Source organism: Prauserella flavalba (assembly GCF_003202235.1).
Classification (GTDB): domain Bacteria; phylum Actinomycetota; class Actinomycetes; order Mycobacteriales; family Pseudonocardiaceae; genus Prauserella_A; species Prauserella_A flavalba.
Window position 1 is genome coordinate 339,377 of sequence record NZ_MASU01000013.1, and the last position, 57,671, is coordinate 397,047.

Here is a 57,671-nt window from a genome sequence, read left to right on the forward strand (position 1 = left end):
CGCATCCGCGGGGGGTCTTTTTGTTTGTCAGGAAACGGCTTCGAGGAGAACCCCGTGACTCGCACGGAACCAGCCGGAACCCCGCTCGGCGACCAGTTCCACCTGTACGACACCACCCTGCGTGACGGTGCGCAGCGGGAGGGGATCACGTACTCGGTGGCGGACAAGATCGCCGTCGCGGGGCTGCTGGACGAGCTGGGCGTGGGGTTCATCGAGGGCGGCTGGCCGGGCGCGATGCCCAAGGACACCGAGTTCTTCGCGCGCGCCGCCGCAGGGGACCTGGTGCTCAAGCACGCCGTGCTCGTGGCGTTCGGCTCCACACGCAAAGCCGGTGTGCGGGCCGCCGAGGACCCGCAGGTGCGGGCGCTGCTCGACTCGCGGGCGCCGGTGGTGACCCTCGTCGCCAAGTCCGACGTGCGGCACATCGAGCGCGCGCTGCGCGTGGACGTCGCCGAGGCGTGCGCGATGGTCGAGGACACCGTGTCCTTCCTCGTGGGGGAGGGCAGGCGCGTCTTCCTCGACGCCGAGCACTTCTTCGACGGCTACGCACACGATCCGGACACCGCGCTGCGCGTGCTCGACGCGGCGGGGCGCGGCGGCGCCGACGTGGTGGTGCTGTGCGACACCAACGGCGGCCAGCTGCCGCTCGGGCTCGCGGAGACCGTGCGCGAGGTCGCCGGGCGGACCGGGTTGCGGCTCGGCATCCATTGCCAGGACGACACCTCGTGCGCCGTCGCCAACAGCATCGCCGCCGTGCAGGCGGGCGCCACCCACGTGCAGTGCACCGCGAACGGTTACGGGGAGCGGGCCGGCAACGCCGACCTGTTCGCCGTGACGGGAAACCTGGTGACCAAGCTCGGCATGGACGTGCTCCCTACCGGGGGCGCCGCCGAGTTGACCCGCGTCTCCCATGCCCTTGCCGAGATCGCGAACATCGCCCCCGACACCCACCAGGCCTATGTCGGGGCGTCGGCCTTCGCCCACAAGGCGGGGCTGCACGCGAGCGCGATCAAAGTGGATCCGTTGCTGTACAACCACATCGATCCCGCTTTGGTCGGCAATGACATGAGGGTCCTGGTCACCGAGATGGCCGGCAAGGCGAGTCTCGAGCTCAAGGGACGTGAGCTCGGGGTGGACCTTGCCGGCCGGCCCGAAGCGCTCGGCAGCGCCGTCGCGAAGGTCAAGACGCTGGAGGCGAGCGGCTGGTCCTTCGAGGCCGCGGACGCCTCGCTGGAACTGTTGCTGCGCAGGGAGGTCGCCGGAGCCGAGGGGACGTCGCCGGACGAGCCGCCGTTCACCCTCGAGTCCTACCGCGTCGTGCTCGACCACCGCGCCGACGGTGAGGTGATCGCCGAGGCTACGGTCAAGGTGCACGTCGACGGCGAGCGCGTGATCGCGACGGCCGAGGGCAACGGGCCCGTCAACGCGCTGGACGCCGCACTGCGCAAGGCACTGCTGCCGCACCTGTCCTGGTTGGACAGCGTGGAGCTCGCCGACTACAAGGTCCGCATCCTCTCCAACCACGCGGGCACCGACGCCGTCACGCGTGTGCTCATCGAGTCCTCCGACGGCGAGCGCGAGTGGACCACGGTGGGCGTGCACGAGAACATCGTGGAGGCCAGCTGGCTGGCGTTGTGCGACGCGCTGCTGCACAAGAGCCTGCGAGTTTGACTAGGGCCCGCCCGTCTCCCACCACCGCCCAAACGGACACGCTTCGCGTGACAGCCTAGGATTCGAGTGTGCGTCTAGCTCGAGTTGCTCATCCCGAAGGCGTCGCGTTCGTGTCCGTCGAGGGCACCGACACCGACGCCGTGGTCAAGGAGATCGCCGACCACCCGTTCGGCACGCCCAGCTTCACCGGCAGGCAGTGGCCGCTGGCCGACGTGCGGCTGCTGGCCCCCATCCTGCCGTCGAAGGTCATCGCCGTCGGCCGGAACTACGCCGCGCACGCCCAGGAGTTCGGCAACGAGGTCCCCGGCGAGCCGATGATCTTCCTGAAGCCGTCGACGAGCGTGATCGGCCCGAACGCGGCCATCAAGCTGCCGCCCGCGTCGTCTCGTGTGGACTTCGAGGGCGAGCTGGCCGTGGTGATCGGCCAGCCGGTGCGCAACGTGCCCGCCGCGCGGGCCGCGCAGGCCATCCTCGGCTACACGATCGCCAACGACGTGAGCGCGCGGGACCTGCAGAAGTCCGACGGGCAGTGGGGCAGGGCCAAGGGGTTCGACACGTTCTGCCCGCTCGGGCCGTGGATCGAGACCTCGCTGGACCCGGCCGACCTCGCGCTCAGGTCCGAGGTGGACGGCGAGGTCAAGCAGGACGCCCGCACCTCCGCACTGGTGCACAAGATCCCGCAGCTCGTGGAGTTCGTCTCCTCGGTGATGACGTTGCTGCCGGGGGACACGATCCTCACCGGCACTCCCGAGGGCGTCGGCCCGATCACCGCCGGGCAGCAGGTCTCGATCACCGTCGAGGGCATCGGCACCCTCACGAACCCGGTGCAGAGCGCTTAGCGAACTCCGGCGCGTGCTCGGGGCGGAAACCGATCCCGATCAGGTAGGCGGGCACGACCGACGCCTGCGGCACGCGCCGGAGCAGCCCGACCATCGGCTTCGGCGGGCCCAGGCGCTTTCCGTCGACCAGCGGCTGGGCCACCGTCCGGTGCAGCAGCCGCTGCAACGCCTGCACGAGCACCGTCGGGACGAGCCTGCGCGCGCGGACCTTCGCCAGCACCGAGGGTGACACGGTGCCCCGGCGCAGCGGCCCGGCGAGCAGCGTCGCCGCCGCGACGGCATCCTGCACCGCGAGGTTGATGCCGACGCCGCCGATCGGTGACATCGCGTGCGCGGCGTCGCCGATGCACAGCAGCCCGTCGACGTGCCAGCGTCGCAGCCGGTTGAGCCGCACGTCCAGGTGCTTGACCTCCTCCATCGACTCGAGCTCGCCGAGCCGGCCGGCCAGCTGGGGCACCACCTCGGCCACCTCGGCGCGGAAGCTCTCGATACCGGCCGCGCGGAGCTGGGCGTCGATCCCCTTCCTGCCGATGTAGGCGATCTGGAAGAAGGAATCGCGCGGGATCACGATCGCCATGCGGCCGTTGCGCATCCTCGGCGTCAGCGTGCCCGCGGACTCACCCGGCTCGCGGCCGAGCCGGAACCACCACGCGTCGATCGGCACCGGGTACTCCCGTGGCCTCAGCCCGGCGTCCCTGCGCGCGACCGACCAGCGCCCGTCGGCGGCGACGGTGAGGTCGGCGCGGAGTTCGCCGGTCTCGCCGTCCCGGGTCCGGTACCGCACCCCTCGCACCCGGCCGCCCTCGCGGATCAGCGACGTGACCTCGGTGCGCATCCGCAGCCGGAACGTCGGTTCCTCCTCGGCGGCCTCGGCGAGCAGGTTGAGCACGTCCCACTGCGGCGCGATGGCGATGTAGGGGTGGGCGGTTCTGAGCCTGCGCAGGTCGCCGATGGTGACCTCGTCGTGCTCACCGACGGGGAACGCGATCCTCTCCATCCGGTCGTGCGGCAGCTTCGCGAAGCGTTCCCCCAGGCCCAGCTCGTCGAGCAGCCGCAGCGTCGAGGGGTGCACCGTGTCGCCGCGGAAGTCGCGCAGGAAGTCGGCGTGCTTCTCCAGCACGGTGACCTCCACTCCGGCCCGCGCCAGCAGCAGCCCCAGCACCATCCCGGCCGGCCCGCCGCCGGCCACCACGCACCTCGTCCGCTCGCTCATCGCCGCAACCCCCTTATTCATCAATCGTTGAATAAACTCACCATGCACCGGGAAGCCGCGCACGTCAAGGGCGATACGCTGGATGGGCTATGACTGAGAACATCGCCGTCCGCGCCCGCTTCTGCCCGTCGCCGACCGGGACCCCGCACGTCGGGCTGATCCGCACGGCGCTGTTCAACTGGGCCTTCGCCCGTCATCACGGTGGCAAGCTGGTGTTCCGCATCGAGGACACCGACGCCGCACGCGACTCCGAGGAGTCCTACGAGGCACTCCTCGACGCGCTGCGCTGGCTCGGCCTCGACTGGGACGAGGGCCCCGAGGTGGGCGGCGAGCACGGCCCCTACCGGCAGAGCGAACGCGGCGAGATCTACGCCGACGTCGCCAAGCGCCTGCTGGAGGCGGGGGAGCTGTACGAGGCGTTCTCGACCAACGAGGAGGTCGAGGAGCGGCGCAGGGCGGCCGGTCAGGACCCCAAGCTCGGCTACGACAACTTCGACCGCGACCTCACCGAGGAGCAGAAGGCCGCCTTCCGCGCCGAGGGCCGCGCGCCGGTGCTGCGCCTGCGGATGCCCGACGAGGACCTGTCGTGGAACGACCTCGTGCGCGGCGAGATCTCGTTCAAGGCGGGCACCGTGCCCGACCCGGTGCTGGTGCGGGCCAACGGCCAGCCGCTCTACACGCTGACCAATCCGGTCGACGACGCGCTCATGCGCATCACGCACGTTCTGCGCGGCGAGGACCTGCTGCCGTCGACGCCCCGCCAGATCGCCCTGTACCGGGCGCTGACGCGGATCGGGCTCGCCGAGTTCACGCCCGAGTTCGGGCACCTGCCCTACGTGATGGGCGAGGGCAACAAGAAACTGTCCAAACGGGACCCCTCCTCCAATCTCTTCAACTACCGGGACCGCGGGTTCATTCGCGAGGGCCTCCTCAACTACCTCGCCCTGCTCGGCTGGTCGATCGCCGACGACCGCGACGTCTTCAGCGTCGAGGAACTGGTGCAGGCGTTCGAGATCACGAAGGTCAGCGCCAACCCGGCCCGCTTCGACGTGAAGAAGGCGGAGGCGATCAACGGCACGCACGTCCGGGCGCTCGCGCACGAGGACTTCGTGCAGCGCACGCTGCCCTACCTCGTCGCGGCAGGAGTACTGCCGGCCGCGCCGAGCGAGGAGCAGCTCGGCGCGCTGCGGGCGATCGCCCCGCTGGTGCAGGAACGCGTGGTCGTGCTGTCCGAGGCGACCGGCCTGCTGCGGTTCCTGTTCATCTCGGAGGAGGACTTCGCGCCGGAGGAGGCCGCGGCCACCAAGGCGCTCGGCCCCGACTCGGAGCCGGTGCTGCGCGCCTCCATCGAGGCGCTCGAAGCGCTGCCGTCCTGGGAGACCGCGGCCATCGAGGAGGCGCTCAAGGACGCGCTCGTGGAGGGCCTCGGACTCAAGCCGCGCAAGGCGTTCGCGCCCGTGCGCGTGGCGGTGACCGGACGTACCGTTTCCCCGCCGCTGTACGAGTCGATGGAACTGCTCGGGCGGGAGCGTTCACTCGGCCGGTTGCGTCGCGCGCTGCCGGGCAACTGAGCGTAGACGACCTGGACCGAAACAGACCCGGCTTTATCACCTCGTCAGCCGAGTCGATAAAGCGGAAAGTGCCCTAGCCTCGGCGGGTGGCTTTTGCGCTTGGCTCCCCGACAGCACCGCAAACCGTTTCCGATCGCGACGACGACGCGCCTCCCTGGGACCCGCCCGAGCTCCGGCTCGTGTGCCTTGACATCGATGACACGTTGATCGATTTCACGGCCGCCAGCCGAAGATCGCTCGAGGCGCTCATCGGCAGGACCGACGCATGGGAGCTGTGGGAGCGGGTCACCGACGAGCACGTCGCGAGGGTCGTGTCAGGCGAGCTGGACTACGCCGAGATGCACGCCAGGCGCACGCAGGCCTTCCTGGCCGAGCTGGGCACGTGCGTCGGCCTCGCCGAGGCGGCCGAACTGGAGGTCGGCCGCAAGGAGCTGCTGCGGACGTCGTGGCGGCTGTTCGACGACGTCCTGCCGTGCCTGGAGTGGCTGACCGCCGCGGGCGTGCGCGTCGCCGCTGTGACCAACGCCTCGGGAGCCCACCAGCGCGAGAAGCTGGCCGGACTGGGGCTCGCCCGCTTCTTCGACTACGTGGCCATCGCGGGCGAGGTGGGGGTCGCCAAGCCCGATCCGGTGATGTTCCACTCGGTCTGCTTCAAGCTGGGCTGCGACATGTCCGAGACGGTGCACGTCGGCGACAAGCTCCGCACCGATGCCGTGGGCGCCCGTGACGCCGGTCTCGGCGGAGTGTGGCTCAACCGGGGCGAGGCCGACGTGGACGTGCCCGCAGGCGTGCACGTCATCTCGAGCCTCGCCGAGCTCCCTGAGCTGCTCGTCTCCGAGTTCGTGCGGATCGGCGTGCCCGCGCAGCGCTGACAGCCGGGGCCGGTTGAGACGCCGTTTCCGGCGTGGTCTAGTATTTCTTTCCAGTGGTGCTGAGCCGGAGCGCGCTCGGGCGAGGCACCTCTTTGGGGTATGGTGTAATTGGCAGCACGACTGATTCTGGTTCAGTTAGTCTAGGTTCGAGTCCTGGTACCCCAGCTGCAGAGGGAAAAAACCGGTCTGGTAAGTTTCTCTCCAGCAACAAGGAAGCAACACCTCCTAGCCCCCGTCGTCTAGCGGCCTAGGACGCCGGCCTCTCACGCCGGTAGCGTGGGTTCGAATCCCATCGGGGGTACTCGAAAGGGCGGAGGCCCCTGTCTGCGGAAAGCGCGGACAGGGGCCTTTCTCGTTGTGTCTTGTGGGGGTGCAACCCCCACGCCCCGCCCGGAGGGGCTTCGCCCCCGGACCCCCACGTAGGTAGGCGGAAAGCGCGGACAGGGGCCTTTCTCGTTGTGTCTTGTGGGGGTGCAACCCCCACGCCCCGCCCGGAGGGGCTTCGCCCCCCGGGACCCCCCACGTAGGTAGGCGGAAAGCGCGGACAGGGGCCTTTCTCGTTGTGTCTTGTGGGGGTGCAACCCCCACGCCCCGCCCGGAGGGGCTTCGCCCCCCGGACCCCCACGTAGGTAGGCGCTCGAGATCACGTTGCCTTGATGCTTGGGTTGGAGACTCGGTGGGGGGCGCCTCGACGCGCTTCACGAGGCGGGGCACATGCTCGCCGCCAAGGCGTTCGGGATGAAGGTACGGCGGTTCTTCGTGGGCTTCGGTCCGAAGCAGTTCTCCTTCCGTCGTGGCGAGACCGAATACGGCCTGAAGTGGATCCCCTTCGGGGGGTTCTGCGAGATCGCCGGGATGACGACGCTCGACGAGCTCACGCCCGACGAGAAGCCCAGGGCGATGTGGCGGCACAAGGCGTGGAAGCGCACCGTCGTGACGGGCAGCGGCATCGCGGTCAACGTGCTCGTCGGCTTCGTGGTGCTCTACGCGCTGGCCGTCACGATGGGCCTGCCCAACCTCACCGGCACCCCGCAGGTGCCCGCCGTCAGCGCGTGCGTGCGCGACGCGCGAACCGCCGCCGAGGTGACCACGCCCGCGTGCGCGCAGGGCGACCCCGCGCCCGCGCGGGACGCCGGCATCCGGCCCGGAGACGAGATCGTGTCCGTCGCGGGTACGCCGACGCCCACCTACGTCGACGTCATCTCCTCGATCGAGCGGTCCTCCGCGCCCACCGCGATCGAGGTCGAGCGTGACAGGCAGGTGCTGCCGCTGACCGTGGACGTCCCGCGCGTCGACCGTCCACAAGCGCAGGAGGATGGTCCGGTCGAGATCGTCAGCACCGGGTCGATCGGGGTCACCTTCCCCCGCGAGTTCCACTACGGCGCGCTCGGGGCCATCCCCGGTGCCGCGGGCTTCGCAGGCGACATGTTCGCGCAGACCTGGCAGCGGCTGCTGGAGTTCCCCGAGAAGATCCCCGCGGTGGTGGGCGCGATCTTCGGCGGGGAACGGGATCCCGAGGGGCCGTGAGCGTCGTCGGGATGAGCCGCATCGGCGGGGAGGCCGTCGAGCAGGGCCTGTGGCAGCTGTTCCTGCTCCTGCTGGCGGGGCTGAACTTCTTCCTCGCCGTGTTCAACACGTTGCCGCTGCTGCCATTGGACGGCGGGCACATCGCGGTGGTCTGGTACGAACGGCTCCGCAACCGGCTCCGTGCGTTGCGGGGCAAGGCCGAGGGTCCGCCCGTGGACTACACCAGACTGTCCACGGTGACACTGACCCTCGTGCTCATCGGCGGCGCCATCATGTTGCTCACCATCACCGCCGACATCGTGAACCCCGTGCGCCTCACCTGACCCGGCAACCCCTGGCGCTACAGGCGTTCCTGGAGGGCGTCCGCGGCCGCGAGGAGGTCCGCCGCCCAGCGGGCACCCGGCTTGCGGCCGATCCGCTCGACCGGTCCCGACACCGACACCGCGGCGATGACCGTGCCGGAGGAATCCCGTACCGGAGCCGAGACGCTGGCCACACCGGGCTCCCGCTCGGCGACGCTCTGCGCCCAGCCCCGGCGCCGGACCTCCAGCAGGGTCCGTTCCCCGTAGACGGCCTCGGCCAGGATCGTGCGCTGCGTGTGGGAATCCGCCCACGCGGCCAGCACCTTGGCACCGGAGCCCGCCGTCATCGGCAGCCGTGCGCCGATCGGCACCGTGTCACGAAGGCCGCTCGGCGGTTCGGCGGTGGAGACGCAGATGCGCTGGACGCCGTCGCGGCGGTACAGCTGCACGCTCTCGCCCGTGATGTCCCGCAGCTTCGGCAGGATCACGCTCGCCGCGTCCAGCAAGGGATCCGTGGTGCCGCCGGAGAGCTCGGCGAGCGCGGCACCGGGGCGCCAGCGGCCGTCGGGGCCACGGCGCAGCAGCCGGTGTACCTCCAGCCCGACGGCGAGCCGGTGCGCGGTGGCGCGCGGCAACCCCGTGCGGGTGCACAATTCCGCCAGGCCGCACGGTTCCTCGGCCACGGCGTGCAGAACGGCGACGGCCTTGTCCAGCACGCCGATACCGCTCTGCTGGTTCTCAGGGTTATGCTGTCCCACAAGGCGATACTATAATCCCGGAGTTTGGGAAGTCCAGAATCCGGGACGGAGCCGACTCCTCAAGCTCGCACACACGCTCATTCAATGGAGGAGCCCTGATGGCAGAGAAGCGGGGCCGCACGCTGGCAGAGAAGGTCTGGGACTCGCACACGGTGCGCCGCGGCGAAGGCGCCGAGCCGGACCTGCTCTACATCGACCTGCACCTCGTGCACGAGGTCACGAGCCCGCAGGCGTTCGACGGACTGCGGCTGGCCGGCCGCCCGGTACGCAGGCCCGACCTCACGATCGCGACCGAGGACCACAACGTCCCGACGGTGGACATCGAGCTCCCCATCGCCGATCCGGTCTCGCGGACCCAGGTTGACACGCTTCGCCGCAACTGCAAGGAGTTCGGCGTGCGGCTCCACCCCATGGGAGACGCGGAGCAGGGCATCGTGCACGTCATCGGCCCGCAGCTCGGCCTGACCCAGCCCGGGATGACCGTGGTGTGCGGCGACAGCCACACCTCCACGCACGGTGCGTTCGGCGCGATGGCCTTCGGCATCGGCACCTCCGAGGTCGAGCACGTGCTCGCCACGCAGACCCTCCCGCTGCGCCCGTTCAAGACGATGGCGATCAACGTCGATGGGGAACTGCGCCCCGGCGTCACCGCGAAGGACATCATCCTCGCCGTCATCGCCAAGATCGGCACCGGCGGCGGTCAGGGCTACGTCCTGGAGTACCGAGGCAGCGCGATCGAGTCGCTGTCGATGGAAGCCAGGATGACCATCTGCAACATGTCGATCGAGGCGGGCGCCCGCGCCGGCATGATCGCTCCCGACGAGACGACGTTCGCCTACCTCGAGGGCCGTCCGCACGCCCCGAAGGGCGCCGACTGGGACGCCGCGGTGGCGAACTGGCGGGAGTTGCGCACCGACGACGACGCCGTGTTCGACGCCGAGGTTCACCTGAATGCGAACGAGCTGACACCGTTCGTCACCTGGGGCACCAACCCCGGCCAGGGCCTCCCGCTCGGGGAGTCGGTGCCGGACCCGGCCGCCATCGCGGACGAGACCGAGCGGTTCGCCGCCGAGAAGGCCCTGTCCTATATGGATCTTCAACCGGGCACCCCGCTGAGGGAGATCGCGGTGAACACCGTCTTCCTCGGCTCGTGCACGAACGGCCGGATCGAGGACCTGAGGGCCGCCGCGGGCGTGCTGAAGGGCCGCAAGGTGGCCGACAACGTGCGCATGCTCGTGGTCCCCGGCTCGATGCGGGTGCGCAAGGCGGCCGAGGAGGAGGGGCTCGACGAGGTCTTCACGGCCGCCGGCGCCGAGTGGCGGCAGGCCGGCTGCTCGATGTGCCTCGGCATGAACCCGGACCAGCTGAAGCCCGGGGAGCGCAGCGCCTCGACCTCGAACCGCAACTTCGAGGGGCGGCAGGGCAAGGGCGGCCGGACCCATCTGGTGTCCCCGCTCGTGGCCGCCGCGACCGCCGTCAGGGGCACCCTGTCCTCGCCCGAAGACCTCAACTAGACCTCAGCCAGGGAGTCACGAAACCATGGAGCCCTTCACCAAGCACACCGGCGTCGGAGTGCCTTTGCGCAGGTCCAACGTGGACACTGACCAGATCATCCCGGCCGTCTACCTCAAGCGCGTGACCCGCTCCGGCTTCGAGGACGGCCTGTTCGCCGCCTGGCGCGGCGACGAGCAGTTCATCCTCAACCAGGAGCCGTTCCGGCAGGGCAGCGTCCTCGTCGCCGGCCCCGACTTCGGCACCGGGTCCTCTCGTGAGCACGCCGTCTGGGCGCTCATGGACTACGGCTTCCGGGTGGTCATCTCCTCCCGGTTCGCCGACATCTTCCGGGGCAACTCCGGCAAGGGGGGTCTGGTGGCCGCCCAGTGCGAGCAGGCGGACGTCGAGCTGCTGTGGAAGCTGCTCGAGAACGAGCCCGGCACGGAGGTCACGGTGGACCTCGAGGCGAAGACAGTACGGGCCAAGGACTTCACCGCGCCCTTCCAGATCGACGACTACACCCGCTGGCGGCTGCTCGAGGGGCTCGATGACATCGCTCTCACCCTCCGACACGCCGACGAGATCGTCTCGTTCGAGGCCCAGCGGCCCTCCTGGAAGCCCCTGACCACCCCTCAAGCGGCTTCCTGAGACACGGATTCCCTGCTCAGAAAGGGAATCCGCGCTCGGCCGGCGGCCGGCGAAACCACGCCGAACGGCTGCGGAAGGGCCCCGAACGGGGCCCGCCGGGGGCGTAACAGCGCACCCGATAAGGAAAAAATCCGCGTGCCGTTTGGAATTTGTGCTGCGTTGGTAATACCGTGTGCGCATGTCGGCCGGTGTGGCCGGGTAACAAGTAGTTCTTCTTGGAGGACTGGAATGGCCAACAAGGCCCAACTGATCGAGGCGCTCTCCGAGCGCCTGGGCGACAAGAAGGTCGCTTCGCAGGCTGTCGACAACCTCGTCGACATCATCATCCGTACGGTCAACAAGGGCGAGAAGGTGAACATCACCGGCTTCGGTGTGTTCGAGAAGCGCGCCAGGGCTGCCCGTACCGCCAGGAACCCGCGCACCGGCGAGACCGTGCGCGTCAAGAAGACCAACGTCCCGGCCTTCCGCGCCGGTACGACCTTCAAGGACGTGGTGAGCGGCGCCAAGAAGCTGCCGAAGGCCACCACGACCAAGCGTTCGACGGCTTCCACGTCGACGCGGAGCACTGGCACCACGACGAGGGCGGCAGCCAGCAGGCCGACCGCGACGCGTAGCACCACCACGCGTTCCCGTGCCACGACGGCTCGCAGCACGACGAGCCGCACGGCGACCAAGGCCGCTTCGTCGAGGACGGCCGCGAAGAGCACTGCCACCAAGGCGGCTCCGAAGACCACCGCCAAGACCGCGGCGAAGACCACGGCAAAGGCCACCACCGCGAAGAAGGCCCCCGCCAAGACCACGGCGAAGGCCAGCACCGCCAAGGCGGCCCCGAAGACCGCGGCCAAGCGGACCACCGCTGCCGCCAAGAAGAAGAAGTAAGCCCGCTACCGGGCTGCCGGTTCGTTCCGGCTCACTTCTCGGCAGGGCCCCGCGCCACCCGGCGCGGGGCCCTGCCGCGTTTCGTGGGCCATTTCCCGGGGGCGCCCATCCGCTCCCGGCACCGGCCAAGCTGAGACGCCGCACGGCACGGTGTTCGCCCAACCGCAGTGAAGGCCACCTTCACTGCGTTCAGCGCAGGCATGGTGGCCTTCACTGCGTTGGACAGGCATGGCGGGGCGTCTGTTTGGGTGGCGGGGGGAGAAGGGCGGGCGCAGTGAAGGCCACCTTCACTGCGTTGAGCGCAGGCATGGTGGCCTTCACTGCGGGTGGAGGGGGCTACGAGTTCGCCGGGGCCGGTGCCGGGAGAGGGGTTGGTAGGTAGTGTGCGGCCGCGAGTCGCGGGCCCGCGTCGCCCTCGGCGAACGACAGCAGCCACACCGAGCCCTTCTTGCTCGCCACGCCGTCCGCCTTCGTCTCGGGAAGCTCGACGCCGCCGTGCTCGGCGAGCGCGCTCACGATGTCCGGGATGACCCCGCCCTGGCTGCACGCGACCGGAGTGCCGCCGTCGGCGACGATCGCGAGCAGCCGCGACCACGCCACCACGGGGTCGGTCCAGTAGTCGTCCTCCGACAGCAGCGGCTCGTGGACGATCTCGGCACCGATGTCCTCGGCGAGGCCCTGCACGGTCTGGACACACCGCAGGCGCGGCGCGGAGAACACGCGGTCGGGGCCGAACGCCCTCAGCAGCACCCGCAGCGCCTCCGCCTGCCGCATTCCCGCGTCCGAGAGCGGCCTCAGATCGTCGTCACCGGTCCACTCCTCCCGTTTGCCCGCCTTGCCGTGCCGGACCAGCAGGAGCGTCGTCAGGGCCGGGGGCAGCGCCGTGAACTCCCGCAACACCTCCTTGTCGGTGCCGTAGCTGAGCAACGATTCGGCCTCGGCCGGCGGAAGCCAGCGCAGTTCGTCGACTTCCTCGTTCGGGATGAATCGGCCCTCGCCGGCCCTCGCGGCGAAGTAGTCGACCGTTTTCGGGCCCTTGGCCACCTCGTATTCCGCGGTATTCAGGAAACGGCCGAGAACGGCGGTGAACCCCGTTTCCTCGGCGAGTTCCCTCACCGCGGCGACCGGGGCGGTCTCGCCGGGGTCGACTTTTCCCTTGGGCAGTGACCAGTCGTCATAGTGCGGCCGGTGCACGACCGCGATCTCGATTTCCGGGGAGGTGCCCTGTCGCCACAACACGGCTCCCGCGGCCCGGATGGCCCGCCCGTGGTCCATGCCGCTCACCCGGCGGCCCCGTGCCTGCGCAGCAGCTCGACCTGGTGGTCACGCACCTGTGTGGAGTCGGCGGGAGAGGGAATCCATTCGCCGGTGGAGCTGAGCACCCAGCAGCGGGTCAGCGGATCCAGCGCCGAGCTGAGCACGTCGTCGAGCTGTGCGGTCAGCTTCGGATCCTTGACCTGCACCAGCGCCTCGATGCGGCGGTCGAGGTTGCGGTGCATCATGTCGGCGCTGCCGATCCAGTACGCGTCCGCCCCGCGGAAGTGGAAGATCCGCGAGTGCTCCAGGAAGCGGCCGAGGATCGAGCGCACGGCGATGTTGTCGCTCAGGCCGGGTACGCCCGGCTTCAGCGCGCAGATGCCGCGCACGACGACGTCCACCGGCACCCCGGCCTGCGAGGCGCGGTACAGGCCGTCGATGATCTGCTCGTCGACGAGCGAGTTGCACTTGAGGCGCACGCCGGCCGGCCCACCGGAACGGGCCACGTCGATCTCGTGCTGGATGCAGTCGAGGATGCCGCGCCGGATGCCGTTGGGCGCCGTCAGGATGTTGCGGTAGGTCGCCTGCCGGGAGTATCCGGTGAGGACGTTGAACAGGTCCGTGAGGTCCGCGCCGATCGCCGGGTCGGCCGTCAGCAGCCCCAGGTCCTCGTACAGCCGCGCCGTCTTCGGGTTGTAGTTGCCGGTGCCGATGTGGCAGTAGCGGCGGATCGTGGAGCCCTCCTGGCGCACCACGAGCGCCACCTTGCAGTGGGTCTTGAGCCCCACGAGGCCGTACACGACGTGCACGCCGGAACGTTCGAGCGTGCGCGCCCACGTGATGTTGGCCTGCTCGTCGAAGCGGGCCTTGATCTCCACGAGCGCCACGACCTGCTTGCCCGCCTCGGCCGCGTCGACGAGCGCGTCGACGATCGGGGAGTCGCCGGAGGTGCGGTACAGCGTCTGCTTGATCGCCAGCACCTTGTCGTCGGCCGCGGCCTGCTCGATGAACCGCTGCACGCTCGTGGAGAACGAGTCGTAGGGGTGATGCACGAGCACGTCGCCCTCGCGCAGCGTCGCGAACACGCTCTTCGGGGTCTCCCGCTCGCCGAACGCGGGGTGCGTGGCGGGCACGAACGGCCGGTCCTTGAGCTCCTTGCGGTCGATCGCCGAGAGCTGGTGCAGACAGCTGAGGTCGAGCAGCCCCGGCACCTCCACGACGTCGCGCGGGTCCACCTCCAGCTCGCGCAACAGGAGTTCGAGCATGTGCTCGCTCATGTCCTGCGCCACCTCGAGCCGCACCGGCGGGCCGAAGCGGCGCTGAGCCAGCTCGCGTTCCAGCGCCTGCAACAGGTCCTCGTCGCGGTCCTCCTCGACCTCGAAGTCGGCGTTGCGGGTGACCCGGAACACGTGGTGCTCGGTCACCTCCATGCCGCTGAAGAGCTCCCCGAGGTGCGCGGAGATCAGTTCCTCCAGCGGCAGGAAGGTCGCGGTGTGGCTGTCCCGCTGCCGCTCGATGCGCACCAGCCGGGGCACGTTGTTGGGCACCTTCACGCGCGCGAAACGTTCCGTGCCGCCCTCCGGGTCGCGGACGGTCACGGCGAGGTTCAGCGACAGGCCCGAGATGTACGGGAAGGGGTGGGCCGGGTCGACGGCCAGCGGCGTGAGCACCGGGAAGATCTGGTCGGTGAAGTAGTGGGAGAGCCGCTCCCGGTCCTCCTCCTCCAAATCGGACCACCGGACGATGCGGATGCCCTTCTCCTCCAGCGCCGGTCGCACGTGCTGCTCGAAGGCCTCGGTGTGCCGTTCGACGAGGTCCTGGTTGCGCTTGGCGATGTAGGACAGCTGCTCGCGGGGCGTGAGGCCGTCGGCGCTGCGTACGGACAGGCCGGTCTCGTCCCTTCGCTTGAGACCGGCCACCCTGACCATGTAGAACTCATCCAAATTGGACGCGAAGATCGCCAGGAACTTGGCGCGCTCGAGCAGCGGCTGCGACTCGTCCTCCGACAGCGCGAGCACCCTGGCATTGAAGTCCTGCCACGAGAGCTCCCGGTTGAAGTACCGGTCGTCGGGCAGTGCGTCGGCCAGCTCCTGTGCTCCCGTCGCCGCCGGCGGGGCCGAGGGGACGGCCTGGGTGGACTTGGGCCTGCCGTTCTCGGGGGCGACGGGCGGTGGCGGAGGCGTGGTGACGCGCCGCCCGTCCGGCGACCCACCGGGCGGGGAGATGCTCTCGTCGTTGCTCACCCCTGCATTGTTCCCCACGGAGGCGACTGTTGCGCATACCCGAGCGAACGCGCAGGCGACGGCTTTCAGTGCGGAACGCACGCCGTGCCGAGCAGCGCCGTGGTGCTCGGGCCGAGACCGAGCAGCCTGGCGTGCTCCAGGTCCTCGGGAGTGTCGACGTCACCGCGCAGCGACGGCGCCTTCAGCGCGAGCGGCACGGCGCCCGACGCGGTGTGGGCGCTCGCGGAGCCCTCGCCGAAACGAGGCGCAAGCGGTTGCCCCGCGCCGGACAGCAGCAGGGTGGTGCCGGTGCCGTGCCGGTCGGCCGTGAACGCCCTGCGCCCGCCTGCCTCCGCGAGCGCGGCCGCGAGCTCGCCGGGCCGCAGCGCGGGCAGGTCGGCCTGCAGCGCGCCGACGGCCGCCAGCGGGTCGGCGGCACGCAGCAGCCGTTCGCCCACCAGCAGCGCGCCGTTGAGCCCGCCCAGTACCTCCCCGTTGCCCTGTTCGTCCACCACCTCGGCGCCGAGCTCGCGCAGCGCGGCGAGCGCCTCGGGGTCGGAACCGACGACGAGCACCCGCCGCACGCCGGGGGCCGCGGTCGCGGCGCGCAGCGTGTCGGAGGCCAGCGCGAGCACGAGTGCCGCGTGGCACTCGGCGTCGGCCGGGTAGCCGAGCGCGCCCCGCAGCCGCGACTTGCCGGCGTGGGGTGGCTTCAGGGGCACGATGAGGTCTGTGGCCACGCCACCATCTTTACCTATCCGGGCCGCCGCGTGCCTGTGGGAGGATCGCGTCAGCTTCCGCACGCGATGAGGAGGAGTCTTGGCTGATCGGGAGAAGGGCGGCTTCTGGGTCGGGGCGGCCGCGGTGCTGTTCTACCCGCTGACCTGGATGGGCAAGAGCGTCTACCGGGGCACCGAGCGGATCCCGAAGAACGGGCCCGTGCTGCTCGTGATGAACCACGTCTCGCACCTCGACCCCGCCGTGGACGCGGTGTTCGTGCACCGCAACAAGCGCGTGCCCCGGTTCATGGCCAAGGACAGCCTCTTCCGGGTGCCGATCTTCGGCAAGATCCTCGCCGGCTCCGGCGGCATCCCCGTCACCAGGGGAAGCGCCACCGCGGGCGACAGCCTCAAGGCCGCGCACGAGACGCTGGCGAACGGCAAGCTCGTGCTCATCTATCCAGAGGGGACGATCACCAAGGACCCCGAGGGCTGGCCGAAGCGGTCCTACACCGGCGTCGCCAGGCTCGCGCTCGACAACGACGTGCCCGTGGTCCCGGTCGCGCGGTGGGGCACCCAGAACATCTGGAACGGTTACACGAAGAAGTTCCGGCCGTTCCCGCGCAAGACGGTGGTCCACTCCGTCGGCCAGCCGGTGGACCTGGCGAAGTACCGCGAGCAGGAACGCACCCCCGCCGTGCTGCGCGAGGTCACCGACCTGCTGATGGGCGAGGTGCTCTCGCTGCTCGTGGAGATCCGCGGCGAGCAGCCGCCCGCGAAGCGGGAGGATGGCGCCTGACATGACCGGCATCACTGTGCAGTCGGTCACGGTGCTCGGTGCGGGTTCGTGGGGCACGACGTTCGCCAAGGTGCTCGCCGACGCGGGCCGCGACGTCACGATGTGGGCGCGCCGCGCCGAGGTCGCCGCCGAGATCCGCGACGAGCACACCAACAGCGGCTACCTGCCCGGCGTGACGCTGCCTGGGCGGCTCACGGCCACGGCCGATCCGGAAGAGGCGCTGTCGGGCGCCGACGCCGTGGTGCTCGCGGTGCCGAGCCAGAGCCTGCGCGCGAACCTCACCGGCTGGCGTGGCCTCCTGCCACGCGACGCGATCCTCGTGAGCCTCGCCAAAGGTGTCGAACTCGGCACCCTGAAACGGATGAGCGAGGTGATCAGCGAGATCGCCGAGGTGCCCGCGAACGAGGTCGTGGTGGTGTCCGGTCCGAACCTCGCGCGCGAGATCGCGCAGCAGCAGCCCGCGGGCGCCGTGCTCGCGTGCGCCGACCACGACCGTGCCGTCGCGATCCAGCAGGCCAGCTTCAACGGCTACTTCCGTCCGTACACCAACACCGACGTGGTGGGCTGCGAGCTCGGCGGCGCCTGCAAGAACGTGATCGCGCTGAGCTGCGGCATGGCGGCCGGACTCGGGTTCGGCGCCAACACGATGGCGACGCTCATCACCCGCGGTCTCGCCGAGACGGCGCGGCTCGGGGCGAAGCTCGGCGCCGACCCGCTGACGTTCGCGGGCCTGGCCGGGGTGGGCGACCTCGTGGCGACGTGCGCGTCGCCGTTGTCGCGCAACCGCACCTTCGGCGAGCGCATCGGCAGGGGCGAGACGCCGCAGCAGGCGCAGGCCGCGGTGGGCGGTCAGGTGGCCGAGGGCGTGATGTCGTGCCAGTCGATCCGCGAGCTCGCGCGCGGCGTGGGCGTGGACATGCCCATCACCGACGCGATGTTCCGCGTGTGCCACGAGGGTATGGACCCTGCTCGCGTCGGTGCCGAGCTGCTCGGCCGCCAGCAGAAGCACGAGTGGTCCTAGGAGCGCACTGAACAACCGCTGCCCTACTGCGCGACGCCCAGACGGCGCCTCGCTGCGTTGTCGGAAAGCCCGAGTACGACCCCGGTACGAGGGCTTCCCTCCGCCTAATGAGAGTTGCGGGTTGGTCATTGGGCAGGACTCGTGGTCGGTGACCATCGGTGGGTGAGCACTCTCTCCGCCTGAACCCCTTGTGTGGGGAGTTCTGTCGCAAGATCGTGCCCCTGCCGGTAGCCCGGGAGAACGGATCGCTGATGGGATGTCGTGCCCACCGAGTGTGGTGTGAGCACTGGTTCATTAGGCCGCTGAGTGTTCTCCCGCGCGTGACCGGGGTATGACGAGCGTTGTGGAGGGAGACGGACACGGTGCTGTTCGTGGGAGATGACTGGGCCGAAGACCATCACGATGTCGAGTTGATGGACACGGCGGGCCGGCGGCTGGCGAGAGCCCGGCTGCCGGAGGGGGTGGCTGGGATCGCCCGGTTGCACGCGATGATCGCCGAGCACCTGGGCCCGGACACCGATCCCGATCAGGCGCGGGTGGTGATCGGGATCGAGACCGATCGCGGGCCCTGGGTGGCTGCCCTGGTCGCCGCGGGGTACGCCGTGTTCGCGGTCAACCCGTTGCAGGCGGTCGGATACCGGCGGCGGCATGGTGTGTCCGGGGCGAAAAGCGACGCTGCGGACGCGCACATGCTGGCCAACATGGTACGTACCGACGCCCACGAGTTGCGCCCGATCGCCGGTGACAGCCCCGAGGCCGAGGCGGTCAAGGTCATCACCCGGGCGCACAAGACGTTGATTTGGGAACGCACCCGCCACACCCAGCGGCTGCGCCACAGCCTGCGCGAGTACTTCCCCGCCGCACTGGAGGCATTCGAGGACCTGGATGCACCCGAGGCGCTGGAACTGCTGGGGAAGGCACCCGACCCGGACAGCGCAGCGCGGCTGTCGCTGAGCCAGATCCGGGCCGCGCTGCGACGTGCTCGCCGCCGCGACATCGAGGGCAAAGCCACCCGGATCCAGTCGCTGCTGCGCGCCCAGCAGCTGGGGCAGCCCGCGGTGGTCACCGCGGCCTATGCAGCCACCACCCGCGCCGCGGTCACGGTGCTGGCCACCCTGCGCGCGCAGGTCAGCACCCTGCAGGGCCAGGTCGAGACGTTTTTTGGCCAGCACCCGGACGCTGAGATCGTGCTGTCCCAGCCTGGGCTGGGACCGATCCTGGGCGCCCGGGTGCTGGCCGAGTTCGGCGACGACCCCAACCGTTACGCCAGCGCGAAAGCACGCAAGAACTACGCGGCGACCAGTCCGATCACCCGCGCCTCGGGCAAGAAGAAGGTCGTACTGGCCCGCTTCGTGCACAACGACCGGCTGATCGACGCGTTGATGACCCAGGCCTTCGCCGCGCTCAACACCTCACCCGGTGCGCGAACCTACTACGACCAGCAACGAGCCCGCGGTGTCGGGCACAACCCCGCGCTGCGCCAACTGGCCAACCGGCTCGTCGGCATCCTGCACGGCTGCCTGAAAACCCGCACCCTCTACAACGAGACCACCGCCTGGTCGCACCACGCCAACAACATCGCCGCTTGACATTCAAGCTCCTGGGATGTCTTGCGAGGCCGCCGCCTGGATCGCCGCTCGCTACGGGCGGGGTTGTTCAGCACGCTCCTAGCGGGTGGAACCCGTTTGACGCTTCGGGGCCGTGCTGGTTTGCTGTGCGGCATGTCGACGTGGAGCGCACTCATGGCGGGGGACCACACCGGTCTCCGCCATGCCCGCTGCGCGTCGTGTCCTTGCTGTTGTCGCCGGTGACGGATTCAGCACGCATTCCCGACGTCAGCAACCACCTTTCAGCAAGGACCTCATTCCCTCATGTTCGCCGTTCCAGAGAACACGGTCGCTTCCATGCCTGCCGCGAACCCGCTGCTTCGCCACCCCGTCCGCACCGCGCTCGAGTACGCGGCCGACCGGGACCGCTGGCGCAACGTCCTGCGCTACGACCCTGACGAGCGGTTCGCCGCACTCCTCGAGCGCACCGCCGACGAGGAGATCTGGCTGCTGAGCTGGCTTCCCGGCCAGCAGACCGGCCTGCACGACCACGGTGAGTCGACCGGCGCGTTCACGGTCGTGAGCGGCACGCTCACCGAGACCGTCACGCGCAGGGCCCCCGGCGGCCGGGTGCTGACCGAGGTGCACACTCCGTCGGCGGGCCAGTCGCGCGTGTTCGGTCCCGGTTACGTGCACGAGGTGCGCAACGATGGCCCCGATCCCGCCGTGAGCGTGCACGTCTACCGCGCGGGCGGGCGCACGCTGCGCCCGCACCGCCTCGACCCGCTCACCGGACCGGTTCGGGACTGACGCCGTTGCCGCGTTCCGTGACGTGCGCGGGGAGCGGCATGTCCGCGGGGACGTAGGTCGCCGGCGCCGGTGCGCCGAACGTCGTGTGCACCGGAAGGACACCGGCCCACGCGGTGCCGTGTTCCAGGTCCTCCGGCTCGTCGATGGGCTCGCCGGAGCGGACTTTCACCGACGCCTCGGCCAGGTCGAGCGCGAGCACGCTGACGGCGGCCAACTCCTTCGCGCTGACCTCGCGCGCGTGCTCCCACGACCCTGGCGCCAGGTGGTCGGTGACGACGCGCAGGCCGTGCAGCTTCTCGGCGGCCTCGGTGACGGGGCGCGCGCGGCCGTGGATCACGGCGCAGCGGTAGTTCATCGAGTGATTGTTCAGCGAGCGGGCGTACACGATCCCGTCCAGAATCGTCACCGTCACGCAGACGTCGACGCGGCTTGCCGCCGCTCGGAGGTTCCCCGAGCCCGTCGAGCCGTGAAAATAGAGCGTGTCGCCGTCCCGGCCGTAGCCAGTGGGGAGGACCACGGGAGAACCGTGCAGGACGAGCCCGACGTGGCAGACGAGCGCCTCGTCGAGCACGCCGTAGAGGTCCGCGCGATCACGCGCGGCGCGGTCCTTCTTGCGGGTGAGCGTGCTGCGTGTGGTGGGTGACAGGGGTACGGACATGTGCTGAGCCTGGCAGACCCAGTGGCATCATTGAATGGCCACAAGTGCGGAAAAATGGGAGGCCACTTTGACTCGGGGAGACACCGCGTTGCCGGTCAGACTCGACCGAGACTCCACGGTACCGCTCGCCGTGCAGCTGGCCGACGCGCTGCGCGAGTCGGCGGCGACGGGACACCTGCGCGGCGGCGATCGGCTGCCCTCCACCCGCGCGCTGGCCGACCGGCTCGGCGTGAGCAGGACCGTCACGTCCGCCGCCTACGAGCAACTGCACGCCGAGGGCTGGATCCTCGGCAGGCACGGCTCCGGCACCTACGTCACCACCTCGCCGCCCGCCGCGCGGCCTGAGCGCAGGGGCTTCGTCACCAACGACGAGGCGCCGAGCGACCTGCTCGTGCTCACCCCCGGGGTGCCGTGGGCGGACGGGCTCGACCGGGCCGCGTGGCGCAGAGCCTGGCGGGCGGCGGCCGACACGCCGCCCGCGACCTACCTCTACCGCTCCGGCCTCGCCGACTACCGCGCCGCCGTCGCCGAGCACCTGCTGCGGCACCGGGGACTCGACGCGGGAACCGACTCCGTGCTCGCGACCGGCGGAACCACGTCCGCCGTGGTGGAGCTGGCGAGCGCCGTGCTGCGACCCGGCGACCTCGTCGCCGTGGAGGAACCCGGCTACCAGCGCGCCGTCCAGGCGTTCCGGCGCGCGGGCATGCGCGTGGTGCCCGTGCCGATCGACGCCGAGGGCCTGCGCCCGGACGCCCTGCCCGGCGGGGTTCGCGCCGTCTACTGCTCGCCCGCGCACCAGTACCCGATGGGCTGCCGCATGAGCGCGGCCCGGCGCGTCGAGCTGGTGGAGCGCGCGAGGGCCGAGAACTTCCTCGTCGTCGAGGACGACTACGACGGTGAGCTTCGTTACGACGTGGCGCCGCTGCCGCTGCTCGCGTCGCTGGCCCCCGACGTCGTGGTGCACCTCGGCACCACGAGCAAGATCCTCACGCCCACGCTCGGCGCGGGCTGGATGGTGGCTCCGCCCTCGGTGACCACCACGATCCTCGACTACCGCGAGCTGACCGGCACGAGGCCCTCGCCCGCGGGCCAGCGCGTGGTGGTGGAGCTGGCCAGGCACGGCGACCTCGGCAGGCACCTGCGCAGGCTCCGCCGCGAACTGTCGGAACGCAGGTCCATGCTGGTCGGCGCGTTGAAAAAGGCGGGCGTCCCTGTGCTCGGCGACGACGCGGGCGCCCACCTCGTGGTGCCGCTCGCCTCACCCGAGGACGAACGAGAGCGGCTCGCGTCCGGGAAGCGGCGCGGACTGCTGCTCGACGGCCTCGGCAGGCACTTCGCCCGCACCCCGACGGCGTTCGGTGTCGCGGTCGGCTACGCGGGCTGCTCCAGGGAGGCGCTGCGCGAGTCGCTGTGGGTGCTCGTCGACCTGCTACGACCGAGGCCCCGGTAGGGTGACCGGCCATGAGTAGCCGCAAGACGCGCGTGGCCGTCGTGTTCGGGGGCCGCAGCACCGAGCACACCATCTCCTGTGTGTCGGCAGGCAGCGTGCTGGCGAATCTCGATCCCGACCGGTTCGAGATCGTCCCCATCGGCATCACCAAGGCCGGTGGCTGGGTGCTGGGCACGAACGACCCGGAGGCGCTCGCGATCCGGGGGCACGAGCTTCCCACCGTCGACGACGGCAGGGCACTCGTGCTGGCGGGCGACCCGACCAGCAAGAGCGTGGTGAGCCTCGAACCCGGCCAGGAGAGCGAGGTGCTGAGCGGGGTCGACGTCGTGTTCCCCGTGCTGCACGGCGCCTTCGGCGAGGACGGGACCATCCAGGGGCTGCTCGAGCTCGCCGACATCCCGTACGTGGGGGCCGGCGTGTTCGCGAGCGCGGCCGCGATGGACAAGGAGTACGCCAAGAAGCTGCTCGCCGCGGAGGGGCTGCCCGTCGGGCGCTACGCGACTGTCCGCCGTGGACAGTCGACTCTGGACGAAGCCGACCGGGAACGGCTGGGGCTGCCGGTGTTCGTCAAGCCGGCGAGGGCAGGGTCGTCGATCGGTATCAGCAAGGTCACCGACTGGGCCGATCTTGACGACGCCATCGCGCTCGCGAGGCAGACCGACCCGAAGGTGCTCGTGGAGGCCGCCGTGGTTGGCCGCGAGGTCGAGTGCGGCGTGCTGGAGTTCCCCGACGGGCGCGTCGAAGCGTCGCTTCCCGCCGAGATCCGGGTGCTCGCCGACGGCGACGACGCCTGGTACGACTTCGAGACCAAGTACCTCGGCGAGGCCGCGGAACTGGACATCCCGGCCAAGCTGGACGACTCGGTGACCGAGCGGCTGCGCGCGTGCGCGGTGCGTGCCTTCGGCGCGCTGGACTGCCAGGGCCTGGCCCGCGTCGACTTCTTCGTCGGGGAGAACGGCGAGCTGACCATCAACGAGGTCAACACGATGCCGGGGTTCACCTCGACGTCGGCCTACCCGAAGATGTGGGCCGTCACCGGCGTGGACTACCCGACCCTGCTGGCGACGCTGGTCGAGACCGCCCTGTCACGAGGCACCGGCCTGCGCTGACCCCTTGCTGGGGTGACCCGTCCGCAGGGCTGACCCATTCGCAAGGCCGCCTGGGGTCAGTTGTTGGTGGGCAGGGTGTTGCGGATGGTGTCCGAGATCTGTTGCAGCGGGCCGGTTCCCGAGCCCGCCGGGACGGTGAGCGCCAGGTAGACAGGGCGGTCGACCACGTACCACGTCGCCGAGCCCTCACCGGGTACCTCCAGCCACCCCACGCCGTTGATCTGGCGCAGCGACGACGTCGGCGTCAGCTCCGGCGGGCGTTCGAGCCCGCACCGCAGCACCACGGGGTTGTCGGCTCCCCACGCGACCGTGGCCGGGGGAGCGGGCTCCGCCAGCTCCCGCCGCTCCAGCGGCTCGCCGGAGGACTCCAGTTCGCCGGGTGCCGCCTCCATCACCTTCGCGCACTCGGGGCTGCCCGACTTCGGCGCGGGAATCGACACAAGCGGCAGGGGGCCCGTCTCGGTGCCCTCGTCGTCGCCGGAGGACAGCACGCCCAGCACCGCCACCACGACGGCGAGCGCGGCCGCCAGCACCGCCGCGACAACGATCAGCACCCGGGGAGGCGCACCAGTGTCCGTCACGCCCCCACTACAGCACAGCCCTACAGGTGCACCACGGGACAGGTCAGCGTGCGCGTGATGCCCTCCACGTTCTGCACCTTCGCGACCACGAGCTGGCCCAGCTGGTCGACGTTCTCGGCCTCGGCGCGCACGATGACGTCGTAGGGGCCGGTGACATCCTCCGAGCTGGTGACGCCGGGGATGCCGGCGATCTCGGCCGCGACGGAGGCTGCCTTGCCGACCTCGGTCTGGATGAGGATGTATGCGTGGACCACGGCGCGCCCCTTCGTCTGGATGGGTTCGTCAAGCTCAAGATAGGAACGTTGAAGCAACGTACCGCAGCGGGGCAACGATCGGACATCCGATGAGTCTCGGGCTACACCGGAGGTGTCAGTGGAGGACAGACCCATGCCGGACAGTGCCGCGGAGGGCACTGCCGACACGGTGGCGGCGGTCGGCGAGTTCGGCCTGATCCGTGCCGTCACCGCGAACCGCACGCAGCCGTCGACCACGCTGCTCGGGCCCGGAGACGACGCCGCCGTCGTCGCCGCGCCCGACGGCAGGGTGGTGGTGTCGACGGATGTGCTGGTGCACGGCGTGCATTTCCGGCTGGACTGGTCCACTCCGGAGCAGGTCGGGCACAAGGCGATCGCGGTGAACCTGGCCGACATCGCGGCGATGGGCGCGGTGCCCACCTCCGTCGTGGTCGGGATCGCGTGCCCCGCCGACGAGAAGACCGCGACCGTCACGCAGCTCGTCGACGGAATGGCCGCGGAGGCGGACCGCGCGCGGGTGGGTCTCGTCGGCGGCGACATGGTGCGCTCCGACCAGCTCGTGATCAGTGTCACCGCGCTCGGCGACCTCGGCGGGCGCCCGCCCGTGACGCGCTCCGGCGCCCGGCCCGGCGACATCGTCGCGGTGTGCGGACGGCTGGGCTGGGCCGCCGCCGGGCTCGCCGTGCTGGGCCGGGGTTTCCGCTCCCCGGTCGGGGTGGTCAACGCCCAGCGCTTCCCCGAGCCGCCCTACGCAGCCGGGCCTGCCGCCGCGATCGCCGGGGCCACCGCCATGATCGACGTCTCCGACGGTCTGCTCGCCGACCTCGGCCACCTCGCCGAGGAGTCCAACGTCGGCATCGACGTCCACACCGACCTGCTCGACGTCGATCGCAAGCTCACCGATGTGGGCACCGCGCTCGGCGCCGACCCGCTGCACTGGGTGCTCACGGGCGGCGAGGACCACGCGCTCGCCGCGACGTTCCCCTCCTACACCGATCTGCCCGAGGGCTGGGTCCGTATCGGCACCGTGCTGCTGCCCGACACCGGCATCACGGTGGACGGCAAGCCCTACGAGCACGAAAGCGGTTGGGAGCACTGGCGCTGATCCGGTTTCATGGGCGGGGTGCAGATACGAGTCGTCCCGTTCGACCACCCGGACGCGGTGAAGCTGATCGACCTGGTGCAGCAGGAGTACGTGACACGGTATGGCGATCCCGACGTGACGCCCGTGGACCCGGCGCAGTTCTCGCCGCCGCACGGGATCTTCCTGGTCGCCTACCGCGACGGCGTGCCCGTCGCGTGCGGTGGCTGGCGTGCGCACGACGGTCCCGTGCCCACGTTCCGGCCCGGTGACGCCGAGCTCAAGCGGATGTTCGTCGTCGAGACCGAGCGCGGCAACGGCTTCGCGCGGGCGCTGCTCGCGCAGCTGGAGCGCACCGCGCTCGCGGCCGGCCGAAGGCGGGCGGTGCTGGAGACCGGCACCGAACAGCCGGAGGCGATCGCGTTGTACCGTTCGTCGGGCTACACCGACATCCCCGGTTTCGGCGTCTACAAGGACGAGCCGGAGAGCGTGTACCTGGCGAAGGAACTGAAGGAGAGCTAGCGCATCTCATGGCGATCTACGCACTCGGCGAGCTCGAGCCCACCATCCACCCCGACGCGTACGTGCATCCCGACGCGACCGTGATCGGCGACGTCCGCATCGGCGCGCACGCCTCGGTGTGGCCGCAGACCGTGCTGCGTGGCGACAACGGCTACATCGAGCTCGGCGAGCGCTCGAACATCCAGGACGGCTGCGTGGTGCACTGCACGCGCAAGGACCCCACGATCCTCGGCGCCGACTCGGCGATCGGGCACTCGGTGCACGTCGAGGGCGCGCGGATCGGCACCGGCTGCCTCATCGCTTCGGGCTCGGTCGTGCTCAACGGCACGGTGCTCGAGGACGGCGCGATGGTCGGCGCCGGAGCGGTGCTCTCCTACAACTCGCACGTCCCGTCCGGGCACATCGCGCTCGGCGTCCCGGCGAAGACGCGGCCCAACACGTCGTTCGGCCCGGAGAAGATCGCGGGCGTGGTCGACAGCTACGTGGAGCGGGCCAAGCGTTTCCGTGCCGAGCTACGCCGCCTGGACTGACACACCGGCCCGGAGCGCCTCCGTGAGCGGGTGGGGCGGGCGACGGGTGGGCCGGCCCCGCTAGGGTTGCTTGCCGTGACCGCACGACCGCTGCACGAGATCATCGACCCGGGCTGGGCGAAGGCGCTCGCCCCGGTCGAGGCCAAGATCACCGCGATGGGGGAGTTCCTGCGCGGCGAGGTCGCCGAGGGCCGCAAATACCTGCCCTCCGGTGACAACATCCTGCGCGCGTTCAAGCAGCCGTTCGAGGACGTGCGCGTGCTGATCGTGGGTCAGGACCCCTACCCGACGCCGGGGCACCCGATCGGCCTGTGCTTCGCCGTCGCACCCGACGTCCGGCCGCTGCCGAAGAGCCTCATCAACATCTACCGCGAGTACTGCGAGGACCTCGGCCACCCCACTCCGTCCAACGGCGACCTCACGCCGTGGACCCAGCAGGGCGTGCTGCTGCTCAACAGGGCGCTGACGGTGCAGCCCGGCAAGCCCAACTCCCACCAGGGCAAGGGCTGGGAGGAGATCACCGAGCAGGCCATCACGGCGCTCGCGGCGCGCGAGGCGCCGATGGTGGCGATCCTGTGGGGCAGCAACGCGCGCAGGCTCAAGCCGCTGCTCGGCGACGTCCCGTGCATCGAGTCGGTGCACCCGAGTCCGCTCTCGGCACACAACGGCTTCTTCGGCTCCCGCCCGTTCAGCCGCGCCAACGAGCTGCTGGAGAAGCAGGGCGCCGCGCCGATCGACTGGAAGCTGCCGTAAGCCGCCGGACATGACAACGGCCCGGTGACCGAACGGTCACCGGGCCGTGTGGCAAAGACTCTGGGGTCAGCCCCGAACGACCTTGCCCGCCTTGAGGCAGGAGGTGCACACGTTCAGGCGCTTCTTCTGGGAAAGCCCGATCTTGGCGTGCACGGTCTGGATGTTCGGGTTCCACCGGCGGTTGGTACGCCGGTGAGAGTGCGAGACCGACTTGCCGAAGCCCGGCCCCTTGCCACAGACGTCGCACACGGCAGCCACGTCGAACACTCCTCGAAGAAATAGGTCAACAAGAACCCGCCCAGCGAATGCCGGGCAACTCGAACAGGGTAACCGGTGCTCTCCCGGCGGCCGTAGCCGGGTCGATACGCTCGCCGGGACCCCTTCGAGACCAGTGCGGAGGATACGTGGTGCGGGCCTTGGACGCGGATGCTGTACGCGCGTGGGCCGCGGCCTGCGTACACAGCCTGTCGGCGCTGCGTTCCGACATCGACGGCATCAACGTCTACCCGGTCGCCGACTCCGACACCGGCTCCAACCTGCTGCACACGCTCTCGGCCGCGCAGGCCGAGCTGGCCGCTGCCGAGCGGGTCAGCGGGGCGGGTGAGGCGCTCGGCCTGCTCGCCCGCGGCGCCGTCGCCGCGGCCAGGGGCAACTCCGGCGTGATCATCTCGCAGGTGCTGCGCGGGCTCGCCGAGTCGGCGGGGGAGGCGACCGGGCTGGACGGTCCCGCGCTCGCCTCGGCCCTCAAGCGCGCCGACGGGCTCGCCACCGACGCCGTCGCGCGCCCGGTCGCGGGCACGATGCTGAGCGTGTTGCACGCCGTCGCCACCGCGGTCGGCGAGGGCACGCCCGCCGAGGTGGCGACCGAGGCGGCGAAGGCCGCGGCCGACGCGCTCGAGGAGACCCCGCACCAGCTCGCGGCGCTGGCCGTCGCCGGGGTCGTCGACGCGGGTGGCCGGGGCCTGGTCGCCGTGCTCGACGCGCTCGCGGGCGTGGTCACGGGCGAACGGGAGCCCGAGCACGCGCTCGCCGTCTCGCCGCCTGGGCCGCCCGCGCCGCGCGCCTGGGAGGTCATGTACCTGCTCTCCGGGGCCGAGGACGCCGCGCTGCCCGCGCTGCGCAGGGCGCTGTCCGCGCTCGGCGACAGCGTGACCGTGGCCGGGGACGGCGCCGGCAACCACGCCGTGCACGTCCACTGCGCCGACATCGGCGCCGCCATCGAGGCCGGGCTGGCGCACGGCAGGCCGCACCGGGTGCGCGTCGAACCGCTCATGACCCCGCCGCCGGTGGAGACCGCCGCGGCGAGGGGGGACCGCGCCGTGGTCGCCGTCGTCCACGGCGACGGGCTCGCCGGGCTCATCGGCGAGGAAGGCGTGCCGGTGCTGGCCGTCGCCGCGGACGCGGAGCCGAGCGCGGAGGAGCTGCTCGGGCTGGTCACGGAGACCGCGGCGAGCCACGTGACCGTGCTGCCCGGCGGGGTGGACCTCACGGCCGCGGCGGAGCGGGTCGCGGGGCACGTGATGCTGGAGGACCGCGACGTCGTGGTGGTGCCGTGCGCCTCGCCGGTGCAGGTGCTCGCGGCGCTCGCCGTGCACGACGCGGACCGCCGCGCGGGCTCGGACGTGGTGGCGATGGCCGAGGCCGCGGCGGCGACGCGGCGTGGCGACATCGTGGTGGCGAGCCAGGACTCGATCACGTGGGTCGGCCGCGCGCGGGCCGGGGACGTCGTGGGATTCGTCGACGGCGAGGTGGTGCTGATCGAGCCCGCTCGCGACGTCGAGCGGGCGGCCACGGCGGTGCTGGAGCGGATGCTGGCGGTGGGCGGCGAGCTCGTCACGGTGCTCACCGGGGCCGGGGCGCCGGACGGGATCGAGGACGCCATCGCGGCACACCTGCGTGCCGCCCACCCCGAAGTCGAACTGGTGTGCTATTCCGGTGGGCAGACGGATGCGCTGCTGCTGATGGGTGTTGAGTGAATCGATGACTGAGCTGAGCGACGCGCTGACCAGGGTGCTCGGGGCCAAGACCGCCAAGGCGCTCGACACCTCGCTGGGCATCGGGACGGTCGCGGAGCTGCTGCGGCACTACCCGCGCCGCTACGCCCGCCGCGGCGAACTCACCGACATCGCCGGGCTGGAGATCGGCGAGCACGCCACGGTGCTGGCGAGGGTCGAGCGCGCCACCAAGAAGCCGATGCGCCAGCGCAGGGGCTCCATTCTCGAGGTCACCATCACCGACGGGCAGCGCAGGCTCTCGTGCGCGTTCTTCGGCAACCAGGCGTGGCGCGAGCGCGAGCTGCGGCCCGGCAGGACCGGGCTGTTCGCGGGCAAGGTCAACGCGTTTCGCAACACGCTGCAGCTGGCCAACCCCGAGTACGAGCTGATCGATCCGGAGAGCGACGAGATCTCCACGATGGACAGCTTCCTCGCCGAGATCATCCCCGTGTACCCGGCCGCGGCCGGGATCCAGTCGTGGACGATCGGGCGTGCGGTGCGGCAGGTGCTCGACACCCTCGACCCGGTGGAGGACCCGCTGCCGGAGCGGCTGCGCGAGCGGAACGGTCTCGGCGACCTGCACGAGGCGCTGCGCCAGATCCACCGGCCGGAGAGCTGGGAGCAGCTCGACGAGGCCCGCGAGCGGCTCAAGTGGGACGAGGCGATGGCGGTTCAGCTGATCTTCGCGCAGCGGCGCCATTCCGCCGTCTCCCGGCCAGCGCCCGCGTGCCCGCCGAAGCCGGGCGGCGTCGCGGCGGCGTTCGACGAGAAGCTGCCGTTCGAGCTCACCGAGGGGCAGCGGGAGGTCGGCGAGGCCATCGCCGCCGACCTCGCGAGCGAGCACCCGATGAACCGGCTGCTCCAGGGTGAGGTCGGTAGCGGCAAGACGATCGTGGCGCTGCGGGCGATGCTGCAGGCCGTGGACGCGGGCAGGCAGGCCGCCATGCTCGCGCCCACGGAGGTGCTGGCGGCGCAGCACGCGCGGTCGCTGCGGGAGATGCTCGGCGACCTCGGCCAGGCCGGGGAGCTGGGCTCGGCGGACAACGCGACGAGGATCACGCTGCTGACGGGCTCGATGTCGGCGAAGGAACGCAAGCAGGCGCTGCTGGACACCGCGAGCGGCGCCGCCGGGATCGTGGTGGGCACGCACGCGCTGATCCAGGAGCACGTGACGTTCGCCGACCTCGGCTTCGTGGTGGTGGACGAGCAGCACCGGTTCGGCGTCGAGCAGCGGGACGCGCTGCGCTCGCGGGGCGCCGACTCGACGAGCCCGCACGTGCTGGTGATGACGGCGACGCCGATCCCGAGGACGGTCGCGATGACCGTCTACGGCGACCTGGAGACGTCCTCGCTGCGGGAGCTGCCCGCGGGGCGCTCGCCGATCTCGACGAGCGTGGTGCCCGTCGCCGAGAAGCCCGCGTGGCTGGAGCGGGCGTGGCAGCGGCTCGTCGAGGAGGTCGGCAAGGGCCACCAGGCCTACATCGTGTGCCCCCGCATCGGCGACGAGCCGCCGTCGGACAAGAGCGACAAACGGCCTCCCATCGCCGTGCTGGACCTCGCGCCGCAACTGGCCGAGGGGCCGCTCAACGGCCTGCGGATCGGCGTGCTGCACGGCCGGCTGCCCAGCGACGACAAGGACGCCGTGATGCGGGCGTTCTCCACGGGCAAGCTCGACGTGCTCGTGGCGACGACCGTGATCGAGGTCGGCGTGAACGTGCCGAACGCGACCGTGATGATGATCATGGACGCCGACCGGTTCGGGGTGAGCCAGCTGCACCAGCTGCGCGGCCGCGTCGGACGAGGGAACGTACCCGGACTGTGCCTGCTCGTCACCGACGCGCTCGACGGCACCAGCACCAGGGCCCGACTCGCGGCGGTGGAGTCGACACTCGACGGCTTCGAGCTCTCCAAACTGGACCTGGAGCTGCGCAGGGAGGGCGACATCCTCGGCGCCGCGCAGTCCGGCAAGCGCTCGGGTCTCAAGCTGCTGTCGCTGCTGGAGGACGAGGACGTGATCGCGAGGACCCGCGCGGTGGCGCAGCAGATCGTCGCCTCGGACCCCAAGCTGGCGGGGCACCCCGGCCTCGCACGGCTCGTGTCCGACGTGGTCGACGAGGAACGCGCGGAGTTCCTGGAAAAGTCCTAACCCCACCCGCCTGACCCGCCCCACCCGCCCCACCCGCGTCACGCCGCCCCGACCGCAGTGAAGGCCACCTTCACTGCGTTGAACGCAGGCATGGTGGCCTTCACTGCAGTTCGCCGTGGCACCGCACGATGGTGGTACTCCGCCTGCGCGCCGGGTGTGCAGGCGGTAGACGGGTGCCCATGCGTATTCGACTGGCCCGCTCCCTGTTCGCCGCCTGCACGGCCGCACTGCTCACGGCCACCGCCGCCCCGGCACTCGCCGCCGCCGGTGTGCAGCAGGCCCCGCCCAACTGGGGGCTGGACCGGATCGACCAGCGGGCCGGGGGCGCCCAGCTGGACCAGCGCTACCAGTACCAGGGCGACGGCGCGGGCGTCACCGTGTACGTGATCGACTCCGGCGTCGACGGCACTCACCCCGAATTCGGGGGCCGCGTTGCCGGCGGCAAGGACTTCGTGGACGGCGACGAGCACCCCGTCGACCTCAACGGCCACGGCACCAGCCTCGCCGGGGTGATCGGCGGCCAGGCACACGGCGTCGCCAAGGCGGTGCGGATCGTGCCGGTGCGGGTGCTGGACCAGAACGGCGGCGGCAACGGGCTCAGCGTCGTCGCCGGCATCGACTGGGTCGTCAACAACGCGCAGCAGCCCGCCGTCGCCGTGATCGGCATCGGCGGGCCCGCGAGCGACGCCGTCGACACGGCCGTACGCGGCCTGGCGAAGATCATGCCGGTGGCCGTGCCCGCGGGTGGCGCCACGGCAGACGCGGGGCAGAGCTCGCCCGGCCGGATCCCCGAGGTGCTCACCGTCGCCGCGAGCGACAAGGCCGACAAACCCGTGCCGACCTCGAACTTCGGCGCCGCCGTGGACCTCTACGCGCCCGGCGCGGACGTGCGGGCGCCCGCGCTCAAGGGTGGGACGGCCGAGCTGACGGGGACGTCGGTCGCCGCCGCGCACGTGGCCGGGGTCGCCGCGCTCTACCGCGCCGCCCACCCCGAGGCGACGCCGCAGCAGGTGACCGAGGCCGTGGTGGCGAACGCGAGCCCCGGGGTACTCACCGGTGTGCGCGAGGGCACCGCGAACCGCCTGCTCTACGCCGACCCTGTCCCGGCAACCGGCCGGTGAGGTCCATTACCTGGGACTGAACTCCCGGAGAGCGGGACTTTCGGGGTAACGTGCCTCGCGACCGATCCGTGTAAAGGAAAGGACCGGGGATGTTCCGCAAAGTGCTCGTCGCCAACCGCGGCGAGATCGCCATCCGTGCGTTCCGTGCCGCCTACGAACTGGGCGCGGGGACGGTGGCCGTGTTCCCGCACGAGGACCGAAACTCGCTGCACCGCCTGAAGGCCGACGAGGCGTACGAGATCGGTGAGCCGGGTCACCCGGTGCGTGCCTACCTCTCGGTGGACGAGATCGTCCGCGCCGCCGTGAAGGCGGGCGCCGACGCCGTCTACCCTGGCTACGGCTTCCTGTCCGAGAACCCGGACCTGGCGCGCGCCTGCGAGGAGGCCGGGATCACGTTCGTCGGCCCCAGCGCGGAGATCCTCGAGCTGACCGGCAACAAGGCCCGCGCCGTCGCCGCCGCGAAGGCGGCCGGCGTGCCCGTGCTCGGCTCGTCGGAGCCGTCGTCCGATGTGGACACCCTCGTCGAGGCCGCCGAGGAGCTGGGCTTCCCGGTGTTCGTCAAGGCCGTCGCCGGTGGTGGCGGGCGCGGCATGCGCAGGGTCGAGGACCCGAAGCAGCTTCGCGAGTCGATCGAGGCCGCCGCCCGCGAGGCCGAGTCGGCGTTCGGCGACCCGACCGTCTTCCTCGAGAAGGCCGTCGTGGAGCCCCGGCACATCGAGGTGCAGATCCTCAGTGACGGGCAGGGCGGCGTGATCCACCTCTACGAGCGCGACTGCTCGGTGCAGCGGCGGCACCAGAAGGTGATCGAGCTGGCGCCAGCGCCGAACCTCGACCCCGAGCTACGCGAGCGGATCTGTGCCGACGCCGTGAAGTTCGCCAAGCAGATCGGCTACCGCAACGCGGGGACCGTGGAGTTCCTGGTCGACCGCGACGGCAACCATGTCTTCATCGAGATGAACCCGCGCATCCAGGTGGAGCACACGGTGACCGAGGAGGTCACCGACGTCGACCTGGTGCAGTCGCAGCTGCGCATCGCCTCCGGCGAGACGCTGGCCGACCTCGACCTGGCGCAGGACAAGGTCTACCTGCGGGGCGCGGCGATGCAGTGCCGCATCACCACCGAGGACCCGGCGAACGGGTTCCGGCCCGACACCGGCATGATCAGCGCCTACCGCTCGCCGGGCGGCTCCGGCATCCGCCTCGACGGCGGCACCGCGTTCTCCGGCACGGAGATCAGCGCGCACTTCGACTCGATGCTCGTGAAGCTCACGTGCCGGGGGCGGACGTTCGCCACCGCCGTCGGCCGGGCCCGCAGGGCATTGGCCGAGTTCCGCATCCGCGGTGTCGCCACCAACATCCCGTTCCTGCAGGCCGTGCTCGACGACACCGACTTCCAGGAGGGACGCGTCACCACCGCGTTCATCGAGGAGCGGCCGCACCTGCTCACCGCGCGGCACTCCGCCGACCGCGGCACCCGCCTGCTGACCTACCTCGCCGACGTCACGGTCAACAAGCCCAACGGTGAGCGGCCGAGGCTCATCGACCCGCAGGCCAAGGTGCCGGTGCTGCCCGAGGGTGAGCCGCCGGCGGGGTCGAAGCAGAAGCTCACCGAGCTGGGCCCGGAAGGCTTCGCGCGGTGGCTGCGCGAGTCGCCGACGATCGGTGTTACCGACACGACCTTCCGTGACGCCCACCAGTCGCTGCTGGCCACGCGCGTGCGGACCAAGGATTTGCTGGCGATCGCGCCCGTCGTGGCGCGGACGGTGCCGCAGCTGCTGTCCGTGGAGTGCTGGGGCGGCGCGACCTATGACGTGGCGCTGCGGTTCCTCGCCGAGGACCCGTGGGAGCGGCTTGCCGCGCTGCGCGAGGCGATGCCGAACATCTGCCTGCAGATGCTGCTGCGTGGCCGCAACACCGTGGGCTACACGCCGTACCCGACCGAGGTGACCGACGCGTTCGTCGAGGAGGCGACCGCGACCGGGATCGACATCTTCCGCATCTTCGACGCGCTCAACGACGTGGAGCAGATGCGGCCCGCGATCGAGGCGGTGCGGGGTACCGGATCGGCCGTGGCCGAGGTGGCGCTCTGCTACACCTCGGACCTGTCGAATCCGGCGGAGAAGCTCTACACGCTCGACTACTACCTCAAGCTGGCCGAGCAGATCGTGGGCGCGGGCGCGCACGTGCTGGCGATCAAGGACATGGCAGGCCTGCTGCGGGCGCCCGCAGCGGTGAAGCTGGTGACCGCGCTGCGCCGGGAGTTCGACCTGCCGGTGCACATCCACACCCACGACACCGCGGGCGGGCAGCTCGGCACGTACCTGGCGGCGATCGGGGCCGGTGCGGACGCCGTGGACGGAGCCGTCGCGTCGATGGCCGGTACGACCTCGCAGCCGTCCCTGTCGGCGATCGTGGCGGCTACCGACTACTCCGACCGGCCGACCGGGCTGGACCTGCAGGCGATCGGTGACCTGGAGCCGTACTGGGAGATCGTGCGCAAGATCTACGCGCCGTTCGAGGCGGGGCTGGCCTCGCCCACCGGCCGCGTGTACCACCACGAGATCCCCGGCGGGCAGCTGTCGAACCTGCGCACGCAGGCGCGGGCCCTCGGACTCGGTGACCGCTTCGAGGACATCGAGAAGATGTACGAGGCGGCCGACAAGATGCTGGGCCACCTGGTGAAGGTCACGCCGTCGTCGAAGGTCGTCGGCGACCTCGCGCTGCACCTCGTCGGTGCGGGGGTGTCGCCGGAGGAGTTCGAGTCGGAGCCCTCGAAGTTCGACATCCCGGACTCGGTGATCGGTTTCCTTCGCGGTGAGCTGGGCGACCCGCCCGGTGGCTGGCCGGAGCCGTTCCGCACCAAGGCCCTCGAGGGCCGCGCGGAGCCGAAGCCGGTGGTCGAGCTGTCCGAAGAGGACCGCTCGGAGCTGGCGGGCAACCGTCGTGTGGCGCTGAACCGGCTGCTGTTCCCCGGGCCGACGAAGGAGTTCGAGGCGCATCGCGAGGCGCACGGCGACACCAGTGTGCTGCCGAGCAAGGACTTCTTCTACGGGCTGCGCCCGGGCGAGGAGTACCAGGTCGACCTTGAGCCGGGTGTGCGGCTGATCATCGAGCTCGAGGCCATCGGCGAGGCCGACGAACGCGGTATGCGGACCGTCATGGCGACCCTCAACGGCCAGCTCCGGCCGATCCAGGTGCGGGACCGTTCGGTGGCCTCCGACCTGCCCGCCAAGGAGAAGGCCGACAAGAACAACCCGAAGCACGTCGCGGCGCCGTTCGCCGGTGTGGTGACGGCGCAGGTGGCCGAGGGCGACACCATCGAGGCGGGCGCCACCGTGGCGACCATCGAGGCCATGAAGATGGAGGCCGCGATCACCGCCCAGGAAGGCGGCACCGTCCAGCGGCTCGCCATCGGCAAGGTGCAGCAGGTGGAAGGCGGCGACCTCCTGATCGTCCTGGAGTAGCCCCTTCACAGCCGCGAGTCGTGCGCTCCGGCTCGCGAGTCGTGCGTTCCCGCGCGCGAGTCGTGCGTTCCCGCGCGCGAGTCGTGCGTTCGGGACGCCGAGTTGTGCGTTCCCGAGCGGGGGACTCAGCGTCTGGAGCGGGGTGACTCGCGCCCCGGAGTGCACGACTCGCGGTCTGGAGCGCACGACTCGCGGTCTGGAGCGCACGACTCGCGGTCTGGAGTGCACGACTCGCGCCCCGGAACGCACGACTCGCGATAGCGTGGGTTCCGTGCTGGTTCAGGCGGTGCCGCAGTGGCAGGGGGCCACGTGGGCGGGTGCGGACGTGCGGCTGCCGACGGGGTGCCGCGTGCTCGCGGCGCTCGCGAGCGAGGTGCTGGGCGTACCGGTGCGTGAGGTACCCGTTCGCGCCGAGGGCACCTCCACTGTGGACAACATCGGCAACAGGGCCGCGCTGGTCGCCAATCGGCAGGCACAGCTCACGGCGCTGGAGGAGCCCGAGGGGCCGGTGCTCACCCTCGGCGGCGACTGCGCCGTCGAGCTGGTACCCGTCGGCGTCGCCCGGTACCGCCACGGCGCCGGCCTCGGCGCCGTCTGGTTCGACGCGCACGCCGACTCCAACACCGCCGCCTCGTCCCCGTCCGGCGCCTTCCACGGCATGGTCCTGCGCTCGCTCCTCGGCGACGGCGACCCCGAGTTCGCCGCGAGCCCTCCGCTCGCACCGGGTCACGCCGTGCTCGTCGGCACGCGCGCCTTCGACCCCGCCGAGCGGCAGGCCGTCGCCGACGGGCTCCTGCGCCACGTGCCTGTTCCCGCCGAACCGGACGCCGTAGCCGACGCGGTCACCGGCTCCGGCGCCACCAAGGTCTACCTCCACATCGACCTCGATGTGCTCGACCCGGGACAGCACGGCCCCCTCATGCGCTACCACGAGCCCGGTGGGCTGTCCGTCGAACAGCTCGTCGCCGGGATCGAGAGCCTCGCGCGGTTCGACGTCGTCGGCGCAGGCATCACCGAATGCGCGGCGTCGCAGCGGCGGGACGTCGAGGCGTTGGTCCCGGTGCTCCAGGCGGTGAGCCGACTACTGGCGGATTGACAACGCCGTTCTTGTCACCGGCGCGATAACACCGTTCAGGAATTTGTCACCGCACTTCGACGGCGCCGGTCCTTTACGCCCGGAGTGATACATTTCGAGCCCTTTTTTCGATGTGTCATCTGTCACCCCTCAATGACTGTGGGGAAGGAGCTGGTGACGATCGTGTCCGGGCGCGTGCTTGACGAACCAGTGGAATCCGTTGCCCTTCCGGGCCGGCTCGCCGACATCATGAGGCCGGAGCTGGAGAGCGTGGCCGAAGAGATCGTCGCGGAGATCCGCGCGCTGATCCCGGAGTACCGGCGCCCGATCGACGGACCGTATGGAAAGTCGATCAAAGCGGGGGTGAAGCACGCGATCACGCTGTTCGTCGAGCAGATCGCCGACCCGAGTGTGTCGAAGGAGCACGCGCACGAGGTGCATCGAAGACTCGGGCAGTACGAGATGCGCGAGGGCCGCAGCCTCGACACGCTCCAGGCCGCGTATCGCGTGGGCGCCCGTATCGCGTGGCGCCGCATCATGCGCGTCGGCCGTCGCAGCGGCTTCTCCTCGGCCGTCATGTCGCAGCTGGCCGACTCGATGCTCGCGTTCATGGACGAACTCGCCTCGGTGGCGCTCGACGGCTACCTCGAGGCCAAGGCCTGCTCGGCCGACGCACTGGAGACGTGGCGGCGCAGGCTCCTGCAGCTGATCCTGGAACGCCCGCCCGCGCCCGCCGAGGCGATCGAGGAGCTGGCCCAGCTCGTCGGCTGGGCGGTGCCGGAGGTCGCGACGCCGGTCGCCGTGCGCTCGTTGTACCGCGCGGGCACGCCCGCGCGGCCCGTGCTCGACCCCGATGTCCTCACGGAACTGGCCGGCCTCGAACCGCACCTGCTCGTGCCGGGGGAGCTGACGCGGGAGCGCATCGCCGTGCTCCAGGCGGCGCTGCCCGACTGCCGCCTCGCGGCGGGTACGTGCGTTCCGCTCGACGCCGTCGCCGACTCCCTGCGCTGGGCCCGCAAGGCACTCACGCTCGTCGACGAGGGCGTGCTGCCCGCGCGGCGGGTGACGTGGACGGACGACTGCCTGCCCACCCTGCTGCTGCACTCCGACGAGCTGCTGGTGCGGCAACTGCGCGGGCGCCTGCTCGCCGCGCTCGACGGGCACACCGCGAAGCAGCGCGAGCGGATGATCGAGACCCTGCGGGCGTGGCTCGACGCGCAGGGCAACGTGCTCGACGTCGCTGAGCGCCTCAACGTCCACCCGCAGACGGTGCGTTACCGCATGCGGCAGCTGGAGGCGACGTTCGGTGATCGTTTGCGCGAGCCGGATGCGCGGTTTGAGATGGAGCTGGCGTTGCGGACGATTCGGGTGGCTCCGGGGCGGTTGTTGCCGAGTCCGCGTGCGGGGCGTTAGCGGGGTTGGAGTTCGGTCGCGACCTAGGGTTTCGCGGTGTGCGGTCGCGGGTAGCTGGGCTGCGGCGCCGGGTTCGGTGGACCTGGGCGACGAGGGTGCGCAATGTCCCCCCGGGGGTTGGAGTTCGGTCGCGACCTAGGGTTTCGCGGTGTGCGGTCGCGGGTAGCTGGGCTGCGGCGCCGGGTTCGGCGGACTTGGGCGACGAGGGTGCGCAATGTCCCCCCCGCAGCCGGTGGTTTGCAGCTGGGGCGGTGGCTTCGGGGCGGTTGGCGCCGAGTCCGCGTGCGGGGCGTTAGCGGGGTTCGAGTTCGGTCACGACCCAGCGTTCGCCTTCGCGGCGCACGGTCACCAGCAGCTGCGCTGCGGCGGCGCCGGGTTCCGCATCGGCCCTCGTCGCCGACTGGTCGAGGAACACCAGCACCTGCGCGCTGCCGGCCGTCAGCGCGCGCACCGCCGAGTCGACCACCCGCGTGGTCACCGACAGCCGCTGGCCGGGTGCCTCCCGCCGCACCTGGGCGAAGAGCGCGTCGTAGCTGCCGCGTGCGTTGCCCCGCAACACTTCCCTCGCCGCCTCCTCGGTCGCGGCGGTGTCCTCGTGGGTGTAGGTGAAGATCCGGTTCACGGCGTTGGTGACGGCCGCGGTGACCTCCGCCGTCGCCTCGGCGTCCACCACCGCCACGTTGCTCGCCGCCTCGCCGGAGCGCACGCCGTTCGCCGCCACGGTGAACCACGCGCCCAGCCCGGCGAGCAGCACCGCGGCCACGGCCAGCGCGAGCTGCCGCCGCCTCACGGCGCCCCTCCCAGCGGCACCTGGTCGAGCGCGCTGAGCTTCCAGCCCCCGTCGGTGCGCCGCAGCTGTGCGCTGAAGCGGTTGCGCGTGGTCGCGGGCTCGGTGCCCTCGCGTGCGGTGGTGATCTCCACCGACGCCAGCATCCTCGCCGTCCCACCCTCGGCGTCCAGCTCGGCGACGGCCGCCTCCAGCACCGCCCCGGTCGCCACCGTGCGGCCCTGGCGCAGCGTCTGTCTGGTCCGCTCCCCGGCCGCCGCGAGCTCGTCGCGCAGCGGTCCGGTGGACACGGCGAGCCAGCGGTCGATGCCCGCCTCCACGTCGTGGTAGTCGAGCGTGGTCACCTGCGCGACGTGTTCGCGCCCCACCCGCAGCACCTCCTCGCGCACGGCACCGGCCGTCACCGCCTCGTCCCCGGCCGCGGAGAGCCAGGAGTACCCGCCCCAGCCCGCGAAGGCCGCCGCCGCGGCGACGGCCGCGACGAGGCCCGCCGTCACTCGGTCAGCCACAGCAGTTCCTCCAGCGTCGTCGACACCGACGGCAGCGGCACCGGAAGGCCACCGGGCACGGCGGCTTCGGGCACGCCGGCCGACGGCGCGTTCTGCGAGCCGCGCACCGAACCGGGATCACCCTTCGGCAGGGTGCACGCGGCGGAGGTGTTGAGCGGCGCCGGGCTCAGGTCGTCGGCCGGCCGCCGGTTCGTGCCCTCGTAGCCCCGCACACACGGCTGGGGGTCGAAGAACGTCAGCACCATCGACAGGTCGCCGCCGTCCGGCGTGATCGCGGTCGATGTCGCGGCCACCGCCTTCGGAGTCACCACGAAGAACTGCTCCATGCCCTCCGGTCTCGCCTCGAACAGCCGCGCCGTGGTGAGCAGGTTCGCCACGAGCACCGACAGCGCGGGGTCGGTGTCCTCCAGCAGCCCGCTCAGCTGCGTCGCCGCCTGCGGCGCCGTGCCGATCAACCGCCGCAGGTCGCCGTCGGCGGACGCGAGCTCCTCGGCCAGCAGTACGGCGTTGTCCGCGAACGACCGCCACGCCTGCGACGAGTCCGCCTGCGTGCGCAGCACCGTGGCCCCGTCGTCGATGAGCGCGGACGTCTGCGGCAGGTGCTCGGCGGCCGTGCGCGTGAACGAGCTGGACGAGTCGAGCAGCACCTGCAGGCTCGGTCCCGCACCCCGCATGGCGTCGTAGAACTCGTCCACCACCACCTGCAGCGACTCGGTGGGCACCGACTCGGTGAACGCCGACAGGTTCGCCAGCAGGTCCTCCACCGGCATCGGCAGCGTCGTCGCCTCGCGGGGGATCACGGCGCCGTCGGTGAGGAACGGCCCGTCCTCGGTGCGGGGCTGCAGGTCGACGTACTGCTCGCCGACCGCGGAGCGGTTGGCCACAACGGCCTGCGAGTTCACCGGGATCGGCGGGGCCGACGATTCGAGGACGAGGTCGGCCTCCATGCCGTCGTCGGTGAGCCGCATGTCGCCGACCCTGCCGACGGCGACGCCCCGGTACGTCACCTCCCCGTTGGTGAAGATCCCGCCGCCCTCGGACAACTGCAGGCGCACGACGTAGCCGCCGTCGCCGAAGAGCCTGGCGAGCCCCGCGTAGTTGGCGCCGACGAAGGCGACGGTGCCGAGCGCGACCACGACGAACGCGATCACCTGGATCCGGACCCTGGTGGTGAGCATCAGGGAGCACCCCCGTCGGTCGGCGGCACCGGCAGTGGCACCTTCGGCTCCGTGTAGCCCTCCCACGGCTCGACGTCCACGAACACGTTGAGGTAGTCGCCCTGGATGCCGTCGAGCACGGCGTCGGTGAACGGGAACGTCGGCAGGATCTCCAGCGCCTTCGGCAGGTCCTGGCCGGCGTCGGCGAGCCGGTCGAGCAGCGGGGCCAGTGCCTCCAGATCGGCGACGAGGTCCTCGCGACTGCGGTCGATCACGTTCACCGCGACGCCGGAGAGCTCGTCGAGCGATTGCAGCATCGTCACCAGCGCGGTGCGCTGCTCCGACAGCTCGCGCAGGCCGGGCGTGAGGTCGTTGAGCGCGCCGGTGATCTGGTCCTCCCGCCCGGCCAGCGTGGACGCGAGCCGGTTCAGCCCGTCGATCGCGCGCGTGATCTCACCGCGATGGGCGTCCAGGTTGGACACCAGCTGGTCCACCCCGGTGAGGAACGATTTGATCTCCTGTTCGTTGCCGCTCAGCACGTTGGACAGCTCGCGGTTGATGGTCTGCAACTGCCCGATGCCGCCGCCGTTGAGCAGCAGCGACAGCGCGCCGAAGACCTCCTCGATCTCCGGGTGCCGGTTGGTGCGCGACAGCGGGATCAGCGCGCCCTCGGCCAGCCGCGCCCGCCGCTCGCCCGGTTCGGCGCGAGGGGAGGCCAGCTCGACGAACTTCTCACCGAGCAGACTCGACTGCCGGATGTTGGCGATCGCGTCGGCGGGCAGATGCACGTCGCCGTTGACCACGAGCACCGCCTGCGCCGTCCAGCCGTCCTCACCGCCGAGGTCGATCGACTCGACGGTGCCCACGGGCACGTCGTTGACCTTCACCGCCGCGTGCGGCACGAGATCGAGCACGTCGCGGAACTGCGCCGTGACGCGGTAGGGGTGGTCGCCGACGTCGGCGCCGCCGGGCAGCGGCAGGTCGTACACGCCGTCGAACTCGCCCGGTGCGCACGCGCCGACGAGCACACCGGCGCAGAGCGCCGCCACGAGGGCCCGGGTCCTGGTCACCGTCACCCTCCCGTCACCGGCAGCGGCAGGTACTCGAAGAGGTTCGCGCGGCCCTGCAGCGTCTGGCTTCGCGGATCGAACGCGTTGTAGGCGTTCTCCACGGCCAGTGGGAGGCCGTCGAGCACCTCGGCCAGCTCGCCGCGGTGGTCCACCAGCAGCCGGGTCGTCGCGGCCAGCTTGTCGACATTGGACTGGATCGCCCCGCGGTTGTCGCGGATGAAGCCCTGGATCTCGCCGAGCGCGACCCCGAGCGTGTGCAGTGCGGCGGACAGCTCCTCGCGGTCGGCCGACAGCGTCTCCCACACCTGCGCGAGCTGGCCGGTCACCTGCCGCACCTGCCCGTCGTTGCCTGCCAGCACGTCGGTGAAGCGGGCCAGCTCCTCGATGGTGGCAAACAGGTCGTCCTCCGATCCGGACAATGTCCGCGTGAGGTCGGCGAAGTCGCGGATCGTCTGGTTGATCGCGGAGCCGTTGCCGCGCAGGTTGTCGGCACCGGTGTCGAGCAGGTCCGACAGCGCGCCGTCGGCGTTCGCGCCGTCGGGTCCCAGCGCGGTGACGAGGCTGTCGAGGCTCGCGTAGAGCTCGTGCAGCTCCACGGGCGTCGCCGTGCGCTCGGCGGGGATCACGGCGCCGTCGGCGAGCCGGGGACCACCGCGAGCGAGGGCGGGCAGCTGCACGTAGCGGTCGGCGACCACGCTCGGCGCCACCACCACGGCGCCGGTGCCGGCCGCGACCGGGGCGTCGGCGGCCACGGTCATCGTCACCTCCACTCGCTCGCCGCGCGGGGTGACCTGCTCGACCTGGCCGACGCGCACGCCGAGCACGCGCACGTCCGAGCCGGGGTAGACGCCCACCGCGAGGGAGAAGTACGCGGTGACGCGTTTGTCGCCGTCGTCGGCGAACACCCACCACAGCCCGGCCGCGAACACCAGACCGAGGACGAGCACCACGGTGGTGACGCGGGTGAGCCGCAACCGCATCCTGGTCGCCGTCACGAGCCACCTCCCGGGATCTCGCAGTAAGGGCGGTTCTCGACGACGAGGCCGCACAGGTAGCTGTCGAGCCAGCGCCCCGCGCCGATCGTGTTGTTCACGACGCGGAAGTACGGCGCGGCCAGCTCCAGGCTGCGGTCGAGGTCGTCGGTGTGGCGCTGGAGCACGTCGGTGACCGTGCCGAGCCGTTCCAGCGCGGGCGTGAGCTGTTCGCGGTTGTCGGCGACGAGGCCGGAGACCTGCTCGGCGAGCCGCTGCGAGCCGGTGAGCAGCTCGTGGATCGCGTCGCGGCGGTTGTGCAGCTCGGTGAGCAGCAGGTTGCCGTCCTGGATGAGCCGCTCGAACTCGTCGCCCGAGTCGGCGAGGGTGCCCGAGATCGTGCGTGCGTTCCCCAGCAGGTCAGCGAGCTCGTCGTCGCGGGAGGCGATTGTGCGCGACAGCGCGGAGAGCCCGTCGAGCGCGGTGCGCACGTGTCCCGGCGAGCCCTCGAAGGTCTCCGACAGGGTGCGGAAGCTCTCGGCGAGCTGCGTGGTGTCGATGGCGCCCGCCGTGCTGGCGAGTCCCTCGAACGCCGTCGTCACGTCGTAGGGCGTGGTGGTACGGTCCAGCGGGATCGGCACGTCCGGGTCCTGCACCGTGTCGCCGACCGGGTGCAGCGCGAGGAACTTCTGGCCCAGCAGGGTCTTGATCTTGATCTCGGCCGAGGTCTTGTCGCCGACCCACGTGTCCGAGACGCGGAAGGTGACGAGCACGCGGTCCTCGGCGAGGTCCACCTCGGTCACCTCGCCGACCTTGATGCCGGCGACACGGACCTCGTTGCTGGGTTGCAGCCCCGCGGCTTCGCTGAACTCCGCCTGGTAGGTCGTGCCCCCGCCGACGATCGGCAACGTCTCGTAGTTGATCACGGCCGCGACGACGGCGGCGATCGCGACCGTGCCTGCCACCCCGAGGGTGAACGGGTTGCGCTCGCGGAAGGACGTCATCGCGTGCACCTCTCGGGAGGAGGGTCGGGCGTGTAGCCCTGCGGCGGGTCGGTGAGCAGCAGGCCCCGGCAGAGGTAGAAGTTCATCCAGGCGCCGTAGGAGCTGATGCGGCCGAGCTCGGTGAACTTCTCCGGCAGCGTGGTGAGGAACCGGTCGAGGTCGGCCTGCCCCGTCTCGAGGTTTGCCGCGAGCGCGCGGAGCCCGGCGATGCTCTGCTTGAGCGGGGGCCGCGCCAGCTCGAAGAGGCCCGCCGTGGCGTCGGTCAGCGTGCCCATGCCCTCGATGGCCTCGCCGATCGCCCTGCGGTCGGAGGACAGCCCGCTCACGAGCCGTTGCAGCGTGGAGACCAAAGTGGACAGGGCATCGCCCTCGGTGTTGATGGTGTCGAGCACCGAGTTGAGGTTGCGGATCACCTGCCCGATCACCCGGTCGCGGTCGGCGAGCGTCGAGGTCAGCGAGCCGGTGTGGGCGAGCAGGCTCTCGATCGTGCCGCCCTCGCCCTGCAGCACCTGCACGATCTCGCCGGAGAGCCGGTTGACGTCGGCGGGGGAGAGCGCCTGGAACAGCGGCCGGAAGCCGTTGAACAGCTCGGTGAGGTCGAGTGCTGGTTTCGTGCGCTCCAGCGGGATCTCCGAGCCGGGGGCGAGCCTGCCCTCCTCGCGCTCGGCTCCGCGCTCCAGTGCGATGTAGCGCTGGCCGACCATATTGCGATAGCGGATGGTCGCCGTGACGTCGGCGGGTAGCTCGCGCGTGCGGTCGATCGAGAACGTCACGAGCGCGAGGTGCTGGTCCACCACGGTGAGCTCGTCGACCTGGCCGATGCGCACACCGGAGATGCGGACGTCGTCGCCGGGGTTGAGTGAGGTGGCGTCGACGAAGCGGGCGCGGTAGGTCGTGCGGTCGCCGACGCTGGTGCCTGCGATCGACACGGCCAGCAGGGCCGTCGCGAGCCCGGTGACGAGCACGAAGATCAGGCCCTTGACGACGGGCCCGGCGATCCTCCTCACGACGCCTCCCCGGTCGACCCGGCCGTGGCGTTCGATGCAGTGAAGGCCACCATGCCAGCGCCCGCCCGTCTCCCACCACCGCCCAAACGGAGGCGCTGCGCGCCGCTGTGTTGATCCAACGCAGTGAAGGCCACCATGCCAGCGTTCAACGCAGTGAAGGTGGCCTTCACTGCACTTGGGGTTCTCACTGGAGCTCCACCTCCGTTCCCCGGTAGAGCGGGCCGACGAGCACGCTGCTCCACTCGGGCACCTGGCCGGGCGGAAGACCCAGCTCGGGAGCGAGCACAGTGGACAGCAGCTGACGCTCTTGCGGCGAGTTCGGCAGCCCCAGATCGCCCGCGCTGCCCGGCAGCAGCGGGTGCGCGTCGGTGCCTGGCGCCGCGGCGGCGACGCCCTCCGTGGGCGCAACGCCGCTCGGATAGCAACGCGGCCCGCCGGTCTCGTCGTACACCGGGGTGTCCACGCCGGGCAGGTACTTGCCCCGCGACTGCGTGACCTGCGCCTCGAAGTGCAGCCCCGGCTCGTCGGTGCCCTTGCCGAGCACCTTGTCCATCGACGGCTTCAGCTCCGCGAGCGCCTTGAGCGTGCAGGGGAAGCTCGGCGAGTACCGCGCGGCGAGCTCCAGCGGTTCCCGGCTCGTGGCGGCGAGCTGGATGAGGTTGTGCTCGTTCTCCCGCAGGAACCGGGTCACGTCGTGGGCTGCCGTGGTCACCTGGGCGTAGAGCAGGTCGAGGTCGTCGCCGCGCTCCGAGACGGTGCCGAGTGTCACGGCGGTGTCGGTCAGCGCGTCGAGCACGTCGGGCGCGATGTCGCCGTAGAGGTCGCTCACCTCGGCGAGGTCGCGGATGTTCTCGTTGAGCCGCGGCAGGTTGGGGTTGAACTCCTCCAGGTAGTCCGCCGCCGTCACGAGCGTGTCGCCGAGCTGCGCGCCCCGGCCCTCCAGCGCCGTCGACACCGCGTTGAGCGTGCTCGCGAGCTTCTGCGGCTGCACGGCCTGCAGCACGGGCAGCAGGTTGTCGAAGACGCGTTCCAGCTCGATCGCGTTGGCCGACCGGTCCTGCGTGATCACGTCGCCTTCGCGGAGCGCCGGTTGAGTGGAGCCGTCCGGAATGGACAGCTGCACGTAGCGTTCCCCGAAGAGCGTTTTGGGGATGAGCAGCGCGGAGACGTCCTTGGGCAGCCTGCCGATGTGCTCGGGATAGAGCGCGAGGCTGATCTCGGCGCCGTCGGTGGCGCTGCGGATGCCCCGCACCTCGCCCACCACCACGCCGCGTGCCTTGACGTCGGAGGACTCGCGCAGCTGGTTGCCGACGCGGTCGGTCTGCAGCGTCACCAGCACCGCCGAGGAGAAGTCCTTGTTGTACACCTTCACCGACAGGGTCACGAGCAGTGCCATGACGAGGAGGAAGACGAGGCCCGCCGTCCGCACGCCGAGCTTGCGCAGTACCGGCCGTGGTCTCATCCGGCCACCCGCACCGTGGTCGTGGCGCCCCAGATCGCCAGGCTGAGGAAGAAGTCGAGCACGCTGATCGCGACGATCGCGGTGCGCACGGCCCTGCCGACGGCCACGCCCACCCCGGCCGGTCCACCGCTCGCGCGGAAGCCGTAGTAGCAGTGGGTGAGCACCACCACGACGCTGAACAGCAGCACCTTGCCGAACGACCACAGGACGTCCTCGGGTGGCAGGAACAGCTCGAAATAGTGGTCGTAGGTGCCCTCCGACTGGCCGAAGGACCACACCGTGATCTGGCGCGACGCGACGTAGGAGCTGAGCAGCCCGATGGCGTACAGCGGGATGATCGCCACGAACCCGGCGATGATCCGCGTGGTCACGAGATAGGGCACGCTCGGCACGCCCATCACCTCGAGCGCGTCGATCTCCTCGGAGATCCGCATGGCGCCGAGCTGAGCGGTGAAGCCGCAGCCTACCGTCGCCGACAGCGCGAGCCCGGCGACGAGTGGTGCGATCTCGCGTGTGTTGAAGTAGGCGGAGATGAAGCCCGCGAACGCGGCCGTGCCCACCTGGCTCAGCGCCGTGTAACCCTGCATGCCCACGACCACGCCGGTGAACATGGTCATGCCGATCATCACGCCGATCGTGCCGCCGATCACCGCGAGCGCCCCGCTGCCGAAGCTCACCTCGGCGAGCAGACGGACGATCTCGCGCACGTAGCGGCGCAGCGCGCGCGGGATCCACGCGAGCGCGCGCAGGAAGAACAGGATCGCCTCGCCGAGGGTGTCGAGGAAGCGGAACCGGCGGTCCACCGACTCCAGTACCCGGTTGGGGGTGCTCACCATGAGCGGATCACATTCCCTTCGGCGGCACGAGCTGCAGGTACAGCGCGGTCAGCACCACGTTGGTGAGGAACAGCAGCAGGAACGTGATCACCACCGACTGGTTCACGGCGTCGCCGACGCCCTTCGGCCCCGCCGCCGGGTTGAGCCCCCGGTAGGCGGCCACCACGCCGGCGATGAAGCCGAAGATCAGCGCCTTCACCTCGCTGATCCACAGGTCCGGCAACTGCGCCAGCGCCGAGAAGCTGGCGAGGTAGGCGCCGGGGGTGCCGTCCTGCATCACGACGTTGAAGAAGTAACCGCCCAGCACCCCGACGACGCTGACCATGCCGTTGAGGAACACCGCCACGGCCATCGCGGCGAGCACTCTCGGCACGATCAGCCGCTGGATGGGGGAGACGCCGAGCACCTCCATCGCGTCGATCTCCTCGCGGATGGTGCGCGAGCCGAGGTCGGCGCACATCGCCGAGCCGCCCGCGCCCGCGATGAGCAGTGCGGTGACGATGGGGCTGGCTTGCTGGATGATCGCGAGCACGCTGGCCGCGCCGGTGAACGACTGCGCGCCGATCTGGTTGGTCAGCGAGCCGACGTGCAGCGCGATCACGCCACCGAAGGGGATCGCGACCAGCGCCGTCGGCAGGATCGACACGCTCGCGATGAACCAGAACTGCTGCACGAACTCGCGGAACTGGAACGGACGCCGGGGCAGGTAGCGCAGGACGTCGAGGGCCAGCGCGTAGAGCCGGCCGGTCTGCCGGATCGCGGCGGCGCCGGGGAAAGACGTCATCGGCGTGCTCCAGGAATTGCGTTTTCATTCTTCTCGCGTTTATTACCGGTCGGTACGTTAATCAGCGCGTGCGTGCTCCTGCAAGGTAGATCGCGGCATCCGCCGGTCACGTCCTGGTAACCGGGGAAAAATTGTCGCTAACTGACAGATTCCGCCTCGTGCTTTGTTCATTCGTGCGTAAAACCGCGGACGCGGCGAAAGGGCCAGCGAACGCTGCTCCGAACGGCTCAGCTTGTCCTGGAATGACAGGAGAATCCCCGCCTTTGCGGCCCCCGTGACAAGAAACGGCGACCGGTCTCACCGGTCGTTGCCGAGGGTGGAGCGCGCTCGTAACATACTCGCCAGTAGCGTGCTGGATCGCAAACTCACGAAATGGAGTTCTGCCCTATGTCACGTCGTTCTTTGTCAATTTCGGGTGGTGTTCGAAGAAGAGGTTTCACCACCGTTTTCCGCGCGGTCGGGGTCGCCGCCGCCGTGCTGGCGGCCACGGTGCTCGGTGCCACGCCGGCCTCCGCGGCGACGTTCAACGTGAACTACCCCGTGACCGGCGAGTCCGTGGTCGCCAAGACGGGGAGCACGCTGGAACTCGGCCCCGGCACACTGTCCACAACGGTCACCACGCGCACCGGCGGCGCCGACCTCACGGGCACGCTCCAGCTGCCGCCGTCACAGGCGAGTTTCTCCGTGGCGGGGTTCATTCCCGTGCGCGCGACCGTGACGATCATCCCGACGGGTCCCGTCACGGGCACGCTCGTGCAGGGTGTCGTGAACGCGCACGCGGAGGCGTACATCCAGCTCAGCAACATCTGGGTCGCGGGCGTGTTCTACACGCCGGTCGGCAAGGAATGCCGCACCGAACAGCCGGTGTCGATCGACATGGTGTCCGAGAGCAACTTCACCGTTTTCAACGGCGGCACCGTTTCCGGCACCTACACGATTCCGGACTTCGACAACTGCACGATCTTCTCGTGGCTGCTCAGCTCACTGGTCTCCGGACCGGACAACACGATCAGCCTCGACCTCGGCAGGCCGGTCACGCCGACCACCTAGCCCGTACCGACGACATCGCCGCCGTCCCCGGAGTTCCAGGGCGGCGGCGATTCTCGTTCGCCGGTCAGTCGACGGGCGCGACCCGGATGAGGTTGCCGTCGGGATCGGCGACGACGAACGTCCTGCCGAAGTCCTCGTCCCGTGGCTGCGACACCACGTCGACGCCCTTCGCCTTCCAGGCCTCGAACTGGGCGTCGATCCGCGCCGGGCCGCCCTCCAGCGCGAGGCAGACCTCGCTGGTGCGGCCGGTCGCGTGCGTGAGGTCCTTGGTCCACAGCGCGAGCTGCACCCCGCCCGCGAGGTCGAAGGCGATGAAGCCGGGCGTCTCGAAGCTGGGCTTCAGCCCGAAGAGATCGCCGTAGAAGCGGGCGGCGGCCGGTGCGTCGCTCACGTACACGATGAACATGTTCGGTGCGGGCATGTGGGGTCTTCCTTCCTGGCTGTCTCGGACGCCGACGATCCTGCGCGCGAAACACGACAGGATCCGTCATGTTCTCTGAGAAGATCACCCCGTGACGCCCGGCCGGTTCTTCTCGCTCCTGCTCGCGCTGCAGTCGCGGCCTGCCACGACGGTCGCCGAGCTGGCCCGCGAGGCGGGCGTCTCGGGCCGGACGGTGGTCAGGGACCTGCACTGGTTGCAGGAGGCCGGTTTTCCGGTCGTGCTGCGGCGCGGTCGGTACGGCGGCGTCACCCTGCTGCCCGGAGGCGCTCTCGACACCGCGAGGCTCACGCCTGGGGAGCGCGAGCACCTCGCGCTCGCGGGCCTCGACCCTCGGCAGCGGCACCGCCTCGGCGTCGACGACGTCACCCGCCGCGCGCTGCGGAAGGTCGTGGCGCCACGCCGGTCCGGCGACCTGCTGCCCATCGGAGAGCTCGTCACCAGCGACAACCAGCCGTGGTTCGGAAGGGAGCCCGAGGGTGTCTCACCCGCCGAGCTGATCGGCGACCTGCGCCGCGGCGTGCGGCTGAAGCTGACCTACCAGCGCTCGGCCGAGCCGGCCCCGCGCTCGCGGACCGTCGACCCGTACGGCCTGCTGGCCAAGGCGGGCCGCTGGTACCTCGTCGCCGACGAACGTGGCGAACCCCGCCTGTTCAGCCTGCACCGCATCGGCCACTGGCAACCGCTGCGCACGCCGAGGAGGCTGCGCACCGGTACGACGCTGGCGAGCGTCGCCGCCGATCTGACGGCCGGGTGGGAATCCGCGGGAGACGACGTGCTCCGGCTGCGCGTCGACGCCGGTCAGGTCGAGCGCGCCAAGCGCATCCTCGGCGCGCGCCTCACTCTCGGACCGGCCGAGGGCGAGACGGTGCGCGCGACCCTGCGGGTGCGTGGCATCGAGGGCGTGCGGCAGCTGCTGGCCTTCGGCGCGACGGTCACCGTCCTCGACCCGCCGGAGGCTCGCGCCCGTCTGAGGGAACTCGCACTGGAATCGCCCACCACTACGACTGATGCTTGCCCGCAGTGAAGGTGGCCTTCACTGCAGCCGGGTGCGGGGTTCAGCGGACGGTGGTCAGGGTCATCGTGGCCTGGTTGCCGGGGCCCGAGACCAAGCCCGTCACCAGTGGGTCGAGGGACTCCGTGACGCCGCAGCCGGTGAACGGCGGGATGGTGAAGCCGCGGTGGCGTTCCTCGGGGGCGTTCGGGTCGGTGCGGACGGTGCCGCCGCTGGTGATGATGTAGCTGCCGAACATGTCGATGACCACCGGCGACTCGGTGCGGCAGTTCGGCCCGACGTCGAGCGGGACGCCGTTCACGAGCACCTCGCTGATCCGCAGGATCACCTCGCTGTGCGCGTCGAGCGTGCTCGCGGGGTTCGGGCCGGACACCGACAGGATGCTCCCGTTGGTGTCCTCGGCGGGCAGGAACTCCGCCTTGCCCGTGGTGGGCATGAAGCCGAACGCGTTGAACGGCGTGTTCGCGGGCGGCAGCGCGACGTTGCCCGTGACTGTCGGCGGCGGGATGAACTGTCCGCCGTTGACCATCATTCCCGGGCCGAGGTCAAACGCGGTGTTGAGCTTCGCGATCGTCGACTCGCCGAGGATGAACTGCGGCGCGATCAGCACGGCGGGCGCCGGTTCGTCGACCCCGCCCGCGATCCCGGGCAGCCCGGCCTCGGCCGCCTGCGCCTGCCGCCGCGCGTCCGGGCCCGGCGGATCGGCCGGATCGCCGCCCTCGGCAGGTTCTTCGCCGTCCGGATCCCCAGCGGAACCCGGTGGCACGACGAGGATCTCGCCCAGCAGCGGATCCTGGTCCGGCTCGGGTGAGCACGTGAGCTGCAGCGGCGCGTCGGTGCTGGGCGTGCCGTCCGCGAGCTTCGGGGCCAGGTTGGGCAGCGGCGCCTCGGCGTAGATCGCGAGCGCGACGCCCGCCGTGGTCGGCGTGACGGGCGGGACCGGCGCCGACGCCGCCAGCGTCACCGGCCCCGCGTCGGGAAACGGCGTGTCCGGCAGCGTCAGCTCCACCGGCACCGGGGTGGCCGTGGCGCCCTCGGTCACGGTCAGGGTCACCACGGCGCTGCCCCCGATCGCGGCCGGCTCGCCGAGCGGCGCGAGCGCCCGCCACGTCTCCTCCGGCAACGTGAGTGCCGCCTCGAACGGCTCCAGCGGCACCGAATCGCCCACCGTGACGCTCTCCGGCAGCGGGTTCGTGCTGATCGACATCGTCACCGGCCTGCTGCCGACGGGTTCGGGAAAGGCGCAGGTGTAGCCGAGGTCCTTCACCAGCCGGTCCGGCTGCCTCGCCGGTGCCGGCCGCGCGCCGGCGAGCCCGCCGTTGAGTCCGGCGGCCAGCAGCAGGAGCGCGGCGGCGACGGCGAGTTTGCGGCCGCCGGGGCGAAGGTTCTGGAGCACGTGGTCACCTCGATGTGGTGGGTGGGCAGAACGCGGGCAGGACCGGCCCGGTCACCATGCGGTGACCGGACCGGTCCGTGCCGGAGCCGATGGCCGTCAGGAGACGGTCATGTTCGGCGAGAAGGCGGTGTTCTGCGGGCTTGTGGTGTCGAGGAAGCACTCGAACGTCTCCGGACCCTGCCACTCCGGGGTCGCGTTGTAGTAGTGGAAGTCCAGTGACGCCGCGAAGTAGTCGCCCATGTTGGCGGTGAGTACGCCGGGCGAGCCCGCGGTGATGGTCGGGACCACCGTGCTGCCGCCCTGCTCGGCGATCACCGGGAAGTCGTTGAGCGGGTCGACGACGAACTGTTCCGCGACGGCGAGGTCCCCGATCGTGACCGTGCCCGGGCTGCCGTTGGTGAGGCTGACCGTGCCGTCGGCCGTGCCGCGGACGCCGTCGATCCCGGCGACGTAGTAGAGCAGCTCGACGACGTTTTGCGGCACCGTCGCGGTCGCGACGATGTCGTAGGGGACGAACTGGCTGTTGGCGGGGACCGCGTCGGGGGCCTTGAACTCGATCTCGACATCCAGGTAGTCGAACCCGATCACGGGGTACGAACATTCGTAGCGCAGGGTCTGGCTCCCGTACGTCACGTCCGCGGCCGCCTGTGCCGAGCCCGCTCCGACGAAGCCGGAGATGGCGGCTACTAATCCCATTGTGGCTACACTGGCCACGAGGTCCCTGATTCTTCGCCCCATTGCTGAAATCTCCTTAGTGGCAGTTCTCTCCTACGGTGAAGTGCATTTCTGGATTGCTGTGGACGCCGATCCGCTGCGGCTACCAGCGAGTAGATTAAGTGCATGTTGCAGGGTGAACAAGGCGTAGAGCCAGAACTTGTCACCGGAAAAAGAACGCCGTACCAAACCTTGTCACGAAATTATGAGAACGCGGCCGCGAATGTATTCCGGCTAGTGTTGGGGCGACTTCCGCGGTTATGGTCGCACGCGTTCGAAGATTGTGGCGCGGGCGATGCGGAGGGTTCGTGAGGGGAGTGATCGCCGGGGCGCGCAGGCGCAGGGTCGCGCAGGCGCTCGCGAGGCTGGTGCTCGCGGGCCTGCTGGCCGTCACCACGTCGGCCGCGGCGGCTCCCGGCGGCCCGGCACCCGTTCGCGCCGCGCAGCCCTCGACGGCACAGGGCGGTGTCGGCACCGCCCCCTCGGGGGCGGTGCAGGTGTGGGTGACGAGCGTGACCAACCCGATCCCGCCCGCGCTGTCCTCCGGTGTCGCCGAGGTCGCGGTCGGCGGCGTGCATTTCCTGGCGCGCAAGGAAGACGGCAGCGTCCACGCCGTCGGCACGCGGTACTACGTGCGGGACCTCTACGGCGAGAAGGTGGTGCCGGAGCAGGCGCAGGGGGCCACCGCGATCGCGGCGGGCTGGGGACACAGCCTCGCCGTGGTCGGCGGCGGTGTCGTCGCGTGGGGCAACGACTGGTTCGGCCAGACCGACGTCCCGGAGGCGGCCCGCTCAGGCGTGGTGGACGTGTCCTCGCTGGCGTTCCACAGCCTCGCGCTCAAGTCCGACGGCGGCGTGGTGAGCTGGGGCCTGCGCGACGACGTGCCGCCCGAGGCGTCCTCGGGGGTCACCGCGATCGCCGCGGGAGGCGACTTCAACCTCGCGCTGAAGGACGGCGGCGTGGTGGCGTGGGGCATCAACACCGTCGGGCAGACCGACGTGCCGCCCGAGGCCCGGTCCGGCGTCGTGGCGATCTCCGCGGGGTGGAGCACGGCGCTCGCTCTGAAGGCCGACGGCAGCGTGGTCGCCTGGGGCAGCAACAAGTTCGGCCGCGCGACCCCGCCGGCCACGACCGCGTCCGGCATCGTCGCCGTCTCGGCGGGCTGGCAGCACAACGTGGCACTGACCTCCACGGGCCGGGTGATCGGCTGGGGCTACAACCGCGAGACCGTGCTGTCCTACCCCGCCGCGACGTGGGGCTCCGGCGTGCAGGACGTCGTCGCGGGCGACCGCTACACGGTGGCGATCAGGTAGCCGCGTGCCCCGCCGCGAACAGCATCGTGGGGATCTCGGTCTCGGTGACGCCGAGCAGCGTGCCCAGCGCCGCGTCGTCGAACCCCGCGACCGCGCAGCACGCGAGCCCGAGCGCGGTGCCGACGAGGTAGAGGTTCTGCACCGCGATGCCCGTGTCGACGTGCAGGGTCCGGTAGTGCCGCAGCGGGTACTTGTCGAACGCCACGTCCAGCCGCGCGGTCAGCGCCAGCGACACCGCCGCCCTCGGGATGAACTCGGGTTGCAGGTACACGTGTTCGAGCGCGGGTACCGGGTCGGCGTCGCTCAGCTCCACCAGCTCGTGCGAAACGGCCTCGTAGCGGTAGACGCCCGGGTCGAGCTGCTCGGCCCTCCGGACGACCAGGTAGGCGCGCAGGATGTCCAGCCCGCCCGCGCTCGGCGCCATGCCCAGTGGATAGTCGGCGACGCCGAACGCGGGCACGAACCGCTGCACGCCCACGGAGAAGCGCAGCCACGCGCTCAGCGCCGTCAGCTCGAGGTCCCGGTCGGCGTAGGCGTACGACGAGCGGCGCCGGGCCAGCGTCGCCACCAGGTCGGCCTGCGGTGGGTGGACGTCAGGGAGCGGAAACCGGCGCCCGTGCGGCAGCGGCCGCGGGGGGTCCGGGCTCTGCGAGTTCAGCAGCCGGTGCACCGCCAAGGCGCGCTCGGTGGTCTCGCGGCCGCCCATCGACACCTCCGGACCCGGCTCCTGTCACCTGTATGGACCATCGCATGGTAACCCGTCGGAGTGAGCACCGGTTTCTAGTTCACGAGCTCGGCGACCAGTTCGTAGGAGCGGCGGCGGTCGGCGTGGTCGTGGACCATCGTCGTGACCATGATCTCGTCGGCCTCGGTGTCGGCGAGCAGCGACTCCAGTCCCTTTCGGACGGTCTCCGGCGAGCCGACGATGCTGCTCGCCATCCGGTCCTCGATGAACGCGCGGTCCAGATCCGTGTACGGATAGTCGGCGGCCTCCTGCGGCGTCGGCAGGGGGATCGGCCGCCCCTTGCGCAGGCTGAGGAACGTCAGCCCGTTCGGGCCGGCGATCCAGCGCGCCTGCTCGTCGGTCTCCGCGCAGGTCACGGCGGCGCCGAGCATCACGTACGGCTTCTCGAGCACGGCCGAGGGCCGGAACGAGTCGCGGTAGAGCTTCACGGCAGGCAGCGTGTTCTCGGAGCTGAAGTGGTGGGCGAACGAGAACGGCAGCCCCAGCATCCCGGCCAGCTGCGCGCTGAACCCGCTGGAACCGAGCAGCCATACCGGCGGCTGGTTGCCCTCGGCCGCGACGGCGTTGACCGGGCGCTCGTCGTCCCTCTCGAAGTAGGCGATCAGCTCGGCGAGCCGCTGCGGGAAGTCCTCCGCCGACAGCCCGGCCGCCCCGCGCAGCGCGTAGGCCGTGCGCTGGTCGGTACCGGGCGCCCTGCCGATGCCGAGGTCGATGCGGCCGGGGTGCAGCGCCTCCAGGGTGCCGAACTGCTCGGCGACCACGAGCGGGGCGTGGTTGGGCAGCATCACGCCGCCGGAGCCGACCCTGATCCGCTCGGTCGCGTCCGCGACGTGGCCGATCAGCACGGCCGTCGCCGAGCTCGCGATGCCCGGCATGTTGTGGTGCTCGGCCAGCCAGTAGCGGTGGTAGCCGAGCTGCTCGGTGTGCCGGGCGAGGTCGAGCGTGTTGCGGAACGCGGTGGCCGCGTCGCCTCCGCTCACGACGGGGGAGAGGTCCAGCACGGAGAACGGGATGTCACGCAGGGAGGTCACGTTGAAGGTCAACGCCGCGCCGCGGCGGTGGAATTCCCTACGCGAGCCAGTCCTCGTCGGAGGCCAGCACGGTCAGCTGCTGCGTGGCCCGCGTCAGCGCCACGTACAGCACCCGCCGCCCGGTGAGCGACTCGGTGATCAGCTCGGTGGGTTCCAGCAGCACCACGGCGTCGTACTCGAGGCCCTTGGCGTCGAGACTGCCGACGACCTTGAGCCGCTCCTCGGCCTGCCCCTCCAGCCAGCCGCCGACCTCGTCGACCCGGTTCATGGCGCAGATCACGCCGACCGTGCCGTCCACGGCGCCCAGCAACTCCTTGGCCGCCGTCTGCACGGCCGTCTCGGCTCCCTCGGGCTCGATCGCCTTGAGCTGCGGCACCAGACCCGTCCTGCGCACCGCGTGCGGCAGCTCGCCCTCCTCGGCGTGGCCCGCGACCACGCGTGCGGCGAGGTCGAAGATCTCCGCCGAGTTCCGGTAGTTCGTGCGCAGCGTGTAGCGCCTGCGCGCGGTCCGCGCGCCGAACGCCTGATCGCGCGCCTGCGCCGCCTCCGGCGGGTCGGGCCACGAGCTCTGCACCGGGTCGCCGACCACGGTCCAGCTCGCGTACTTGCCGCGCCTGCCGACCATCCGCCACTGCATCGGGGAGAGGTCCTGCGACTCGTCCACCACGATGTGGGAGTACTCGTCGTAGTGCTCCGGCCTGCTGCGGGTGGTCTGCTCGCGCGAGTCGCGCTGCTGCTCGGCGTCCAGCTCCAGCCGCTGCCGCCTGCGGCGCTTCGGCGGCGGGCCCATGAGCACCCGCAGCTCGTCGAGCAGCGCGATGTCGGCCATCGACCAGCCCTGCGACCGGTCGGCCATCGACGCGGCGAGCAGCGAGATCTCCTCGCGGCTGAGCACCCGCTTGGCGGCGCGGGTGAGCCTGCGCTCGTCGCCGAGCCAGCGCAGCACCTCGGCCGGGTAGAGCACGGGCCACCACACCACCAGGAAGCGGTGGAAGTCGATCCGCTCGCCGAGCGCCGTGATCAGCTCCTGCCGGTCGATCGTGCGGTCGTCGGCCTTCGCGTACTCCTCGGCCTTGTCGGCCAGCGCCTCCAGCAGTGTCTCCGCCGCGCGCACGCGGGCGCGGTTGGGCGGGCCGCCGTGGCCGTGCACCTTGCGACGCACGCGCTCCAGCTCCTTGGCGCCGAGCTTGAGCACCTCGCCCTGGTAGACGATCCGCATCTCGGTCGGTGCGTCCGGCGGAGTGTCCCGCATGGCCTTGAGCAGCACCTTGCGCATCCGCAGCGAGCCCTTGACCGCCGCGAGCGGCGCCGGGTCGTGGTGGGTCGCCTCGATGCCGTCGAGCACCTGGCCGAGCGCCCGCAGCTCGACGTTCGTCTCGCCCATCGACGGCAGCACGCGCGAGATGTAGTTCGTGAACACGCCGGACGGCCCGACCACCAGCACACCGGCGCCGCCGAGCTGGCGGCGGTAGCGGTAGAGCAGGTATGCGGCGCGGTGCAGCGCCACGGCCGTCTTCCCCGTGCCGGGACCGCCGGTGATCTCGGTCACCCCGCGCCACGGCGCGCGGATGACCTCGTCCTGCTCCTTCTGGATCGTGGCGACGATGTCGCGCATCTTCTCGCCGCGGGCGCGGCCGAGCGCGGCCATCAGCGCGCCCTCGCCGACGACGTTCATGTCGTCGGGCACGGCGTCGGGGGTGAGCACGTCATCGTCCACATCGAGCACTGCCTGCCCGGAACAGCGGATCACCCTGCGGCGCACCACATCCATCGGTTCCTCGGCCGTCGCCTGGTAGAACGCGGCGGCGGCCGGCGCGCGCCAGTCGGTGACCAGGTTCTCGAACTCCGCGTCGCGGATGCCGAGCCTGCCGACGTAGACGGTCTCGGGCCCGAGCTGGTCGAGCCTGCCGAACACGAGGCCCTCGTACTCGGCGTCGAGCGTCTGCAGCGTCTGGTTGGCGTGGTACACCATCATGTCGCGCTCGAACAGCATCGACGCCTGCTCGAACACGGCCTCCCGCTGGGCTCCGTGGCCGATCTCGTACCCCTTCGCGCGCATGGCCTCGGCCTGGGTGCGCAGC

Annotated in this window: 51 protein-coding genes, 2 tRNA genes and 1 pseudogene (1 of these 54 cut by a window edge); 29 read left to right on the top strand and 25 right to left on the bottom strand. The window is 70.9% G+C overall.

Annotation, left to right across the window (positions count from 1 at the left end):
* Positions 1-54: 54 nt before the first annotated feature.
* Together cimA and BA062_RS28870 are read left to right on the top strand one after the other, a co-directional pair.
* Entirely contained in the window at positions 55-1,671 is a 1,617-nt protein-coding gene (gene cimA, locus BA062_RS28865; RefSeq protein WP_110342148.1) for a citramalate synthase, read from the top strand.
* A 68-nt stretch (positions 1,672-1,739) separates the two neighbouring features.
* Positions 1,740-2,510 (top strand): fumarylacetoacetate hydrolase family protein, encoded by a 771-nt coding sequence (locus BA062_RS28870; RefSeq protein ID WP_110342150.1) that lies wholly within the window; start codon positions 1,740-1,742, stop codon positions 2,508-2,510.
* On the opposite strand, the gene BA062_RS28875 is transcribed toward BA062_RS28870, so the two are convergent.
* On the bottom strand, positions 2,485-3,723 hold the full coding sequence (locus tag BA062_RS28875) for an FAD-dependent oxidoreductase (RefSeq protein ID WP_110342152.1): 1,239 nt from the start codon (positions 3,721-3,723) through the stop codon (positions 2,485-2,487). The genes BA062_RS28870 and BA062_RS28875 overlap by 26 nt on opposite strands.
* Positions 3,724-3,812: 89 nt before the next feature.
* Here BA062_RS28875 and gltX point away from each other — a divergent pair, with 89 nt between their 5' ends.
* The 5 genes and pseudogenes from gltX (at position 3,813) to BA062_RS28900 (ending at position 8,016) form a co-directional block, all read left to right on the top strand.
* Positions 3,813-5,294, top strand: coding sequence for a glutamate--tRNA ligase (gltX, locus tag BA062_RS28880; RefSeq protein ID WP_110342154.1), 1,482 nt, complete (start codon positions 3,813-3,815; stop codon positions 5,292-5,294).
* Positions 5,295-5,473: 179 nt separating this feature from the next.
* Entirely contained in the window at positions 5,474-6,166 is a 693-nt protein-coding gene (locus BA062_RS28885) for an HAD family hydrolase (protein WP_110342156.1), read from the top strand.
* 93 nt (positions 6,167-6,259) lie between these two features.
* A tRNA-Gln gene (locus tag BA062_RS28890) sits at positions 6,260-6,331 on the top strand.
* A gap of 63 nt (positions 6,332-6,394) precedes the next feature.
* Positions 6,395-6,467 (top strand) — tRNA-Glu (locus tag BA062_RS28895).
* Positions 6,468-6,826: 359 nt separating this feature from the next.
* Positions 6,827-8,016, top strand: a pseudogene (locus BA062_RS28900) (M50 family metallopeptidase).
* A 17-nt stretch (positions 8,017-8,033) separates the two neighbouring features.
* On the opposite strand, the gene BA062_RS28905 reads toward BA062_RS28900, so the two are convergent.
* Positions 8,034-8,753: an IclR family transcriptional regulator gene (locus tag BA062_RS28905; protein ID WP_110342158.1), complete on the bottom strand. Its 720-nt coding sequence runs from the start codon at positions 8,751-8,753 to the stop codon at positions 8,034-8,036.
* A 98-nt stretch (positions 8,754-8,851) separates the two neighbouring features.
* Between BA062_RS28905 and leuC the strand changes: the two genes are divergently transcribed.
* The 3 genes from leuC (at position 8,852) to BA062_RS28920 (ending at position 11,774) form a co-directional block, all read left to right on the top strand.
* Entirely contained in the window at positions 8,852-10,267 is a 1,416-nt protein-coding gene (leuC, locus tag BA062_RS28910) for a 3-isopropylmalate dehydratase large subunit (protein WP_110342160.1), read from the top strand.
* Positions 10,268-10,292: 25 nt separating this feature from the next.
* Positions 10,293-10,895 (top strand): 3-isopropylmalate dehydratase small subunit, encoded by a 603-nt coding sequence (leuD, locus tag BA062_RS28915; RefSeq protein ID WP_110342162.1) that lies wholly within the window; start codon positions 10,293-10,295, stop codon positions 10,893-10,895.
* Between the two features lie 228 nt (positions 10,896-11,123).
* Positions 11,124-11,774, top strand: a complete 651-nt coding sequence (locus tag BA062_RS28920) for an HU family DNA-binding protein (protein ID WP_110342164.1) — start codon at positions 11,124-11,126, stop codon at positions 11,772-11,774.
* Between the two features lie 336 nt (positions 11,775-12,110).
* Here the strand turns inward: BA062_RS28920 and BA062_RS28925 are convergent, their stop codons facing one another.
* The 3 genes from BA062_RS28925 to cofC all read right to left on the bottom strand — a co-directional run bounded on the left by BA062_RS28925 (position 12,111) and on the right by cofC (position 15,993).
* Complete coding sequence (locus tag BA062_RS28925; RefSeq protein WP_168214124.1) at positions 12,111-13,049, bottom strand: NUDIX hydrolase; 939 nt, start codon at positions 13,047-13,049, stop codon at positions 12,111-12,113.
* 5 nt (positions 13,050-13,054) lie between these two features.
* Positions 13,055-15,274 (bottom strand): RNA degradosome polyphosphate kinase, encoded by a 2,220-nt coding sequence (locus tag BA062_RS28930; protein ID WP_245960057.1) that lies wholly within the window; start codon positions 15,272-15,274, stop codon positions 13,055-13,057.
* Positions 15,275-15,339: 65 nt separating this feature from the next.
* Positions 15,340-15,993, bottom strand: a complete 654-nt coding sequence (gene cofC / locus BA062_RS28935; protein ID WP_110342168.1) for a 2-phospho-L-lactate guanylyltransferase — start codon at positions 15,991-15,993, stop codon at positions 15,340-15,342.
* A gap of 79 nt (positions 15,994-16,072) precedes the next feature.
* Here cofC and BA062_RS28940 point away from each other — a divergent pair, with 79 nt between their 5' ends.
* The 4 genes from BA062_RS28940 (at position 16,073) to BA062_RS28955 (ending at position 20,149) form a co-directional block, all read left to right on the top strand.
* Positions 16,073-16,771, top strand: a complete 699-nt coding sequence (locus BA062_RS28940; RefSeq protein WP_110342170.1) for a lysophospholipid acyltransferase family protein — start codon at positions 16,073-16,075, stop codon at positions 16,769-16,771.
* A 1-nt stretch (position 16,772) separates the two neighbouring features.
* Positions 16,773-17,792, top strand: a complete 1,020-nt coding sequence (locus tag BA062_RS28945) for an NAD(P)H-dependent glycerol-3-phosphate dehydrogenase (RefSeq protein WP_245960058.1) — start codon at positions 16,773-16,775, stop codon at positions 17,790-17,792.
* Positions 17,793-18,154: 362 nt separating this feature from the next.
* On the top strand, positions 18,155-19,381 hold the full coding sequence (locus BA062_RS28950) for an IS110 family RNA-guided transposase (protein WP_110342634.1): 1,227 nt from the start codon (positions 18,155-18,157) through the stop codon (positions 19,379-19,381).
* A gap of 282 nt (positions 19,382-19,663) precedes the next feature.
* The gene (locus BA062_RS28955; RefSeq protein WP_110342172.1) at positions 19,664-20,149 is read left to right on the top strand and encodes a cysteine dioxygenase; all 486 of its coding nucleotides are present in this window, start codon (positions 19,664-19,666) and stop codon (positions 20,147-20,149) included.
* Here BA062_RS28955 and BA062_RS28960 read toward each other — a convergent pair.
* The gene (locus BA062_RS28960) at positions 20,127-20,807 is read right to left on the bottom strand and encodes a pyridoxamine 5'-phosphate oxidase family protein (protein ID WP_110342174.1); all 681 of its coding nucleotides are present in this window, start codon (positions 20,805-20,807) and stop codon (positions 20,127-20,129) included. The two genes, BA062_RS28955 and BA062_RS28960, sit on opposite strands and share 23 nt — an antisense overlap.
* A 34-nt stretch (positions 20,808-20,841) precedes the next feature.
* On the opposite strand from BA062_RS28960, the gene pdxR reads away from it, so the two are divergent.
* Both pdxR and BA062_RS28970 read left to right on the top strand, forming a co-directional pair.
* Positions 20,842-22,257, top strand: coding sequence for a MocR-like pyridoxine biosynthesis transcription factor PdxR (pdxR, locus tag BA062_RS28965; protein WP_110342176.1), 1,416 nt, complete (start codon positions 20,842-20,844; stop codon positions 22,255-22,257).
* Positions 22,258-22,268: 11 nt separating this feature from the next.
* Positions 22,269-23,366 (top strand): D-alanine--D-alanine ligase family protein, encoded by a 1,098-nt coding sequence (locus BA062_RS28970; protein WP_110342178.1) that lies wholly within the window; start codon positions 22,269-22,271, stop codon positions 23,364-23,366.
* A 56-nt stretch (positions 23,367-23,422) separates the two neighbouring features.
* Here BA062_RS28970 and BA062_RS28975 read toward each other — a convergent pair whose 3' ends face one another.
* Both BA062_RS28975 and BA062_RS28980 read right to left on the bottom strand, forming a co-directional pair.
* Complete coding sequence (locus tag BA062_RS28975; RefSeq protein WP_110342180.1) at positions 23,423-23,947, bottom strand: DUF3515 domain-containing protein; 525 nt, start codon at positions 23,945-23,947, stop codon at positions 23,423-23,425.
* Between the two features lie 20 nt (positions 23,948-23,967).
* Positions 23,968-24,201, bottom strand: coding sequence for an Lrp/AsnC family transcriptional regulator (locus tag BA062_RS28980; RefSeq protein WP_110342182.1), 234 nt, complete (start codon positions 24,199-24,201; stop codon positions 23,968-23,970).
* Positions 24,202-24,334: 133 nt separating this feature from the next.
* On the opposite strand from BA062_RS28980, the gene BA062_RS28985 reads away from it, so the two are divergent.
* The 4 genes from BA062_RS28985 to BA062_RS29000 all read left to right on the top strand — a co-directional run bounded on the left by BA062_RS28985 (position 24,335) and on the right by BA062_RS29000 (position 27,087).
* A complete protein-coding gene (locus BA062_RS28985; RefSeq protein WP_110342184.1) occupies positions 24,335-25,306 on the top strand; it encodes a thiamine-phosphate kinase in 972 nt (323 codons plus the stop codon).
* Between the two features lie 18 nt (positions 25,307-25,324).
* On the top strand, positions 25,325-25,804 hold the full coding sequence (locus BA062_RS28990) for a GNAT family N-acetyltransferase (RefSeq protein ID WP_110342635.1): 480 nt from the start codon (positions 25,325-25,327) through the stop codon (positions 25,802-25,804).
* Positions 25,805-25,812: 8 nt separating this feature from the next.
* Complete coding sequence (locus BA062_RS28995) at positions 25,813-26,334, top strand: gamma carbonic anhydrase family protein (RefSeq protein WP_110342186.1); 522 nt, start codon at positions 25,813-25,815, stop codon at positions 26,332-26,334.
* A gap of 75 nt (positions 26,335-26,409) precedes the next feature.
* The gene (locus BA062_RS29000; RefSeq protein WP_110342188.1) at positions 26,410-27,087 is read left to right on the top strand and encodes a uracil-DNA glycosylase; all 678 of its coding nucleotides are present in this window, start codon (positions 26,410-26,412) and stop codon (positions 27,085-27,087) included.
* 66 nt (positions 27,088-27,153) lie between these two features.
* Here BA062_RS29000 and rpmB read toward each other — a convergent pair whose 3' ends face one another.
* Positions 27,154-27,345, bottom strand: a complete 192-nt coding sequence (gene rpmB, locus BA062_RS29005) for a 50S ribosomal protein L28 (RefSeq protein WP_091800800.1) — start codon at positions 27,343-27,345, stop codon at positions 27,154-27,156.
* 149 nt (positions 27,346-27,494) lie between these two features.
* Here rpmB and BA062_RS29010 point away from each other — a divergent pair, with 149 nt between their 5' ends.
* The 6 genes from BA062_RS29010 (at position 27,495) to BA062_RS29040 (ending at position 38,300) form a co-directional block, all read left to right on the top strand.
* Positions 27,495-29,063 (top strand): DAK2 domain-containing protein, encoded by a 1,569-nt coding sequence (locus BA062_RS29010; RefSeq protein ID WP_110342190.1) that lies wholly within the window; start codon positions 27,495-27,497, stop codon positions 29,061-29,063.
* Positions 29,064-29,067: 4 nt separating this feature from the next.
* Positions 29,068-31,227: an ATP-dependent DNA helicase RecG gene (gene recG / locus BA062_RS29015; RefSeq protein WP_110342192.1), complete on the top strand. Its 2,160-nt coding sequence runs from the start codon at positions 29,068-29,070 to the stop codon at positions 31,225-31,227.
* Positions 31,228-31,406: 179 nt separating this feature from the next.
* Positions 31,407-32,348: a S8 family peptidase gene (locus tag BA062_RS29020; RefSeq protein ID WP_110342194.1), complete on the top strand. Its 942-nt coding sequence runs from the start codon at positions 31,407-31,409 to the stop codon at positions 32,346-32,348.
* Positions 32,349-32,437: 89 nt separating this feature from the next.
* Positions 32,438-35,812: a pyruvate carboxylase gene (locus BA062_RS29025; RefSeq protein ID WP_110342196.1), complete on the top strand. Its 3,375-nt coding sequence runs from the start codon at positions 32,438-32,440 to the stop codon at positions 35,810-35,812.
* A 271-nt stretch (positions 35,813-36,083) separates the two neighbouring features.
* Complete coding sequence (locus BA062_RS29035) at positions 36,084-36,908, top strand: arginase family protein (RefSeq protein ID WP_110342636.1); 825 nt, start codon at positions 36,084-36,086, stop codon at positions 36,906-36,908.
* Between the two features lie 162 nt (positions 36,909-37,070).
* On the top strand, positions 37,071-38,300 hold the full coding sequence (locus BA062_RS29040) for a PucR-like N-terminal domain-containing protein (RefSeq protein WP_245960084.1): 1,230 nt from the start codon (positions 37,071-37,073) through the stop codon (positions 38,298-38,300).
* A gap of 292 nt (positions 38,301-38,592) precedes the next feature.
* Here the strand turns inward: BA062_RS29040 and BA062_RS29045 are convergent, their stop codons facing one another.
* The 10 genes from BA062_RS29045 to BA062_RS29090 all read right to left on the bottom strand — a co-directional run bounded on the left by BA062_RS29045 (position 38,593) and on the right by BA062_RS29090 (position 47,887).
* On the bottom strand, positions 38,593-39,090 hold the full coding sequence (locus BA062_RS29045) for a hypothetical protein (RefSeq protein ID WP_110342200.1): 498 nt from the start codon (positions 39,088-39,090) through the stop codon (positions 38,593-38,595).
* Complete coding sequence (locus BA062_RS29050; protein WP_245960059.1) at positions 39,087-39,596, bottom strand: hypothetical protein; 510 nt, start codon at positions 39,594-39,596, stop codon at positions 39,087-39,089. Before BA062_RS29050 ends, BA062_RS29045 begins: the two co-directional genes overlap by 4 nt.
* Positions 39,581-40,774: an MCE family protein gene (locus BA062_RS29055; protein WP_110342204.1), complete on the bottom strand. Its 1,194-nt coding sequence runs from the start codon at positions 40,772-40,774 to the stop codon at positions 39,581-39,583. Before BA062_RS29055 ends, BA062_RS29050 begins: the two co-directional genes overlap by 16 nt.
* Complete coding sequence (locus BA062_RS29060; RefSeq protein ID WP_391353438.1) at positions 40,774-41,823, bottom strand: MCE family protein; 1,050 nt, start codon at positions 41,821-41,823, stop codon at positions 40,774-40,776. The genes BA062_RS29055 and BA062_RS29060 overlap by 1 nt, the downstream gene beginning before the upstream one ends.
* A 2-nt stretch (positions 41,824-41,825) precedes the next feature.
* Positions 41,826-42,803: an MCE family protein gene (locus BA062_RS29065; RefSeq protein WP_110342637.1), complete on the bottom strand. Its 978-nt coding sequence runs from the start codon at positions 42,801-42,803 to the stop codon at positions 41,826-41,828.
* 11 nt (positions 42,804-42,814) lie between these two features.
* The gene (locus tag BA062_RS29070; RefSeq protein ID WP_110342207.1) at positions 42,815-43,798 is read right to left on the bottom strand and encodes an MCE family protein; all 984 of its coding nucleotides are present in this window, start codon (positions 43,796-43,798) and stop codon (positions 42,815-42,817) included.
* Positions 43,795-44,805, bottom strand: a complete 1,011-nt coding sequence (locus tag BA062_RS29075; protein WP_110342209.1) for an MCE family protein — start codon at positions 44,803-44,805, stop codon at positions 43,795-43,797. The genes BA062_RS29070 and BA062_RS29075 overlap by 4 nt, the downstream gene beginning before the upstream one ends.
* Positions 44,806-44,989: 184 nt before the next feature.
* Positions 44,990-46,267, bottom strand: a complete 1,278-nt coding sequence (locus tag BA062_RS29080) for an MCE family protein (protein ID WP_110342211.1) — start codon at positions 46,265-46,267, stop codon at positions 44,990-44,992.
* Positions 46,264-47,103, bottom strand: coding sequence for an MlaE family ABC transporter permease (locus BA062_RS29085; protein WP_110342213.1), 840 nt, complete (start codon positions 47,101-47,103; stop codon positions 46,264-46,266). The genes BA062_RS29080 and BA062_RS29085 overlap by 4 nt, the downstream gene beginning before the upstream one ends.
* Before the next feature lie 7 nt (positions 47,104-47,110).
* Complete coding sequence (locus BA062_RS29090; protein ID WP_110342215.1) at positions 47,111-47,887, bottom strand: MlaE family ABC transporter permease; 777 nt, start codon at positions 47,885-47,887, stop codon at positions 47,111-47,113.
* Positions 47,888-48,361: 474 nt separating this feature from the next.
* Here BA062_RS29090 and BA062_RS29095 point away from each other — a divergent pair, with 474 nt between their 5' ends.
* Positions 48,362-48,937, top strand: coding sequence for a hypothetical protein (locus BA062_RS29095; RefSeq protein ID WP_110342217.1), 576 nt, complete (start codon positions 48,362-48,364; stop codon positions 48,935-48,937).
* 64 nt (positions 48,938-49,001) lie between these two features.
* Here BA062_RS29095 and BA062_RS29100 read toward each other — a convergent pair whose 3' ends face one another.
* Entirely contained in the window at positions 49,002-49,358 is a 357-nt protein-coding gene (locus BA062_RS29100) for a VOC family protein (RefSeq protein WP_110342219.1), read from the bottom strand.
* Between the two features lie 91 nt (positions 49,359-49,449).
* Here BA062_RS29100 and BA062_RS29105 point away from each other — a divergent pair, with 91 nt between their 5' ends.
* Positions 49,450-50,403, top strand: coding sequence for a helix-turn-helix transcriptional regulator (locus tag BA062_RS29105; protein WP_110342221.1), 954 nt, complete (start codon positions 49,450-49,452; stop codon positions 50,401-50,403).
* Between the two features lie 31 nt (positions 50,404-50,434).
* Here BA062_RS29105 and BA062_RS29110 read toward each other — a convergent pair whose 3' ends face one another.
* A complete protein-coding gene (locus tag BA062_RS29110; protein WP_110342223.1) occupies positions 50,435-51,787 on the bottom strand; it encodes a DUF6801 domain-containing protein in 1,353 nt (450 codons plus the stop codon).
* A 96-nt stretch (positions 51,788-51,883) separates the two neighbouring features.
* On the bottom strand, positions 51,884-52,483 hold the full coding sequence (locus BA062_RS29115; protein ID WP_110342225.1) for a DUF6801 domain-containing protein: 600 nt from the start codon (positions 52,481-52,483) through the stop codon (positions 51,884-51,886).
* A gap of 326 nt (positions 52,484-52,809) precedes the next feature.
* On the opposite strand from BA062_RS29115, the gene BA062_RS29120 reads away from it, so the two are divergent.
* Positions 52,810-53,814 (top strand): RCC1 domain-containing protein, encoded by a 1,005-nt coding sequence (locus BA062_RS29120; protein ID WP_245960060.1) that lies wholly within the window; start codon positions 52,810-52,812, stop codon positions 53,812-53,814.
* Here the strand turns inward: BA062_RS29120 and BA062_RS29125 are convergent.
* The 3 genes from BA062_RS29125 to BA062_RS29135 all read right to left on the bottom strand — a co-directional run.
* Positions 53,807-54,520, bottom strand: a complete 714-nt coding sequence (locus BA062_RS29125; protein ID WP_110342229.1) for a SagB family peptide dehydrogenase — start codon at positions 54,518-54,520, stop codon at positions 53,807-53,809. The genes BA062_RS29120 and BA062_RS29125 overlap by 8 nt on opposite strands.
* Before the next feature lie 74 nt (positions 54,521-54,594).
* Entirely contained in the window at positions 54,595-55,590 is a 996-nt protein-coding gene (locus BA062_RS29130; RefSeq protein WP_210407030.1) for an LLM class flavin-dependent oxidoreductase, read from the bottom strand.
* Between the two features lie 37 nt (positions 55,591-55,627).
* Positions 55,628-57,671 carry the 3' portion of a HelD family protein gene (locus tag BA062_RS29135; RefSeq protein WP_110342231.1) on the bottom strand. The gene runs 80 nt beyond the window's last position, so 2,044 of the gene's 2,124 nt are visible here — the last part of the coding sequence; the start codon falls outside the window, past its right edge — the gene reads right to left on this strand; the stop codon is at positions 55,628-55,630.

What these genes read in the sequence shown, in the direction of transcription:
- BA062_RS28970 (WP_110342178.1), top strand. Translation starts at nt 22,269, where the DNA reads ATGAGTAGCCGCAAGACGCGCGTGGCCGTCGTGTTCGGGGGCCGCAGC.
- BA062_RS29100 (WP_110342219.1), bottom strand. Translation starts at nt 49,358, where the DNA reads ATGCCCGCACCGAACATGTTCATCGTGTACGTGAGCGACGCACCGGCC.
- BA062_RS28920 (WP_110342164.1), top strand. Translation starts at nt 11,124, where the DNA reads ATGGCCAACAAGGCCCAACTGATCGAGGCGCTCTCCGAGCGCCTGGGC.
- BA062_RS29065 (WP_110342637.1), bottom strand. Translation starts at nt 42,803, where the DNA reads ATGCGGTTGCGGCTCACCCGCGTCACCACCGTGGTGCTCGTCCTCGGT.
- pdxR (WP_110342176.1), top strand. Translation starts at nt 20,842, where the DNA reads ATGGCCACAAGTGCGGAAAAATGGGAGGCCACTTTGACTCGGGGAGAC.
- BA062_RS29025 (WP_110342196.1), top strand. Translation starts at nt 32,438, where the DNA reads ATGTTCCGCAAAGTGCTCGTCGCCAACCGCGGCGAGATCGCCATCCGT.
- BA062_RS28945 (WP_245960058.1), top strand. Translation starts at nt 16,773, where the DNA reads ATGACCGGCATCACTGTGCAGTCGGTCACGGTGCTCGGTGCGGGTTCG.
- BA062_RS28985 (WP_110342184.1), top strand. Translation starts at nt 24,335, where the DNA reads ATGCCGGACAGTGCCGCGGAGGGCACTGCCGACACGGTGGCGGCGGTC.
- BA062_RS28925 (WP_168214124.1), bottom strand. Translation starts at nt 13,049, where the DNA reads ATGGACCACGGGCGGGCCATCCGGGCCGCGGGAGCCGTGTTGTGGCGA.
- BA062_RS29080 (WP_110342211.1), bottom strand. Translation starts at nt 46,267, where the DNA reads ATGAGACCACGGCCGGTACTGCGCAAGCTCGGCGTGCGGACGGCGGGC.
- leuC (WP_110342160.1), top strand. Translation starts at nt 8,852, where the DNA reads ATGGCAGAGAAGCGGGGCCGCACGCTGGCAGAGAAGGTCTGGGACTCG.
- recG (WP_110342192.1), top strand. Translation starts at nt 29,068, where the DNA reads ATGACTGAGCTGAGCGACGCGCTGACCAGGGTGCTCGGGGCCAAGACC.
- leuD (WP_110342162.1), top strand. Translation starts at nt 10,293, where the DNA reads ATGGAGCCCTTCACCAAGCACACCGGCGTCGGAGTGCCTTTGCGCAGG.
- BA062_RS29090 (WP_110342215.1), bottom strand. Translation starts at nt 47,887, where the DNA reads ATGACGTCTTTCCCCGGCGCCGCCGCGATCCGGCAGACCGGCCGGCTC.
- BA062_RS29070 (WP_110342207.1), bottom strand. Translation starts at nt 43,798, where the DNA reads ATGACGTCCTTCCGCGAGCGCAACCCGTTCACCCTCGGGGTGGCAGGC.
- BA062_RS29020 (WP_110342194.1), top strand. Translation starts at nt 31,407, where the DNA reads ATGCGTATTCGACTGGCCCGCTCCCTGTTCGCCGCCTGCACGGCCGCA.
- BA062_RS28995 (WP_110342186.1), top strand. Translation starts at nt 25,813, where the DNA reads ATGGCGATCTACGCACTCGGCGAGCTCGAGCCCACCATCCACCCCGAC.
- BA062_RS28955 (WP_110342172.1), top strand. Translation starts at nt 19,664, where the DNA reads ATGTTCGCCGTTCCAGAGAACACGGTCGCTTCCATGCCTGCCGCGAAC.
- BA062_RS29085 (WP_110342213.1), bottom strand. Translation starts at nt 47,103, where the DNA reads ATGGTGAGCACCCCCAACCGGGTACTGGAGTCGGTGGACCGCCGGTTC.
- BA062_RS29125 (WP_110342229.1), bottom strand. Translation starts at nt 54,520, where the DNA reads ATGGGCGGCCGCGAGACCACCGAGCGCGCCTTGGCGGTGCACCGGCTG.
- BA062_RS29055 (WP_110342204.1), bottom strand. Translation starts at nt 40,774, where the DNA reads ATGCTCACCACCAGGGTCCGGATCCAGGTGATCGCGTTCGTCGTGGTC.
- BA062_RS28875 (WP_110342152.1), bottom strand. Translation starts at nt 3,723, where the DNA reads ATGAGCGAGCGGACGAGGTGCGTGGTGGCCGGCGGCGGGCCGGCCGGG.
- BA062_RS28960 (WP_110342174.1), bottom strand. Translation starts at nt 20,807, where the DNA reads ATGTCCGTACCCCTGTCACCCACCACACGCAGCACGCTCACCCGCAAG.
- BA062_RS29115 (WP_110342225.1), bottom strand. Translation starts at nt 52,483, where the DNA reads ATGGGATTAGTAGCCGCCATCTCCGGCTTCGTCGGAGCGGGCTCGGCA.
- gltX (WP_110342154.1), top strand. Translation starts at nt 3,813, where the DNA reads ATGACTGAGAACATCGCCGTCCGCGCCCGCTTCTGCCCGTCGCCGACC.